This window comes from Bradyrhizobium sp. LB14.3 (genome assembly GCF_040547985.1).
Taxonomy (GTDB): domain Bacteria; phylum Pseudomonadota; class Alphaproteobacteria; order Rhizobiales; family Xanthobacteraceae; genus Bradyrhizobium.
The window spans coordinates 112237-166287 of sequence record NZ_JBEPQT010000016.1 but is presented as its reverse complement, the minus strand read 5'-3'; the positions used below and the strand labels follow the sequence as shown (position 1 = coordinate 166287).

Annotated in this window: 62 protein-coding genes (2 of these 62 cut by a window edge); 29 read left to right on the top strand and 33 right to left on the bottom strand. The window is 63.3% G+C overall.

The window, feature by feature from the left end:
* The 6 genes from ABIB00_RS26200 to xoxF5 form a co-directional block, all read right to left on the bottom strand.
* Positions 1-79, bottom strand: the start of a protein-coding gene (locus ABIB00_RS26200; RefSeq protein ID WP_354045278.1) for a xanthine dehydrogenase family protein molybdopterin-binding subunit. It extends 2234 nt beyond the left edge of the window; the window shows 79 of its 2313 coding nt (coding positions 1-79); its start codon is at positions 77-79; its stop codon lies off the left edge, out of view.
* A 1-nt stretch (position 80) separates the two neighbouring features.
* Positions 81-533, bottom strand: coding sequence for a (2Fe-2S)-binding protein (locus ABIB00_RS26195; protein WP_247443914.1), 453 nt, complete (start codon positions 531-533; stop codon positions 81-83).
* 635 nt (positions 534-1168) lie between these two features.
* A complete protein-coding gene (gene gfa, locus ABIB00_RS26190; RefSeq protein WP_247443913.1) occupies positions 1169-1732 on the bottom strand; it encodes an S-(hydroxymethyl)glutathione synthase in 564 nt (187 codons plus the stop codon).
* A gap of 34 nt (positions 1733-1766) precedes the next feature.
* Complete coding sequence (locus ABIB00_RS26185) at positions 1767-2876, bottom strand: S-(hydroxymethyl)glutathione dehydrogenase/class III alcohol dehydrogenase (RefSeq protein WP_354106349.1); 1110 nt, start codon at positions 2874-2876, stop codon at positions 1767-1769.
* A gap of 61 nt (positions 2877-2937) precedes the next feature.
* Positions 2938-3429 (bottom strand): c-type cytochrome, methanol metabolism-related, encoded by a 492-nt coding sequence (locus ABIB00_RS26180; protein ID WP_247349663.1) that lies wholly within the window; start codon positions 3427-3429, stop codon positions 2938-2940.
* Between the two features lie 109 nt (positions 3430-3538).
* Positions 3539-5344: a lanthanide-dependent methanol dehydrogenase XoxF5 gene (gene xoxF5, locus ABIB00_RS26175; RefSeq protein WP_247349590.1), complete on the bottom strand. Its 1806-nt coding sequence runs from the start codon at positions 5342-5344 to the stop codon at positions 3539-3541.
* A gap of 512 nt (positions 5345-5856) precedes the next feature.
* Here xoxF5 and ABIB00_RS26170 point away from each other — a divergent pair.
* A complete protein-coding gene (locus tag ABIB00_RS26170) occupies positions 5857-6825 on the top strand; it encodes a helix-turn-helix domain-containing protein (protein WP_247349589.1) in 969 nt (322 codons plus the stop codon).
* 60 nt (positions 6826-6885) lie between these two features.
* Here the strand turns inward: ABIB00_RS26170 and ABIB00_RS26165 are convergent, their stop codons facing one another.
* From ABIB00_RS26165 to ABIB00_RS26150, 4 genes are all read right to left on the bottom strand, one after another.
* Complete coding sequence (locus ABIB00_RS26165; RefSeq protein WP_354106348.1) at positions 6886-7326, bottom strand: hypothetical protein; 441 nt, start codon at positions 7324-7326, stop codon at positions 6886-6888.
* Between the two features lie 182 nt (positions 7327-7508).
* The gene (locus tag ABIB00_RS26160; protein ID WP_354106347.1) at positions 7509-8438 is read right to left on the bottom strand and encodes a substrate-binding periplasmic protein; all 930 of its coding nucleotides are present in this window, start codon (positions 8436-8438) and stop codon (positions 7509-7511) included.
* Complete coding sequence (locus ABIB00_RS26155) at positions 8435-8791, bottom strand: c-type cytochrome (protein ID WP_247349582.1); 357 nt, start codon at positions 8789-8791, stop codon at positions 8435-8437. Before ABIB00_RS26155 ends, ABIB00_RS26160 begins: the two co-directional genes overlap by 4 nt.
* A gap of 10 nt (positions 8792-8801) precedes the next feature.
* Entirely contained in the window at positions 8802-10466 is a 1665-nt protein-coding gene (locus tag ABIB00_RS26150) for a methanol/ethanol family PQQ-dependent dehydrogenase (protein WP_354045268.1), read from the bottom strand.
* Between the two features lie 430 nt (positions 10467-10896).
* Between ABIB00_RS26150 and lanM the strand changes: the two genes are divergently transcribed.
* The 4 genes from lanM (at position 10897) to ABIB00_RS26130 (ending at position 12699) form a co-directional block, all read left to right on the top strand.
* Positions 10897-11202: a lanmodulin LanM gene (gene lanM, locus ABIB00_RS26145; protein ID WP_354106346.1), complete on the top strand. Its 306-nt coding sequence runs from the start codon at positions 10897-10899 to the stop codon at positions 11200-11202.
* A 171-nt stretch (positions 11203-11373) separates the two neighbouring features.
* Positions 11374-11454, top strand: coding sequence for a pyrroloquinoline quinone precursor peptide PqqA (gene pqqA, locus ABIB00_RS26140; protein WP_018460299.1), 81 nt, complete (start codon positions 11374-11376; stop codon positions 11452-11454).
* 24 nt (positions 11455-11478) lie between these two features.
* A complete protein-coding gene (locus ABIB00_RS26135) occupies positions 11479-12384 on the top strand; it encodes a DUF6662 family protein (protein WP_354106345.1) in 906 nt (301 codons plus the stop codon).
* A 105-nt stretch (positions 12385-12489) separates the two neighbouring features.
* Positions 12490-12699 carry a hypothetical protein gene (locus ABIB00_RS26130; RefSeq protein WP_247349578.1) on the top strand — a complete coding sequence of 70 codons (210 nt, stop codon included), beginning with the start codon at positions 12490-12492 and terminating at the stop codon, positions 12697-12699.
* Positions 12700-12873: 174 nt separating this feature from the next.
* Here the strand turns inward: ABIB00_RS26130 and ABIB00_RS26125 are convergent, their stop codons facing one another.
* The 4 genes from ABIB00_RS26125 to ABIB00_RS26110 are packed head-to-tail and all read right to left on the bottom strand — an operon-like array spanning position 12874 to position 15712.
* Complete coding sequence (locus ABIB00_RS26125) at positions 12874-13227, bottom strand: hypothetical protein (protein WP_354106344.1); 354 nt, start codon at positions 13225-13227, stop codon at positions 12874-12876.
* A 47-nt stretch (positions 13228-13274) separates the two neighbouring features.
* Positions 13275-13985 (bottom strand): ABC transporter ATP-binding protein, encoded by a 711-nt coding sequence (locus ABIB00_RS26120; protein ID WP_354106362.1) that lies wholly within the window; start codon positions 13983-13985, stop codon positions 13275-13277.
* Complete coding sequence (locus tag ABIB00_RS26115) at positions 13975-14712, bottom strand: ABC transporter permease (protein WP_018460294.1); 738 nt, start codon at positions 14710-14712, stop codon at positions 13975-13977. Before ABIB00_RS26115 ends, ABIB00_RS26120 begins: the two co-directional genes overlap by 11 nt.
* Before the next feature lies 1 nt (position 14713).
* Entirely contained in the window at positions 14714-15712 is a 999-nt protein-coding gene (locus ABIB00_RS26110; RefSeq protein ID WP_354106361.1) for an ABC transporter substrate-binding protein, read from the bottom strand.
* 87 nt (positions 15713-15799) lie between these two features.
* Between ABIB00_RS26110 and ABIB00_RS26105 the strand changes: the two genes are divergently transcribed.
* Positions 15800-16159, top strand: coding sequence for a hypothetical protein (locus ABIB00_RS26105; RefSeq protein WP_247443906.1), 360 nt, complete (start codon positions 15800-15802; stop codon positions 16157-16159).
* 68 nt (positions 16160-16227) lie between these two features.
* Here ABIB00_RS26105 and ABIB00_RS26100 read toward each other — a convergent pair whose 3' ends face one another.
* Both ABIB00_RS26100 and ABIB00_RS26095 read right to left on the bottom strand, forming a co-directional pair.
* Positions 16228-17046, bottom strand: a complete 819-nt coding sequence (locus ABIB00_RS26100; RefSeq protein ID WP_354106343.1) for a quinoprotein dehydrogenase-associated SoxYZ-like carrier — start codon at positions 17044-17046, stop codon at positions 16228-16230.
* Positions 17047-17105: 59 nt separating this feature from the next.
* The gene (locus ABIB00_RS26095; RefSeq protein WP_354106342.1) at positions 17106-18032 is read right to left on the bottom strand and encodes a quinoprotein relay system zinc metallohydrolase 2; all 927 of its coding nucleotides are present in this window, start codon (positions 18030-18032) and stop codon (positions 17106-17108) included.
* A gap of 127 nt (positions 18033-18159) precedes the next feature.
* On the opposite strand from ABIB00_RS26095, the gene ABIB00_RS26090 reads away from it, so the two are divergent.
* Together ABIB00_RS26090 and ABIB00_RS26085 are read left to right on the top strand one after the other, a co-directional pair.
* On the top strand, positions 18160-19038 hold the full coding sequence (locus tag ABIB00_RS26090) for a substrate-binding domain-containing protein (RefSeq protein WP_354106341.1): 879 nt from the start codon (positions 18160-18162) through the stop codon (positions 19036-19038).
* Positions 19035-19592: a PQQ-dependent catabolism-associated CXXCW motif protein gene (locus tag ABIB00_RS26085; protein WP_354106340.1), complete on the top strand. Its 558-nt coding sequence runs from the start codon at positions 19035-19037 to the stop codon at positions 19590-19592. Before ABIB00_RS26090 ends, ABIB00_RS26085 begins: the two co-directional genes overlap by 4 nt.
* Positions 19593-19756: 164 nt before the next feature.
* Here ABIB00_RS26085 and ABIB00_RS26080 read toward each other — a convergent pair whose 3' ends face one another.
* From ABIB00_RS26080 to ABIB00_RS26055, 6 genes are all read right to left on the bottom strand, one after another.
* Positions 19757-20056: a copper-binding protein gene (locus tag ABIB00_RS26080; protein WP_247349566.1), complete on the bottom strand. Its 300-nt coding sequence runs from the start codon at positions 20054-20056 to the stop codon at positions 19757-19759.
* Positions 20057-20188: 132 nt separating this feature from the next.
* A complete protein-coding gene (locus ABIB00_RS26075; RefSeq protein WP_354106339.1) occupies positions 20189-20803 on the bottom strand; it encodes a BAR domain-containing protein in 615 nt (204 codons plus the stop codon).
* Positions 20800-21648: a lanthanide ABC transporter permease protein PedC gene (locus ABIB00_RS26070; protein WP_354106338.1), complete on the bottom strand. Its 849-nt coding sequence runs from the start codon at positions 21646-21648 to the stop codon at positions 20800-20802. The genes ABIB00_RS26075 and ABIB00_RS26070 overlap by 4 nt, the downstream gene beginning before the upstream one ends.
* Positions 21645-22451 carry a lanthanide ABC transporter ATP-binding protein PedB/LutE gene (locus ABIB00_RS26065; RefSeq protein WP_354106337.1) on the bottom strand — a complete coding sequence of 269 codons (807 nt, stop codon included), beginning with the start codon at positions 22449-22451 and terminating at the stop codon, positions 21645-21647. Before ABIB00_RS26065 ends, ABIB00_RS26070 begins: the two co-directional genes overlap by 4 nt.
* Positions 22448-23464: a YVTN family beta-propeller repeat protein gene (locus tag ABIB00_RS26060; protein WP_502916526.1), complete on the bottom strand. Its 1017-nt coding sequence runs from the start codon at positions 23462-23464 to the stop codon at positions 22448-22450. The genes ABIB00_RS26065 and ABIB00_RS26060 overlap by 4 nt, the downstream gene beginning before the upstream one ends.
* A 145-nt stretch (positions 23465-23609) precedes the next feature.
* Complete coding sequence (locus tag ABIB00_RS26055) at positions 23610-24791, bottom strand: lanthanide ABC transporter ABC transporter substrate-binding protein PedA1 (protein WP_354106336.1); 1182 nt, start codon at positions 24789-24791, stop codon at positions 23610-23612.
* A 127-nt stretch (positions 24792-24918) separates the two neighbouring features.
* Between ABIB00_RS26055 and ABIB00_RS26050 the strand changes: the two genes are divergently transcribed.
* Positions 24919-25419: a DUF3280 domain-containing protein gene (locus ABIB00_RS26050; protein ID WP_247349561.1), complete on the top strand. Its 501-nt coding sequence runs from the start codon at positions 24919-24921 to the stop codon at positions 25417-25419.
* Positions 25420-25529: 110 nt separating this feature from the next.
* Here the strand turns inward: ABIB00_RS26050 and fghA are convergent, their stop codons facing one another.
* Both fghA and ABIB00_RS26040 read right to left on the bottom strand, forming a co-directional pair.
* Positions 25530-26375: an S-formylglutathione hydrolase gene (gene fghA / locus ABIB00_RS26045; protein ID WP_354106335.1), complete on the bottom strand. Its 846-nt coding sequence runs from the start codon at positions 26373-26375 to the stop codon at positions 25530-25532.
* Between the two features lie 69 nt (positions 26376-26444).
* Positions 26445-27065, bottom strand: a complete 621-nt coding sequence (locus ABIB00_RS26040) for a response regulator (RefSeq protein WP_354045244.1) — start codon at positions 27063-27065, stop codon at positions 26445-26447.
* Between the two features lie 145 nt (positions 27066-27210).
* Between ABIB00_RS26040 and ABIB00_RS26035 the strand changes: the two genes are divergently transcribed.
* The 6 genes from ABIB00_RS26035 (at position 27211) to ABIB00_RS26010 (ending at position 32673) form a co-directional block, all read left to right on the top strand.
* Positions 27211-28566, top strand: coding sequence for a histidine kinase (locus tag ABIB00_RS26035; protein ID WP_354106334.1), 1356 nt, complete (start codon positions 27211-27213; stop codon positions 28564-28566).
* 163 nt (positions 28567-28729) lie between these two features.
* Positions 28730-31192 carry a TonB-dependent receptor gene (locus ABIB00_RS26030; protein WP_354106333.1) on the top strand — a complete coding sequence of 821 codons (2463 nt, stop codon included), beginning with the start codon at positions 28730-28732 and terminating at the stop codon, positions 31190-31192.
* Between the two features lie 157 nt (positions 31193-31349).
* Positions 31350-31649, top strand: coding sequence for a hypothetical protein (locus ABIB00_RS26025; RefSeq protein WP_354106332.1), 300 nt, complete (start codon positions 31350-31352; stop codon positions 31647-31649).
* Positions 31646-31876 carry a hypothetical protein gene (locus ABIB00_RS26020; protein ID WP_247349555.1) on the top strand — a complete coding sequence of 77 codons (231 nt, stop codon included), beginning with the start codon at positions 31646-31648 and terminating at the stop codon, positions 31874-31876. Before ABIB00_RS26025 ends, ABIB00_RS26020 begins: the two co-directional genes overlap by 4 nt.
* 147 nt (positions 31877-32023) lie before the next feature.
* A complete protein-coding gene (locus tag ABIB00_RS26015; RefSeq protein WP_354106331.1) occupies positions 32024-32191 on the top strand; it encodes a hypothetical protein in 168 nt (55 codons plus the stop codon).
* 74 nt (positions 32192-32265) lie between these two features.
* Positions 32266-32673 (top strand): hypothetical protein, encoded by a 408-nt coding sequence (locus ABIB00_RS26010; protein WP_354106330.1) that lies wholly within the window; start codon positions 32266-32268, stop codon positions 32671-32673.
* Between the two features lie 20 nt (positions 32674-32693).
* On the opposite strand, the gene ABIB00_RS26005 is transcribed toward ABIB00_RS26010, so the two are convergent.
* A complete protein-coding gene (locus ABIB00_RS26005; protein WP_354106329.1) occupies positions 32694-33680 on the bottom strand; it encodes an AraC family transcriptional regulator in 987 nt (328 codons plus the stop codon).
* Between ABIB00_RS26005 and ABIB00_RS26000 the strand changes: the two genes are divergently transcribed.
* Complete coding sequence (locus ABIB00_RS26000; RefSeq protein WP_247349551.1) at positions 33651-33935, top strand: hypothetical protein; 285 nt, start codon at positions 33651-33653, stop codon at positions 33933-33935. The genes ABIB00_RS26005 and ABIB00_RS26000 overlap by 30 nt on opposite strands.
* Before the next feature lie 168 nt (positions 33936-34103).
* Positions 34104-36191 carry an adenylate/guanylate cyclase domain-containing protein gene (locus ABIB00_RS25995; protein WP_354106328.1) on the top strand — a complete coding sequence of 696 codons (2088 nt, stop codon included), beginning with the start codon at positions 34104-34106 and terminating at the stop codon, positions 36189-36191.
* A gap of 62 nt (positions 36192-36253) precedes the next feature.
* Here ABIB00_RS25995 and ABIB00_RS25990 read toward each other — a convergent pair whose 3' ends face one another.
* Entirely contained in the window at positions 36254-36460 is a 207-nt protein-coding gene (locus ABIB00_RS25990; RefSeq protein ID WP_247443889.1) for a hypothetical protein, read from the bottom strand.
* A gap of 528 nt (positions 36461-36988) precedes the next feature.
* Between ABIB00_RS25990 and ABIB00_RS25985 the strand changes: the two genes are divergently transcribed.
* The 4 genes from ABIB00_RS25985 (at position 36989) to ABIB00_RS25970 (ending at position 40870) form a co-directional block, all read left to right on the top strand.
* On the top strand, positions 36989-37201 hold the full coding sequence (locus ABIB00_RS25985) for a transglutaminase N-terminal domain-containing protein (protein WP_354106327.1): 213 nt from the start codon (positions 36989-36991) through the stop codon (positions 37199-37201).
* A 240-nt stretch (positions 37202-37441) separates the two neighbouring features.
* A complete protein-coding gene (locus ABIB00_RS25980; protein WP_354106326.1) occupies positions 37442-38905 on the top strand; it encodes a GH1 family beta-glucosidase in 1464 nt (487 codons plus the stop codon).
* Between the two features lie 148 nt (positions 38906-39053).
* The gene (locus tag ABIB00_RS25975; protein WP_354106325.1) at positions 39054-40286 is read left to right on the top strand and encodes an acetyl-CoA C-acetyltransferase; all 1233 of its coding nucleotides are present in this window, start codon (positions 39054-39056) and stop codon (positions 40284-40286) included.
* A 281-nt stretch (positions 40287-40567) separates the two neighbouring features.
* Positions 40568-40870, top strand: coding sequence for an HU family DNA-binding protein (locus ABIB00_RS25970; RefSeq protein ID WP_247349545.1), 303 nt, complete (start codon positions 40568-40570; stop codon positions 40868-40870).
* Between the two features lie 70 nt (positions 40871-40940).
* Here ABIB00_RS25970 and ABIB00_RS25965 read toward each other — a convergent pair whose 3' ends face one another.
* The 5 genes from ABIB00_RS25965 to ABIB00_RS25945 form a co-directional block, all read right to left on the bottom strand.
* Positions 40941-41096: a hypothetical protein gene (locus tag ABIB00_RS25965; RefSeq protein WP_354106324.1), complete on the bottom strand. Its 156-nt coding sequence runs from the start codon at positions 41094-41096 to the stop codon at positions 40941-40943.
* A 5-nt stretch (positions 41097-41101) separates the two neighbouring features.
* Positions 41102-43495, bottom strand: coding sequence for an endopeptidase La (gene lon / locus ABIB00_RS25960; RefSeq protein WP_354106323.1), 2394 nt, complete (start codon positions 43493-43495; stop codon positions 41102-41104).
* 8 nt (positions 43496-43503) lie between these two features.
* Positions 43504-43887, bottom strand: a complete 384-nt coding sequence (locus ABIB00_RS25955) for an Hsp20/alpha crystallin family protein (protein WP_247443884.1) — start codon at positions 43885-43887, stop codon at positions 43504-43506.
* 154 nt (positions 43888-44041) lie between these two features.
* Positions 44042-44608 carry a YciE/YciF ferroxidase family protein gene (locus ABIB00_RS25950; protein ID WP_354045218.1) on the bottom strand — a complete coding sequence of 189 codons (567 nt, stop codon included), beginning with the start codon at positions 44606-44608 and terminating at the stop codon, positions 44042-44044.
* Between the two features lie 113 nt (positions 44609-44721).
* Complete coding sequence (locus ABIB00_RS25945) at positions 44722-44928, bottom strand: hypothetical protein (RefSeq protein ID WP_354106322.1); 207 nt, start codon at positions 44926-44928, stop codon at positions 44722-44724.
* A gap of 99 nt (positions 44929-45027) precedes the next feature.
* Here ABIB00_RS25945 and ABIB00_RS25940 point away from each other — a divergent pair, with 99 nt between their 5' ends.
* The 3 genes from ABIB00_RS25940 to ABIB00_RS25930 all read left to right on the top strand — a co-directional run bounded on the left by ABIB00_RS25940 (position 45028) and on the right by ABIB00_RS25930 (position 48267).
* A complete protein-coding gene (locus ABIB00_RS25940; protein WP_354106321.1) occupies positions 45028-45654 on the top strand; it encodes a MarC family protein in 627 nt (208 codons plus the stop codon).
* Positions 45655-45819: 165 nt separating this feature from the next.
* Positions 45820-46467, top strand: a complete 648-nt coding sequence (locus tag ABIB00_RS25935; protein ID WP_354106320.1) for an L-fuculose-phosphate aldolase — start codon at positions 45820-45822, stop codon at positions 46465-46467.
* A 12-nt stretch (positions 46468-46479) separates the two neighbouring features.
* Positions 46480-48267, top strand: coding sequence for a chloride channel protein (locus ABIB00_RS25930; RefSeq protein WP_247443879.1), 1788 nt, complete (start codon positions 46480-46482; stop codon positions 48265-48267).
* A gap of 49 nt (positions 48268-48316) precedes the next feature.
* Here ABIB00_RS25930 and ABIB00_RS25925 read toward each other — a convergent pair whose 3' ends face one another.
* Entirely contained in the window at positions 48317-48574 is a 258-nt protein-coding gene (locus ABIB00_RS25925; RefSeq protein ID WP_354106319.1) for a DUF2798 domain-containing protein, read from the bottom strand.
* Positions 48575-48609: 35 nt separating this feature from the next.
* On the opposite strand from ABIB00_RS25925, the gene ABIB00_RS39150 reads away from it, so the two are divergent.
* From ABIB00_RS39150 to uraD, 5 genes are all read left to right on the top strand, one after another.
* Positions 48610-49263 (top strand): hypothetical protein, encoded by a 654-nt coding sequence (locus ABIB00_RS39150; RefSeq protein ID WP_502917884.1) that lies wholly within the window; start codon positions 48610-48612, stop codon positions 49261-49263.
* Between the two features lie 1147 nt (positions 49264-50410).
* Positions 50411-50683: a hypothetical protein gene (locus ABIB00_RS25915; protein ID WP_354106318.1), complete on the top strand. Its 273-nt coding sequence runs from the start codon at positions 50411-50413 to the stop codon at positions 50681-50683.
* Between the two features lie 102 nt (positions 50684-50785).
* Entirely contained in the window at positions 50786-51199 is a 414-nt protein-coding gene (locus ABIB00_RS25910) for a DUF3830 family protein (RefSeq protein WP_247348369.1), read from the top strand.
* A complete protein-coding gene (gene puuE, locus ABIB00_RS25905) occupies positions 51200-52135 on the top strand; it encodes an allantoinase PuuE (RefSeq protein WP_354106317.1) in 936 nt (311 codons plus the stop codon).
* Between the two features lie 7 nt (positions 52136-52142).
* A complete protein-coding gene (gene uraD / locus ABIB00_RS25900; RefSeq protein WP_354106316.1) occupies positions 52143-53030 on the top strand; it encodes a 2-oxo-4-hydroxy-4-carboxy-5-ureidoimidazoline decarboxylase in 888 nt (295 codons plus the stop codon).
* Here uraD and ABIB00_RS25895 read toward each other — a convergent pair.
* On the bottom strand, positions 53027-54051 hold the final stretch of the coding sequence (locus ABIB00_RS25895) for a molybdopterin-dependent oxidoreductase (protein ID WP_354106315.1). The gene runs 1702 nt beyond the window's last position; 1025 of the gene's 2727 nt are visible here — the last part of the coding sequence; its start codon lies off the right edge, out of view; its stop codon occupies positions 53027-53029. The genes uraD and ABIB00_RS25895 overlap by 4 nt on opposite strands.

Here is a 54051-nt window from a genome sequence, read left to right as displayed (position 1 = left end):
TGCTACGGCGCGAGACTTTCTCGACCTTGATGTTCTTTTCGAAGCCACGAAGCTTCCCCGGATTGTCGATGAAATTCATGTCACACTCCCGTCGATGCGAGATGGACCGCGTTCTCAATGCGCTGGTAGCAGCCGCAGCGGCAGATGTTGCCGGCCATCGCTTCGCGGATCTGGTCGTGCGACGGCTTTGGGTTGTCCATCAGTAGCGCCGCCGCCTGCATGATCTGGCCCGCCTGGCAGAAGCCGCATTGGGGTACGTTGACCTGGCGCCAGGCCTTCTGCACCGCGTGATCGCCGTTCGGATGCAGTCCCTCGATCGTCGTGACCTCGCGGCCGGCGACGTCGTTGATCGATGTGATGCAGGAGCGCACGGCTTCCTTGTCGACGATGACGGTGCAGGCGCCGCAAAGGGCCTGGCCACAGCCGAACTTGGTGCCGGTCAGCCCGGCCTCGTCGCGCAGGAACCAGAGTAGCGGAAGATCCGGGTCGCCGTCCCAGCTCTGTTCCTGGCCGTTGATCTTCACCTTGATCATGATCGTCCCTCGCTCTTCATAAGCTTGCCGATTTCAAATTGTCCCGACGTCGGTCGGCGCAATGCCTGCTGCGTCGTGTCGTCGCGTTCCGGCCGTCATCCGGCGCGGGCAGATCCCGGCAGGAAGCAGGAATGCGAGTGTCATGTCCGGATGTGCTCGATACCTCCGTCTTGTTCTTGATTATTGAATTTCGCGCGGCATCGTGACGACGCAATCGTAGCAGAGATCGCCTCGGTCCGGCGTTCACAGCCAAGTGTTCTCTAGTCAGCTGTTCTCTAGTCAGCTGTTATCGACGGGAAAAGATTGCAACGAAGGTTTGTCAAAAGCAGGGCGCTGCATCACACAGCGCGCCTCCCGAAACGGGCACAATGAAAAAAGCTTCGTCCGCCAGAAGAACTGTGCGGACGAAGCAGGATGCCTCAGTCGAGGGAGGGAGAAACGCAAGCGCTGCGGACTTCAAGCAGGAAGCCGGCGGCCCTGCGCAGTCATTCAGAAACCAGGACTGAGGGACCTGATGGCCCTCGTATACGCAGAGTGGAGAAGCGGGGGCATCGCCGCGATTGGTCCTGGGGCCGGACCCGTCCGCTCGCTGGCGAGAACCAGCGAGCGGACGGGCAAACGTCAGGCGGCCTGGCTCAGGCGGCTTTGGCCTTCGCCACGTGGGTCGCGATCGCGTCCATCAGAGCCGGCGACAGGCAGTCATAGGGCTCGAGGCCGATTTCCTTCAGCCGCGAACGAATACCGGGCATTTCCTCCGGCTTCACGCCCGATTCGATCACCGAGGAGACGAAGGCGGCGAATTGCGGCGCCTGCGAACCCTGTTCCTGGAACAGTTCGGGGTGAATGAAGTCGAGGCCGTAGAACGGGTGGCCCTTGTTCTCGATGCGGCCGTACATGTGGGTGCCGCAGGCCTTGCAGGCATGGCGCTGGATCACCGCAGAGGGGTCGACGATCTGGAGCTTGTCGCCGTTCTCGATCACGCTGACGTTCTGGCGCGGCACCACGGCGACGACGGAGAAATTCGCGCCCTGCGGCTTCCAGCACTTGGTGCAGCCACAGGCGTGGTTGTGCGCGACGTCGCCCTTGACGGCGACCTTGACCTGATGGTCCTTGCATTTGCATACGAGCGTGCCGCCGGCAAAGCTGCCGCTGCCCTGTTTGAGGCCGTTATCGATCGAGGGATGGAGTGCAACAGTCATGGGTCGATCCTCCTTGGGGGTGACGCTTTTCGAACTAGAACACGACGACTGAACGGATGGATTTGCCCTCATGCATCAGCTCGAAGCCTTTGTTGATGTCTTCGAGCTTGAGCGTGTGGGTGATCATCGGGTCGATCTGGATCTTTCCGTTCATGTACCAGTCGACGATCTTCGGCACGTCGGTGCGGCCGCGCGCGCCGCCGAAGGCGGTGCCCCGCCAGTTGCGCCCGGTGACGAGCTGGAACGGGCGAGTGGCGATCTCCTTGCCGGATTCGGCAACGCCGATGATGATCGAGGTGCCCCAGCCGCGATGGCAGGCTTCCAGCGCCTGGCGCATCACCGTGGTGTTGCCGGTGCAGTCGAAGGTGTAGTCGGCGCCGCCGTCGGTCAGGGTCACGAGATGCGGGACGATGTCGCCGGTGATCTTCTTGGGATTGACGAAATCGGTCATGCCGAACCGCCGGCCCCATTCCTCCTTGGAGTCGTTGATGTCGACGCCGATGATCTTGTCGGCGCCGGCCATCTTGGCGCCCTGGATCACGTTGAGGCCGATGCCGCCGAGGCCGAACACCACGACGTTGGAGCCCGGCTCGACCTTGGCGGTATTGACGACGGCGCCGACGCCGGTGGTGACGCCGCAGCCGATGTAGCAGCTCTTGTCGAACGGCGCGTCCTCGCGAATCTTGGCGACCGCGATCTCCGGCAGCACGGTGAAGTTCGAAAAGGTCGAGCAGCCCATGTAGTGGTAGATCGGCTTGCTCTTGTAGGAGAAGCGGCTGGTGCCGTCCGGCATCACGCCCTTGCCCTGCGTCGCGCGGATCGCGGTGCAGAGATTGGTCTTCTGGCTGAGGCAGCTTTTGCACTGCCGGCATTCCGGCGTGTAGAGCGGGATGACGTGGTCGCCCGGCTTCACCGAGGTCACGCCAGGACCGATCTCGCGAATGATGCCGGCGCCCTCATGGCCCAGGATCGACGGGAAGATTCCTTCGCTGTCGAAGCCGTCGAGCGTGTAGGCGTCGGTGTGGCAGATGCCCGTCGCCTTGATCTCGACCAGGACTTCGCCGACCTTCGGTCCTTCCAGATCGACCTCCACTATCTCGAGCGGCTTCTTGGCTTCGAAAGCGACGGCGGCACGTGTCTTCATCGTAAACTCCTCAAATTCTAGCAGGGCGCCAGGAACCAGGTCCTGGTCGGGCTCCGCACGTTCACTTCTTGTTGCCCATGCACGAATCTTCGTTCTTGGTATAGGCGTCGTTCTTGTCCTCGTGCTTGCCGGGTCGGGTGCGGCCCCAGGCCTCGTTGGAGCGGGCGCGCAGATAGACGTAGAGATCGTCCATGTAGCAGGCGACGTTCGGGTTATCGCCGAAGGCCGGCATCACGTTCTCCTGGGCAGTCGAGATGTTCTTGCGGCCGGAGGCGACGACGCCGAGAAAATCCGCGTAGCTCATCGTCTTCAGCGAATCCTTCAGCGCCGGGGCGTAGGTCGAGCCCATTCCATCCGGGCCGTGACACACATGGCAGTCCGAGTGATAGCGGCGGTACCCGGAATAGGTGTACCAGTCCACAGAGCCCTCCGTGATCTTGTAGGTTGGGTTGCCTTCCTTGTCGGACCATTCGCCGGTTTCGTTCTGCTTGACGGCGGTCGGATCACCTGAGCCGTCCGCGACGGCAATTCCCCCGGACGCAATCAAAAACATCGCAGCGATGGCAGAGCAGATTTTACGCAAGAGATTTTCCTCGGAAGGCATTCTGTGAGACGAGCCGGCGCGTGGAGTAGATCCACGCGCCGGAGCGATGCTGAGAGGCCTAGTTGGGCAGCGAGAACACGGTCAGCGTACCGCCGAGTGCCGTGTAGCTGCTGAGCGCCGCGTAGCCACCGACTGCGCCGAGACCTGCGGTCGGATCGGTCAGACCCGCCGCCAGACCGATACCGGCCCAGCCACCCACGCCGGAGAGGACTGCGATATACTGCTTGCCGCCGTTCTCGTAGGTGGTGACGTTGCCGATGATACCGGAGGGAGTCTTGAACTTGTAGAGCTCCTTGCCGGTCTTGGCATCGACTGCCTTCAGGTAGCCTTCGAGCGTTCCGTAGAACACCACGTTGCCCGCGGTTGCGAGTGCACCCGACCAGACCGAGAACTGCTCCTTGTTCGACCAGACGATCTTGCCGGTCTTGCCGTCCCAGGCGATGAAGTTACCCATATGGGTTTCACCCTGCGGCGGATACATCGAGAGCGTCGCACCCACATAGGGCTGGCCCGCGGTGTAGCTCACCTTGAACGGTTCGTAGTCCATGCAGACGTGGTTGGTCGGAACGTAGAACAGCTGCGTGTCCGGCGAGTAGGCTGCCGGCTGCTCGTCCTTGGTGCCGAGCGCGGCCGGGCAGATGCCCTTCACGTTGTGGTCCTCGCCGGCCTTGTCGGTCGAAGCTGTGTCGAGCACCTTCGGACGGCCATAGGTCGGCGAGTTCTTGTCCATGTCGACGCCGGAGGTCCAGTTCACCTTCGGATCGTACTTTTCGGCGACCAGAAGCTCACCGTTGACACGATCGAGCGTGTAGCCGAGGCCGTTGCGATCGAAGTGCGTCAGCAGCTTGCGCGGCGCTCCGTTGATCGTCTGGTCCGAGAGGATCATCTCGTTGACGCCGTCATAGTCCCACTCGTCGTGGGGCGTCATCTGATAGACCCATTTGGCAACGCCCGTATCCGGGTTGCGCGCCCAGATCGTCATCGACCATTTGTTGTCGCCGGGACGCTGCTTCGGATTCCAGGTCGAGGGATTGCCGGAGCCGTAATAGACGAGGTTCAGCGCGGGATCGTAGGAGATCCAGCCCCAGGTCGCACCGCCACCGATCTTCCACTGATCGCCTTGCCAGGTCTTGAGGCTGGAGTCCTTGCCGATCGGCTTGCCGAGCGCGGTGGTCTTCTCGGGGTCGACCAGAAGCTGATCATCCGGTCCTTCCGAGTATCCACGCCATGCCAGCTTGCCGGTCTTGATGTCGTAGGCGGACATGTGGGCCTGAACGCCGAACTCGCCGCCAGAGATACCGATCAGCACCTTGTCCTTGACGACCATTGGAGCCGAAGTGCCGGTCTCGCCCTTGCTGGCGTCGCCATTCTTCGCGGTCCATGCCACCTGACCGCTCTTGGCGTCGAGTGCGACGAGCGTGGTGTCGGCCTGATGCAGGAAGATCTTGCCGTCGCCAAAGGCCAAGCCGCGGTTGACCGTATCGCAGCACATCACCGGGATGACATTCGGGTCCTGCTTCGGCTCGTACTTCCAGACGATCTTGTTCTCGTTGGAAAGGTCAATAGCATAGACCTTGTTCGGGAACGGCGTGTGGACGTACATCATGTTGCCGATGATCAGCGGGCCGCCTTCGTGGCCGCGCAGCACGCCGGTCGAGAAGGTCCAGGCGACCTGGAGCTTGCCTACGTTTTGTGCGTTGATCTGGTTCAGTTTGGAATAGCGGGTATTGGCGTAGTCGCCCGTCGGCATCACCCAGTCTTTCGGGTTCTGCGACATCTTGAGCACTTCATCGTTGGCCGACGCGCTGCCGACGGCGAGAGCCGCCGCGGAGCCAAGATAGGCCGCCAGTAGTACCTTGCGCATAGTCATTCCTCCATTGGTCTCGTTTATTGTTTCCGAAGCATCACTTAATCACCGGGCTTTTCGTCCGGCGTCTGCTCGTGCAGGGCGGTCACGATTGGGACCAGAAACGATGCGGTGGTGTTACCTCCTCCTGATGAGAGTCACGGGTCCACGTGCAGAACGGCCCGTTCTTGTTGTTCCTGCCGCAATTCGTAACGACTTCGTAATCGGGAAACTTGCCCAAGAGAGAAGCTGGTTTGCTTCACAGCGCACGGACACGAAGATTTTGATTTTGCAGTAGCGAATTCAGCAGCTTCCGCATTGCTTTGGGGCCGTCTTCAACGCTCAGGTTCCCCTTGACGGCGCTGCGACTAAGGCGGAGGATTAACTTTCAAGGGTGACAATGGAACGATGGCGCTCGTTCTAGAAGATCGCTCAAATCGAGGTAAACGTCACGCAATCATGGCTGAGGGCTCCGGCAGCGCTGGTTGCGATTCGTATCGAATCTCCGGATCAAACCAGTGGCTGGATTAATGTCCGACACAATACACACGCTCTCGACGACGGGAATGACGCCGAAGCGGCAGATCCAGAGCTGGATCGATGGGCTGACGAGCCTGTGTGGGCATTTCGACGTCGATCCGCTGGAGGCGTCCTCGCTCGAAGGCCGCATCGACTACACCTCCGTCTCGCGCTTGAAGCTCTGCCAGATCGAGGTCAGCCAGCATCGCATCGCGCACACGCTGGCGCGCGCCAAGGCCAATGAGCACCCGTACATCAAGATCCACTTCCAGACTTACGGTGTGTCATATTTCGAGCAGGATGGCCGCCACATCGAGCTGAACCCGGGCGACATCATCGCCTATGACGTCTCCTGTCCGCATTCGATCATCAGCCCCGCTTTCACGCGCCACGACGTGGTGATCGTGCCGAAGGCGCTGCTGCGCGACCGCGGATTCCCGTCGCAGCGAATGCCCGCCTGCAAATTGACGTCACGCACGGGGACGGGGCGGATCGCCCATGATTTCGTCCATGCGACCTTCGACGAGGCGGCCAAGCTGTCGGCGAACAGTGCGGTCGGCGTCGCCGATTCGCTGATCGACCTTTTGCTGCTGCCGCTGCGCGAGGCGGACACGATGCTCGATCGCGTCGGGCCCGAAGCGACGTATGTGCGCGCGCAGTTCTTCATTCGTGAGCATTTGCGCGATCCGGATCTGTGCATCGACCAGATCTCCGCCGAGCTCGGCTGCTCCAAGCGCTATCTGCACATGTTGTTCTCCGAGCGCGGCACCACGGTGAGCGACTACATCTGGCAGGCGCGTCTTCAGAATTGCCGCCAGGAGCTCGAGACCCATGCCGGCAAGACCATCACCGATGTCGCGTTCTCCTGGGGCTTCTCCAGCTCATCGCATTTCAGCCGCGTGTTCCGGAAATATTTCGGCGTAGTGCCGTCCTCGATCCACAAGGCGCAACAGGGCGCCGTTGCCGCGGACGAGCATTAGGCGAACGCCAAGCTCGGCGGTCGCCGACAGCAAATGACCGTCACACGTCCGCGATGTCTCTCACGCCGATAGGGCGACGTAGGGGATACCGGCCACGAGAGCGGCGAGCAGCACCGCGTTGCCCAGCATCCCGCTCCAATGTAACCGGCGTAATCGGCGTGGGGCTTCGGTATCGCCGGCGTCTCGCGCGCTGAGCTGGTCGTCGATCCGCCGCATGAAGCCGCGGCGTCCGTAGATCGCCAGGGCTGTAACCAAGCCAACGCCCATCGCAGCGAGCAAACGACCGTCGAGCAGGAAAGCGACCGTTCCGATGATTCCGGCAACGCGCATCACCAGAAAATGGGCATTGAACATTCCGCGCAAAAGCTGAGCGACGGGCTCGATATCCAGCTTTACCAGCAGGAAGGCGGGCGAAGCCAGCGTGAAATAGCCCATCGGAAAGAGCAGAATGATCATGACGGCTATGGCGACGCCATCCGGTGTGACGCCATCCGGTGTCATGGGATCGGCCTTTCTCGTCAGCGCCGGGGAGATCTTCCGCCAGCGTGACACAATCATAGCGCGAAGATGCGTTTCCGACACTAGGCTTTGGTCGGATGTCGGCGAAGGTACCTCGCCTCGAGGTTCAGGCCGGCTCCAGGCCGCCCGCGAAGGCGGGCGATCCAGTGTGGTCGCATGTCATCTCACCGCTGGATGATCTTCATCCAGACGTCGCCGAGGATTGCAGGCTCTCGCGGCGGCAGATAGGTCAGCCCTGCCTGCCTGCCGAATTCGGCGATCTTGCCCTCGGCAGCAAGCCCGCTCAGCGCCGTGTTGACGACGTCGATCAGTGCGGGATCGCCGGCGAGCCCGACATAGCCGCGGTTGGCGCCGATCGGATAGTAATAGTCGGACGCCGTGATCGCCGTGTCGGGATGCGCGGCGCGATGGGCGTCGAAACGGCCGAGGTCGATCAGCGTCGCGTCGTAGTCGCCACGAGCGAGCGCGCCGAGGAGATCGTCGCGACCGGGGACGAGATGGGTGATGTTGTCGATCAGGCGCCCCTTGTCGAAGGTCATCAGGACGGCATCGCCCAGCGAGCCACTCTCGATGACGAGGCGAAGGCCTGAGAGGTCGCCGATATCGCCGATCTTGCGGCCCTGCGCCTTCGGCCCGAGCACAACCGTCATCGGCGAGTAAACATAGGGCTGGCTCGGTGCGAGCACGCCGAGCGCGACCCGGCGGCGCCGGTCGTCACGGGTGGCGCCGGCAAAATCCGGTAAGCGTGCCGTCTTCATGCCGGGCTTGACGAGCGAATCCGTCGTCAGCGCGTAGCCGCCGACCAGCGAGCAGCGCCCGTCGGACAGCAGCGCATTGGCCTCGAGCTGCGGGCTCGAATCCTCATCCAGCTTGCTCTCGAACCATTGGATCGTCAGAGGCCGTCCGAGCCGGTCGGCGAGCGCCTGCGCCAGCCGCACGTCGAAGCCGGAATCCGGCCTGCCCTTGTGATGCACCGAGAGCGGCGGCCGGTCCTCGTCCAGACAGATCTTGAGTGGATCGTCGGCTGCATGCGCAGCCGTGGCCGTCGCCGCGAGCATCGCGGCAACGCTCCACGCGACGAGCCAGGTTTTCATGGCTTCCTCCGGCTCGAGATGAAAGCCCAGAGATCCCCGATCTCGTCGTCGTTGAGGATGTCAGCCCAGGGCGGCATCTTGTTGTTCTTGCCGTTCTTCACCGTGGTGACGAAGCGCGTCTTGTCGTTCGGGAAGGCGCGCAGGTCCGGCGTGATGGTGCCGGGGTTCATCATGTTGGGGCCGTGGCAGTGCGAGCATTTTTCGGCATAGGTCGACTTGCCGTGGTCGATCTGTGCCTGCACGGGATTGCCGGTTGCGTCATCCGCGGCACGAACGGTCGCCGCAAGCGCGACCGTGAGCACCGCGACGGCGGCGAGGATCGCCGCCGTCTTGTGAGATCCGTCTTTCAGCATCGCGCCGTGGTTACTGCTTGACCGCAAAGACCCATAGCGAGCCGCCGGGTGGCACCTTGGCAAGCCGCTCGTCGCCGGAGAACAGCGAGTAGACACCGCCATAGCCGCTGGTGACGGCGACATACTGCACGCCATCCTGCTGCCACGTCACCGGTTGTCCCTCGATGCCGGAGCCGGTCTGGAACTGCCAGAGCTTCTTGCCGGTGTCGGCGTCGAAGGCCTCGAACTCGCCGGTCAGCGCGCCCGAGAACACGACGCCGCCCGCGGTCGACAGCACGCCCGAGAAGCGCGGGATGTCGCTCGGCGCCTCCCACTTCGCCTTGCCGGTCATCGGATCGATCGCCTTCAGATGACCGCGCGGGCCGTCACCCCACTCCCAGAGATCGGTGAGGTCCATGCCGAGATACCATTCACCCTGCTTGAAGGTGACGGGTTCGGTCTTGTACCGGCCACCGAAGGCGAGCGTGTTGGCGTAGGCCAATCCGGTCTGCGGATTGAACGACATCGGTTCCCAGTTCTTGCCGCCGAGGATCGACGGATAGACTGTCACCTTCTTGCCTTCCCGAGCACCTGTCGTGACGTCGGTCTCCATCGGCTTGCCGGTCTTCATGTCGATTCCGGTCGCCCAGTTGACCTTCACGTAAGGATTGGCCGCGAGCAGCTTTCCGTTGGTGCGGTCGAGCACGTAGAAGAAGCCGTTGCGGTTGGCGTCCATCAACACCTTGGTCGGCTTGCCCTCGACGTTGATGTCGGCGAGGACCATCTCGGCCACGCTGTCATAGTCGAACGGATTGTTCGGCGAGAACTGGTAGTGCCACTTGATCTTGCCGGTCTTGGGGTCCATCGCGAGCACGGAGCAGGTGTAGAGGTTATCGCCGGGGCGCACCGCCGAATTGAACGGTCCGGGATTGCCGATGCCCCAATACACCGTGTTCAGCTCGGGATCGTAGGAGCCCGTGATCCAGGTCGAGCCACCGCCGAGCTTCCAGGTATCGCCCTTCCAGGTGTCACCGCCGGGCTCGTCGGGGGAGGGGATCGAATGGGTACGCCACAGGTGCTTGCCCGTCGCCGGATCCCAGCCGTCGATGAAGCCGCGGGTGCCGAACTCGGCGCCGGAGATGCCGGTGATCACGACGCCGTCGGCGACCAGCGGCGCGACCGTCATCGAATAGCCTTCCTTGATGTCGGCCGCCTTCTGCCGCCACAATTCCTTGCCGTCCTTGGCGTCGAGCGCGATCACGTTGGCGTCGAGCGTGGTGCGGAATACCTTGCCGTCGTAGAGCGCGGCGCCGCGATTGATGATGCCGCAGCAGACGATGCGCGGCGTCTCGGCGGGATACTCGATCTTGCTCTTCCAGATCTGCTTGCCGGTCTTGGCGTCGACCGCCATGGTCGCGTTGTGGGAGGTCACGTAGATCACGCCCTGATACACCAGCGGCTGCGATTCCTCGCTGCGATCGTCGTTGAAGGAGTAGTTCCAGACCGGGACAAGGTTCTTGACGCTGTCCTTGTTGATCTGCTTCAGCGTCGAAAAGCGCTGGAGATTGTAGCCCATCCCGTAGTTGAGAACGTTCGATGTATCGGTCGCGCCCTTGACCAGCTGCTCGCTGGTTTGTGCATTTGCACAAGTCGATGCAAGCATGACGAGGCTCGCGGCCATCGCAAAGCGTTTCATCCGTTCCTCCCAATATGCGCGCCTGTTGACGCTGCGACAGCAACACTCCGCCCGAATGCAAAACGCGTCAATACGAAAGTCGAAGGCGCGCTGCCGATATGTTGGATGCCAGACGCCGGTCACCTGACGGAAACCTTACAAACGACTCTCAACTTGTGCGCAGGCGCTGAAGAAATTCCGCGGCACGAAGCAGAGCCCATGCGGGGCCGCCGCGCCCGGGCCGTCGGGTTCTGCGGGTGTGCAGTGCGCATGTTGCAATTCGGGGCTTGAACGGAAGCTCGCTTGTGGACTTATGTCATTACGATCCGGCTCCCAATCGGAGCTCTCGGTCAGGGAGATTTTGATGATATCGCGTCGCTCTGTTGCGCTTGCGCTCACGATTGCACTGCTGTCCAGTCCGGCCTAGTCGGCATCCGGCGGCGCCGTAAAAATGTTCGATACCGACAATGACGGTACGCTCGATCTTGCCGAGGTGAAGAAGGCGGCGGCCGCATTGTTCGCCAAGCTCGATCCCGATCACGACGGCACCCTCGACGCCCGCGAATTGCGCGGACGGTTAACGGCGAAAGAACTCGCCGCCGCCGATCCCGATCGTGACGGGACCCTCACGCTCGACGAATATCTCTCGGTGGTGGAGCAGCGTTTCAACGCGGCAAATCCCGACAAGGATGGAACGCTGGATGCGAAGGAGCTGAACTCGCGCGCCGGCCGCGCGTTGCTGCGATTGTTGCGCTGAGAGAAGCCGCGCTTGCCTGGGAGCGAAGGCGTTTTGCCCGAGAGGGAAATTCGCGAGCGCGATGCGACAGTTCGCGGTATTCGTCGTCTGATTCCGGACTTGCGCTGTCGCTGACGCAGCCCTAGGTTTTGCCCCGCGCGATGTCGCGCTCATCCCTTGGGAGACCCCCGAATGGCCTGGAAAGCTCCGAAGATTGTGGAAGTGCCGGTCGGCATGGAAATCAACATGTACGCCTGCGCTTTGCGCAAGTAAGACTGACGACCTGTCGCGGCTTCGATGGCAAACGCCGTCGAAGCCGTGGTAGTGTCAGGGATGCGCGCGAGAGCCCATACATTCTGGACCATAGCCGCCTGCACAGTCGCGCTCGTACCGGCGTGCGTCAGCGCCGAAGAGGGCTTCGATACCGAGCACATCTTCGGCTTTTTGATCGGCACCGATGTCGGCAATCCCGGCGAGCGCGAATTCCAGACCGAAACGACGGGGCGATTCGGCAAAGGCGGAGGGACCTATCGCGCCCTCTCGCAGGAAGTCGAGATCGAGATCGTGCCGCTGCCGAACTTCCGCATCGAGGTCGGCGGCATCGCTAGCTTGCACGACATCACCGGCGTCCCCGATATCGATGATCGCCGCCAGTTCAATTTTCAGGGCGCCTCGCTCGACCTGCGTTATCGCCTGCTCGACCGCGAGCACGCGCCGTTCGGCTTAACGGTTGCCGCCGAGCTTCATGGTGACCGCATCGATGAGACCTCTGGCGCAAAAGGCCGGATGTACGGCACCGATTTCACACTCGCCTTCGATCGCGAACTGATCCCGAACTTCGCCATCGGCGCGCTCAATCTGATCTATCAACCGGAATGGGCGCGCTTCGAGGTGGCGGGACTGTCCGAAAAGAGCTCGACCATCGGCGCGGCCTTCGCCGGCATGGTGCGTGTGCGGCCCAATGTGCTGCTCGGCGGCGAGATGCGCTACTTCCGGCAGTACGAAGGCATCGGCCTCGGCGAGCTTGCCGGCCAAGCCCTGTTCGTCGGTCCGACCGCTTATTTCCAGCTTTCCGAGCGCTCGCGCCTGACCGTGAGCTGGAGCATGCAGGCCTGGGGCCGTCCGGCCGGATCAGGTGCCAATCTCGACCTCGTCAATTTCGAGCGCCACCAGGCGAGGCTGGTGTTTGGGGTTAACTTCTAGGAAGGCGAGTTCCCCGCGGCCTCTCTCACGGCCGGATTGAAACTTCCCGCTCCTCGGAACGTAACCTTTTGTGCTAATCTTGATCGCCTCTGCGAGGATCCCGGCATGAACCCGATCGACCTGGTAGTGACTGTATGTGCGTTGCTCTCGCCTGCGACCTGCGAGGAGCAGCATCTGGTATTCAACTACGCCGGCTCGCCGACGCAGTGCGCGATGGCCGCGCCGCCCTATATCGCGCAATGGATCGGCGACCATCCGAAGTGGCAGGCGGTGCGATGGCGCTGCGAATATCCGCACCCGCACGACAAGGCGTGAAGCGTTGCGCTGCCTTACTGGTCGAGATTGGCTTAGGTCCTCATCCTGAGGAGCTTGCGAAGCAAGCGTCTCGAAGGATGGCCACAAGGGACAGGCGGACAGGCGGCCCTGCATGGTTCGAGACGCGCTTCGCGCTCCTCACGATGAGGGGAAAACGCCAGTAACGCAGCCACGTTACTTGTTGCAGTCCTTCAGATCCTTGTCGGCGATCGAGAACACCGCATCCGACTTGATCTCGATGTCGCGGACGATGCACTGCCGTGCACTGGGATAGCTGACCTTGGCGTCGTAGCGGCCGGGCTCGATACCGGTGATGCGCAGCCGCTCGTCGTGGTCGACCTCCTTGTCCTTGTCGTTCAAGCACTGGTTCGGTCCCCACTCGGTCTTGCCGGCCGGCGAGAGCTGGAAGCCGGAGATCGTCTCCGTCGTCAGATTCCAGAGTCGGATGCCCTTGCCCTTGGCCTGCGCGAGCGCCGCGCCCGGCATCGCAACCAACAGGATGCCGATCGCAATCAATTGACGCCGCATGGTGAACCTCCCGCGAAGATTTCGTTGGTCCAGTTGACCATGAGTTCTCATTTCGATTCAAGCTGCAGCGCCGCGAGCTCGGCCCTGATCCTGCCGAGCTCGGCCTCGCTGCGCTGCGCACGTGGGATGGCAATCGGCACCTCTCGCACGATGCGCGCCGGCCGCGGCGACAGCAAGAACAGGCGATCGCCGAGGCGGATCGCGTCATCCAGGCTGTGTGTGACGAGCAACGTCATCACCGGACGGCGCGCCACCAGCGTGGCGATCTCGTCGCGCAACCGGCCGGCGAGTGCGTCGTCGAGCGAGGCGAGCGGCTCGTCGAGCACGAGCAGATCGGGCTCGACGGCAAAGGCGCGGGCGAGCGCGACGCGCCGGGCGAGGCCGAGCGATAGCTCGCCGGGAAAGTGGCTGCGATGCGCGTCCAGCTCCAGGATTCTAAACAGCTCGGCGAGCTTCGCATCGGTGACATCGGGGGCCGCAAGCCGCACATTCTGCTCGACAGAGCGCCACGGCAACAGCCGCGGCTCCTGAAACACCATCCCGATCCGCGCTTCCGGCGGACGCGAGATGTGCCCCCCGAAATCGCGGTCGAGCCCGAGGATGATGCGCAGCATCGTGCTCTTCCCGCAGCCGGACGGACCGATCAGCACGCCGACCTCGCCGGATTGAAGCGCGAAGCTGACCGGCGCGAGCACGCCCTGCGTTCCGCCCGCGGCACTCCTGAACGTCTTGCCTGTGATCTCGACCTCAAGCCGCACGGGGTCGCCACCGGGTTGCGCGGGCTTCAAACGGTTGCACCAGCGCGGTCTCGATTACGAGCACGACGGCGGCGAAGGTCAGCGAATAGGCCAGCAGCCGCGGCGTGTCGAACAATTGGAAGGCGACGCCGATTTCAAAGCCGACGCCGTTTGGCCGCCCCAACAGTTCGGCGACCAGCACGATCTTCCAGACCAGCGACAATCCGGAGCGGGCTGAGGCTGCGATATAGGGCGCCAGTTGCGGCAGCACGACGTGGCGGAACGCGCGCCAGCGCGGCATCGCGAAAACGCTCGCCATCTCGTCGAGCGAGCGGTCGAGCGCGCGCGCACCCTCGCGCAGGGTGACGATGGCGGTCGGCAACTTGTTGATGGCGATCGCCGCGATCGCTGCGGCTTCAGTGAGCCCGGCCCAGATATAGGCCAGCACGATCACGACCAGCGCGGGCAGGTTCAGGAGCAGGATCAGCCAGGGATCGCCGAGCCGGTCGGCAAGCTTCACCCGTCCCATCAGATAGCCGATGGCGCTGCCGAGTGACATCGCCAGCACAAAGGCGAGGCTGACGCGAGCGAGCGTGGCGCCGAGATGCAGGAACAGGGCGCCGCTCGAAGCTTCCGCGACGACGACGTCGAGCACGGCGGGCGGGGAGGGCAGCTTCGCGGCGCCGACGAACAGCGCGGCGATCCACCAGATCGCGAGCAACAGGGCAAACGACAGAAGACGCAGCACCTCAGTCTCCGGGAACTGCGTGATAGAACGTGCCCGGCTCGAGTTCAGCGGCCGGGCCGACTAGGTCGCGGCCGCCCGTCTCGGCGAGCACGCGGTAGAGCACGCGCGCGTCCTTTTCTTCGTCATCGATGCTCCGGCGCGGAATGCCGTCGCGATATCGCTCGCGATAGGTCTTCAGCAGGATAGCATCGCTCGTGCCGGTGAGCGGCGCGATCTTGTCCCAGGCGGCATCCGAGGTCACCAGCAACTGCTTGGCCTTGCGCGTCATCGCAATGAAGCGCGCCACGGCTTCGCGATGGCTCGCCGCCCAGCTTTCGTCGAAGACATAGCCGACGGCGGAGACCGCGCCCTTGGCGCCCAGCTTCGGCAAAATGTCCTCGATGCCGGTGAGGCGCCTAAAACCCTTGGCCTCCAGTTGGGCGGAGAAATTCCAGAAGTTGAGGCTCGCATCCATCTCGCCGTCGAGCGTCTTGGCGGCGATCAGGGGCGGGGCACCATAGACGATGGTCGCCTCCGACTTCAGGTCGATGCCGTCCTGTTTCAACCGGGCCTGGAGCAAGAGCCAGCTCTTGTCGATCGGGCCGCCGCCGACGGCGAGCTTGCGGCCCTTCAAATCGGCGAGCGACTTGATCGGCGAGGAAGCCGGCACCATCACCGCGCCCAGCGCGCTGGAATAGGGATAGAAGGTGAGCTTGGCGCCGAGCGCGCGCTCGCGCGACACCCACAGCCAGTCGGACAGGATGATGTCGGCATTGCCGGCGCGCAGCGCGATCTTGCCGGCCTCGGGGCTCGCAAGCTCGGTGACGTCGAGCGACAGGTCGGCCTCCTTGTCGAGACCACCGGCGCGGATCGCGGCCAGCTCCCAGGAGAATGTTCCGGTCTTCTGCACCGCAAGGCGGATGGTATCCGCGGCGCGGCCGGGTCCGGCGAGTGTCAGCGCCAGCGTCACCGCGAGCGCCAATGGTCGACCAAGTGCTCTTATCAAACCAAGTGCTCTCATCACCTTGTGAGCCGTTTCCTCTGACAGAGTGCTTTTCAGGACAATACGCATAGCATAGCTTTCGTCGCAACCAGCGGGAGGACGCGCATGAATCTGGCCGGACAGCTACGACCGATTGTCGCCGCATTGGCGGTGTGGGCTGCGACCGCGCTCGCAGTGCGCGCCGAGGAGGCGAATGATTATCCGACGGCGGCGCGCGCGGAGTACGTCTATGGCTGCATGAAGGCCAATGGCGAGAGCCGGCAGGCGATCGAGCAATGTTCCTGCTCGATCGACGTGGTGGCCTCGATCGTATCCTATGAGCGCTACGTGACCGCGGAAACCGCGCTCAGCATGTCCCAGGTCCGCGGCAATCTCGGCGTCCAGTTCCGCACCTCGGAGCAGGCGAACTCGGCTGTGAACGATCTGAGGCGCGCGCAGGCCGAAGCCGAGGTGAGGTGTTTTTAACCCCTTGGCGGCGTGCATCCCGTAGTCGTCATGTCCGGGCTTGTCCCCGGACATGACGGGTGAGGGGCTCACGTCCCCGGCTTCTCCACATCCCACTCGTTGCGGAACACGTGTCCATCCGTATCCTTGGCCTCCGCGCGTAAACGCTTGGCGCCGTTGGACACATACGTGAACCGCAGATTGGGATCTTCCGAGATCGAGATGCCGCCTTCCATCGAGAGCACGGGGCTGTCGTCTTGCGTCAACTTGAGCTGATTGACGAAGAAGGCGGGAATATAGAGCTGCGTGACCTGGTCCATCTGCAGGCCGGAATTGTTGGGATGGCCGATCATGATCTGCGCCTCGCGCATGCGGCTCGCGGGGGTCTCTTGCCGCGCGAATTGCCGGTAGCGCATCTGGCCGAGCCGGTTCTGGGCTTCCTCGGCATTCTTCCCCGCCGGGGCAGAGCAGCCGCCCGAGGCCTTCACATAGACTTTGGAGACATAGAGCTGGCCGTCGCTGAGCTCGGCAACCGCATGGACGTCGGTGTAGTTGTTGATGCGTACCCGCGTCGAGATTTCGGTGACGTTGGCATCGGGGCCGAGCTCGAACTTCGCCGCCATCGGCGCCGGATTGCGGTCGATCACCAGCGTGATCGAACGGATGCGGCGGGCATCGCCCGGCGAAAGCTTGCTGCGCAGGGTCACCGGCACGATCGCCGCATCCTCGGCGCGATACGGCATATCGATGCCAATGACATCGCCGCCGTCGTGCATCGGACGGTTGCTGAAGATGTCCTGCACGAGGCCCGGCCAGGGATCGTAAGCTTCTTCAGCCTGCACCGGCACGGCGAATGCCATGCCGAGGAGCAGGGCGATCAGGGGCAGGCGGCGTGTGCATCCCATCATGGTCATGGTCCCGCGCTGACGAAGCAGAAGCAGTTGTCGGGCCTAGCGTAGCGCGTCCGCTACTCCCATTCAATTTCCGAAAATGCTGCGGTTGCGTTGCGAGCGTTGTAGTCGTCGAATAACTGCCATTGCGACCGCTCCGAGGCGGCCGCCTTGTCTGCGGCGGTTCGGATCGGCTCGCCCTTCTTGTTCGACGCCCGGACGTCCGCCAGCAGGGCCGTGAGATAACGCCGTTCATCGATCAGGGCTGCAGGCCATTCACTCACGGGTCCGTGACCCGGAACGACGCGCAGCGCCGGAATGCTCTCGAGTTCCCCGAGGATGCCGAGCCAGCCGCGAATGCTGCCGTCCATCACCGGAATATGGCGGAGGAAGACGAGATCGCCGGCGAAAAGTGTCTTGCTCGTCTCATCGAACACGGTGAGATCAGTGTCGCTGTGTCCGGCCGGCCAGGCCCGCAAGATCAGGTGGCGCGAGCCGAGATCGAGCGTCAGGGTGTCCGTGACAAGTATTGTGGGCGGCACGAGCTTCACGGGAGAGATCAATTCGTCGCCCATGATGCGTCTGAAATTGTCGAGATAATACGGCCCGCGCGTCGCCAACGCCTGCGGCAGCCGGCTATGGCCGACGAAGCGCGTGTCCCCGGCGACGAAGGCTGCATTGCCGAAGACATGATCGGGATGGCCGTGGGTGTTGATGACGTAGCGGATCGGCTTGCTGGTGCGGGCCCGCACCGCAGCCAGCAGCGCCTCGCCCTCGCGAAGGCTACCACCGGTATCGATGACGGCGACCGCATCCGCGCCGACGATGAAGCCGACATTGGCGATGTCGCCCTCGTTCTCGCGGGTCATCAGGGCGATGGTCCCGGAGTGTACGAAGATTCCCGGCGCGACTTCGCTTACAGGCAATTCGGCCGCTCCTGCGCATGCTAGTGTCGCCGTCACCAGCAGGGACGAGGCTGCAATCACGAAAGCGATGCGAGACACTTTTCCGCCTCAGTTCAAAGGGTTGCGCAGTTGCACTGCAACAAAGAAAAGCCAGCACAAAGTCTGGCAGAAATGGTGCGTCATGCGTTGCATGGCTAGCATTCAAACAATCCTAGGAGGAAGTGCGATGACGGAGGCCGGACGACATCGTCGCTGGTTGGTTTCACTGAGTATCCTGGTTGCGTCTTGCGCGTTCGGCGACGTCGCCGTCGCGCAGACCAACGACGCCGGCGACCTCTCCTTCGAGCTGGTCGATCCCAAGGTGCTGCGCGTCTGTGCCGACCCGCGCAATCTGCCGTTCTCGAATGAAAAGGGCGAGGGGTTCGAGAACAAGCTTGCCGAGTTGTTTGCAGAGAAGCTCCAGAAGAAGCTCGACTATGTCTTTTTTCCACAGGCTACCGGCTTCGTGCGCATGACGCTCGGCTCGCATCGCTGCGACGTCATCATGGGCTTCCCCCAAGGCGATGACCTCGTGCAGGGCACCAATCCCTATTATCGCACGTCCTACGCGCTGGTCGCGAAAGCCGGCAGTGGGCTTGAGGAGGTCGACACGCTCGAGGATACCAGGCTGAAGGGCAAGCATGTCGGCATCGTCGCCGGAACGCCGCCTGCGACCAACATGGCCATCGCGGGACTGATGGGCGATGCAAAGCCCTATCCGCTGATGATCGACACGCGCTACGATAATTCGGCGCAGGCAATGATCAATGATCTCGCGGCAGGCAAGATTGACGCCGGCGTGCTGTGGGGACCCATGGCGGGTTTTTACGCGAAGCAGGCGGGCTCGCTTCATGTCACGCCGCTGGTAAAGGAAACCACCGGACCAAAACTGGCCTATCGCATCGGTATGGGCGTGCGTGCCGCCGACCAGAACTGGAAGCGGCAACTCAACAAGCTGATCCAGGAGAACCAGGGCGAGATCAACAAGATCCTGCTCGACTTCGGCGTGCCGCTGCTGGACGAGAGCGACCGGCCGCTCGGCGCGGAGACGGCCAAGACGCCATGAGGCGGCAGATTGCCGCTGCGCTGGTCGCCGCCATTCTGGTGGCGCCGGTAGTCGCGCAGCAGCAGGAGCCGTTCGAGCCCGAGGGTTATCGCGCCGACAATTACCGCGCGCCTGTGCCGGCGACGCTCGGCGGCGCGCGCGTGCTGTCGACTTCGGAAGCCGAGGCGATCTGGCACGCGAAGAGCGGCGTGTTCATCGACGTGCTGCCGCGCGCGCCGAAGCCGAAGAACCTTCCCGCGGGTACCGTCTGGCGCGAGGCGCCGCGCAAAAACATTCCGGGCAGCATCTGGCTGCCCGATACTGGCTATGGTGCGCTGCCGCCGGCCATGGACGATTATTTTCGGCGCGGGCTCGCGCGTGCGTCGCGCGGCGACAAGGCCGCGCTGCTGGTGATCTATTGCCTGGCCGACTGCTGGATGTCCTGGAACGCCGCCAAGCGCGCGCTCGCGTATGGCTACTCCAACGTCGCCTGGTATCCCGAAGGCACCGACGGCTGGGAGCGCGCCAAACTCCCAACCGACGAGGCACAGCCGGAGCTGCGGCCGGAGCAATAAAGAATTGAGCGAGCTCTGTCATCGGTGGCCTCGTGGTTCGAGACGACCGCTTCGCGGTCTCCGCACCACGAGGGTCTATATCCCGCAGCGAAATCAGATCCTGTGAGGCGCCCGCCGAAGGCGGGCGTCTCGAAGGATGGCGGCAATGGGACAGAGAGTTTCCCCTACTGCTTCTGCAGCTTGGTCAGCGTGCCCGTGCCGTTATTGACGGTTGCAGAGTAGCTCACCCTGTCGCCGGCGTGCACGGCATCCAGCATCGCGGCGTCCTTGGCCTTGTACTCCTGGAGCGCGCCGGCGCCGCCTGCGCTGCCGCCGACCGTGCCTTTCTGCATCTGCTGGATCGAAATCGTGCTGTTGAGCCGATCTATCCGCGTGACCATTCCGGTCATGTCGTCAGCGAATGCGCTGCTTGCAAGCATGCTGATGGCCGCAGCGCCTGCGAGGATGAATTTCGTGGTTCCCATCAAGGCCTCCCGACGTCTTGGACTCTCTTCGACAAGCCATCCTGGATCGATTTAGTTCCGGCAGATAGCGCGGCAAAGGTTAACGATAGCGTTGAGATCGCCGGAACTTGCAAAGCTGTCAGTGGGGTGACGCTATTCCATTTCCTGCTGAATGACGCGTCCCAGCGCAAACAGGCGCTGATCGATCGTGGTGGGAACCTCGCAGACGAACCGCACTACTTTGTGGCGGTCCTCGAAAATGCGAGTCTTCCAGATCAGCTCGTTGCTGAGCGCATCGACCTTGGCCTCGTCGCGCGGCGTTGCGCTCTGGAGCGCCTGGAGCTGGATCGACTCCTCGCGAATCTTGTCGGCGGCCTCGCGCTGCTTGCGGCTGACGCGTTCCAGCCCGCCCATGACCTGCGAGCGCTGGGCGTTGAGCGTGTCGAACAGGCCGGCGAACAGAAGTTTTGCATTCGCGGTCTTGTCGGCCGCGGAGCCCGCCAAGAACTCCTTCACCGACTTCTCGGCCTCGTCCAGCGGCGTCTTGCGGGCCGCCAGTTTCAAGACCAGCGCGCTGACCCTGGCGTCGTCCTTCCACTTGTTCTGCACGTCATCGAGCGAAGGACCAGCCCACACGGCGGCGAGCGAAATTTCCGGCACTTTTGCCTGCGTGCAGGGCCAGTCGGGATAGCGCGGATCGGCCGCGCGTGCCGCCGTGCTCGCGACTGCGAGCATCAGAGCGGCCATGGCCAGAACCCGAACCTTCATCCTTCGCCTCCCACAGGGCCCCGTCGCGCCAGCCCGCGCGAGGGATCATAGGCATAAATCGCCCCGATCATGAAGACGATTGTGCAGGTCGCGACCACCGCCAGCGAGACCCAGTTGATCTGTCCGTACAGCGCAAACCGGATCAACTCGACCGCATGGGTGAACGGATTGGCCTCGCAGAAATAATAGAGATAGGGACTGCCCTCCTGCACGCGCCAGAGCGGGTAGAGCGCCGAGGAGGCAAAGAACATCGGGAAGATCACGAAGTTCATGACGCCGGCAAAGCTTTCAAGCTGCTTGATGCCGGACGAGATCAGCATGCCGAGCGAGCCCAGCATCAGTCCGGACAGGATCAGCGCCGGTAGTACGGTGAGATAGCCGATCGGGGGAGGTGTGATGTCCCAGAACCAGGCGATCAGCAGGAACGCATAGACCTGGAGCAGCGACACCGCGGTGCCCGCGAGCAGCTTGCAGAACAAGAGGAACCCGCGCGGCAAGGGGCTTACCAGCAGCGTGCGCATGTTGCCCATCTCGCGGTCATAGACCATCGAGAGCGAGGACTGCATGCCGTTGAAGAGCTGGATCATCGCCATCAGCCCGGGCGCGATAAAGACCTCATAGAGGATGTAAGTCTCGTACGGAGGGATGATGGAGATGCCGAGCACCTGGCGGAATCCGGCGGCGAAGATGAACAGCCAGACCAGCGGCCGTACCAGCGCCGAGACGAAACGCTCGCGCTGATGCAGGAAGCGCAGGCCCTCGCGCCAGACGATGCCGGTGAGGCAAGTCATATACTCGGCGGCTGAGAAGCCGCGCGGCGTGTCGCGTGTCGTGATGCTGCTCATGCGCCGCTGCCCGGCAGGGTCTGCGCGCCGGTCAGGCGCATGAAGGCGGTGTTGACGTCCTGCGCGCCGGCTTCCGCAACGACACGACTCATTGGTCCCTGCGCCAGCACCTTGCCCTGGTGCAGCACCACGAGATCGTCGCCGGCCATGATCTCGTCGAACAGATGCGTGGCCCAGAGCACGCCGATGCCTTGCTCGGTCACGAGCTGACGCACATGGCTAATGATGTCTGCGCGCGCCTTGACGTCGAGGCCGACGGTCGGCTCGTCCAGCAATAGCAGGCGCGGACGGTGCAGCAGCGCGCGTGCGATCTCCAGCCGCCGCATCTGCCCGCCCGAGAGATCGCGCACCTTGCTGCCGGCGCGCTCGGTCAGCCCGATGCGGCCGAGCAACTCGGCGCTGCGCACTGCGGCCTCGCGGCGGCTGATGCCGTGCAGCGCGGCGTGATAGAGCAGGTTCTGCGTCAGCGACAGATCGAGATCGAGCGTGCGCGGCTGGAACACGACGCCGAGCAACCGCAGCGCCTCGCCGGGACTTTTGCTGACGTCATGGCCGAAAATTCCGACGCGGCCGGTCTGGATGCCGAACAGCCGCGTGATCAGCGAGAACAGCGTGCTCTTGCCTGCGCCGTTGAGGCCAAGCAGCGCGGTGAAGCTCGCCGGCTGCACGTTGAACGACACGTCCATCAGCGCCCGGCGCGGGCCATAGGCGTGGCTGACGCCGTCGATCGACAGCGCCGGCACCGCAGCGGGCTTGGGCTTCGGCACCTCGCGTTGTTCGGCGATGGGAGCAGGGCTGGTCATGGCGCGATCGTGATGCCCCAGGGCAGTTCGCCCACCTGAATGGTCTTGATCACCTTTTGCGCGGCGACGTCGATGACGGAGACGTCGTTCGACACGCCGTTGGTGGTGAGCAGATATTTCTCGTCCGGCGTGAACGCCATGTGCCAGACCCGCTGTCCGACCAGCAGATATTTCGTCACCTTGCGCGTGGCGGTATCGACCACGGCGACGCGGTTGGCGGGACCGAGCGCGATGAAGGCGGTCTTGTCGTCCTTGGTCATGCCGATGCCGACGGGCTGGATGGCCTCCTTCCTCAACCCCGGGATCTCGAAATTGACCTTGCCGGTCACCTCGTGCTTTCCGGGGTCGATGATCGACACGGTGCCGCCGATCTCCGAGGACACCCACAATTCGGAAGCGTCGTGCTTGAATTCGGCAAAGCGCGGCCGCGCGTCGACCAGAACGTTGGCGACGATCTGGCGCGACGAGGTGTCGATGAAATGCGCCATGTTGGTCGTCTCGGACGTGTTGATCAGCGTCTTGCCGTCCGGGCTGATGGTCATGCCCTCGGGCTCGACGCCAACCTGGATGTCGCCAAGGCGCGCGCGCTTCTCGAGGTCGATCACGGTCACCGTGTTGTCGTTCTCGTTGGCGACATAGAGGATCTTGCCGGCGGCATCCTGGGCGAACAATTCGGGGTCGGGTCCGGAGGGCAGGCTGTCCACCACGGCTTGCGTCTTCGCGTCGATCATCTGGATGGTGTCGTCGTCGCCGACCGCGACCATCACGAACTTGCCGTCGCGCGTGAAGTCGATGCCGCGCGGGCGCTGGCCGACCTTGATGGTCTTGGTGACCGTCCAGCTGTCGGTGTCGATCACCGACACCGTGTTGCTCTTCTCGTTCGAGACATAGGCGATGAACGCATGCGCAGGCGCTGCCGCCAGCGCCAGCCCGGACAGCAATCCCACACGCCACAAGCGCGGTATTCCGCTGCGGGTTGGTTTCACCTCCCCCGCTTGCGGGGGAGGTCGCATCGCATCGACAGATGCGATGCGGGTGAGGGTTCTCTCCTCTAGGAGGTTATCGCTCGCGGAGACACCCTCTCCCCAATCCTCCCCCGCGAGCGGGGGAGGGAGCGCAGCGTCGTTGTAGTCGCAGCTCGAACTCATCTCACAATGCTCACTTCAATTTGCATTTGCTCTCCGGGCGGTCGTAGCCGAGCGTGTCGAGCTCAGAGACCTGGTGCAGAAAACCTTCCTGCGGCGACACCGACACCACCATGCGGCCGTCGACCAGCAGGATCGGCTGGCGCAGCTGCAGGTTCCAGTCGCGCAGGGTCAGCTTTGTGCCCTTGAAGGCAGCAACCGAAAAGTCCGGGCCCTTGATGAAGTCGGTGACCTTCTTGACGTCGCCGGAATTGGTGCGCGAGGTGGCCTCGCCGATCATGCGCACCGCGGTCCAGACCTGCATGTCGAGCGCGGTCATCCTCCGCGCATTCAGCTTGACGAAGCGGTGCTGCATCTGGATCGCGCCCCACTGGTCCTGCGATGCGTCCCAGCTCCGCGGCACGAGGCCGGCCGAGCCCGCGACCGGGCGGGGATCCCAGGTGCGATAGGGCAGGTACGCGCCGAACACCTCGCTCTCGTCGGCGGCGACCAGCACGTCGTAGGCCGGCGCCTGTTGCGTGAACACCGGCATCTGGCGCTGGATCAGCGTCACGCCTGAGTCCGTGCGGCGCGCGCCGCCTTTGTCTTCGAAACTGCGCTCCTGCACGATCTTGGCACCGAACCGCGTGGCCGTGCGCCTCAGCGCGTCGGCGAACAGCTTGTCCTCGTCATGCGAGCCGACCACGAGCAGCCAGCGCTTCCACTGCTTCCACACCAGATATTGGCCGAGCGCATCCGCCAGCATCGCGCGTGTCGGCGCGGTGTGGATGACGTTGGCACGGCAATCGGCCTCGCGCAGACGCTCGTCGATCGCCCCGGCATTGAACAGCAGCGTGCCGCGGTCGCGCAAGGCGTCTGAGACTTTCAGCAGCGCATCCGCCGGCAGGTCGGCGATGATGAAGCCGTTGCGTGCGGCGAGATCGGTCGCGGCCTGCACGGCATCCTCGCCCTCCTTGATCCGGCGCTCCTCCAGCACAAATCGCTGGTTGAGGAATTTGCCGGTGGTGTTGTTGTCCTCGATGGCGAGGCGCGCGCCCGCGACGCCGTCATTCTCCGCGGGCTGCTCGACCAGCGACAGCGTCGATCTGGTGCCGGCGACGCCGAGATAGCCGACGCCGATCATGACAGGGTCGGCGGCGAGCGCGCTCGTCGCAGCAAGACCCAGGCCGATCAGGCCGACCAACCATCGGATCATGTTTCCTCCAGATGTTCTCCCTGGCTTGACCGCCGGTGGAGAATTGTCTCTGCTAAAGCATGACCGATTTGTCAGGGCATGCAACCCCGCATTTCGCCCCGCGTGCACGAGGACTGAAATCACGATCATGCGAGCACTGATATGTTTCGCTGCCTTGCTGTTGACGACGTCGGTCGCGTTTGCCGATCCGCCAAAACTCGCGGTGTTCGACTTCGAGTTGATCGACACCAGCCTGCCCGGCGAGTTCTACGGCTCCAAGCCGGAGGAGGCGCGGCTCCTGCTCATCGGCGAGCAGTTGCGCAAGGAACTGACGGAGTCAGGCAGGTTCCAGATGCTCGATATCGCGCCGATCAGGGACGCCGCCCGTCATGCCAATCTGCAGGCCTGCGGCGGCTGCGACCTCAAGCTTGCCGGGCAGCTCGGTGCTGACCTGGAGATCACCGGCATGGTGCAGAAGGTCTCGAACCTGATCATCAATCTGAACATCTACCTGCGCGACGTGAAGACCGGCACCATGATCACGGCCGCCAGCGCCGACATGCGTGGCAACACGGATGAATCCTGGACGCGCACGATGAGCTATTTGATCCGCAACCGCTTGCTGGCACCGAATTACGGCAAGCCGTAAGAGGGAACTTCTCTCCGCGAGTCCAATTCTCATTGAACGCGCGGACACAACCACTCGTCCGGCGCTTCGCGCCATCTTCTCTCACAAGAAGGGGAGAAGGAAAGAAGCCATCATCCCTTCAATCTTTCCGCATGCCAGTGCAGATGATCGCCCATGAAGGTCGAGATGAAATAATAGCTGTGGTCGTAGCCCGCCTGCCGCCGCAGCGTCAGCGGGATGTTGGCCTTGGCACAGGCCGCCTGCAGCAATTCGGGACGAAGCTGCTCCTTCAAAAAGTTATCGGCCTCGCCGACGTCGACCAGAAAGCCCGAAAACTTCGCGCCGTCTTCGATCAGCGCCACCGTGTCGTGGCTGCGCCAGGCGTCCTTGTTGGGACCGAGATAGCCGGTCAGCGCCTTGATGCCCCAGGGCACAAGCGACGGCGCCACGATCGGGGCGAAGGCGCTGGCCGCGCGAAAACGGTGCGGGTTGCGCAGCGCGACCGTCAGCGCACCGTGGCCACCCATTGAATGGCCCATCACCGATTGGCGCTTGGCATCGACCGGAAAATTCTCCGCCACGAGTTTTGGCAGTTCGTCGGTGACGTAGCTCCACATGCGATAATTGCGTGAAAACGGCGCTTCCGTCGCATCGACATAGAAGCCGGCGCCCAGGCCGAAATCATAGGCATTGTTGGCATCGCCCGGCACGTCGGGCCCGCGCGGGCTGGTGTCGGGCGCGACGAAGATCAGGCCGAGCTCGGCGCAGGCTTTTCGGAATTCACCCTTCTCGGTGACGTTGGCATGCGTGCAGGTGAGCCCGGACAGGTACCAAACCACGGGCAGCTTGGCGCCGGCCGCATGCGGGGGAACATAGACCGAGAACATCATATCGGTTCCGGTCGCCTGGCTCGCATGGCGGTACACGCCTTGCACGCCGCCATAGGAAGTATTGGTCGAGACAGTCTGAATCGTCATGCCGCTAGCTCCGTGGCGTCAAACCACATCAGGATTGCAACGCTTGTGTGACCGAATTCGTGGCGGCCGTCAGGCCACTCCGCTGTCGATCGCCAGCCGCACCAGCTCGACCGAGGTCTTCACCCCAAGCTTCTGGCGCATGATGGACGAGGTGTTGGCAACAGTCTTGTAGGACGACTGCACCAGCCAGGCGATCTCGGACAGGCTCTTTCCGGCGCTGAGCAGCCGCAAAATCTCCATCTCGCGCGCGTTGAGCTTCGCCAGCGGGCTTTGCGCCAGCGCGGGTCCCGCAAAGGCGATGCTGCGCGCGATCGCACTCGGCAGATAGGTGCCGCCGCTGCCGACGGTGCGGATCGCCTCGACGAGATCGTCGGGGTCGCCGGTCTTGGAGACGTAGCCCTTGGCGCCGCACTCGATCGCCCGCGCGGCAAAGGCAGGGTCGTCGTTCATGCTGAACATGATGATTCGGGCCTCGGGCGCGCGCTCGAGGATGCGGCGCGCGAGCTCGAAGCCGGACACGGTCGGCAGGTTGATGTCGATGATGGAGAGGTCGGGGCGCTCGACGATGAAGACGCACTCGCCGTCTTCGGCGTCGGCGGCCTCCAAAATCTCGATCTCGCCCTCGTCGGCCAGCACGGCACGGCAGCCGGAGGCGACGATGGGATGATCGTCGACGATCAAAATGCGCATAGGGCGTTCCTCGCGACAGCGTCTTGGCCTGTTTCGCGCCCGGCCGGGATTGCTGTACGCTTTCGATTAGATATCGGGCGCTTCGCCTCTGTCAACGTCATCGGACAGGCGCGAGCAATCCTCCGCGGGGGCACGGGCGACACCAATGTGGCAAAATCTATCCTTGCGCGGGCGCATCAACCTGCTGCTGGCGCTGTTGCTGGCGCTGGGGCTCGCCGTCAATATCGGCCGGCAGGTCGCGGAAGCCGGGCCGCGCGTGCAGGCCGAAGACCAGAGCGTGATCCGGCTCGCGCGCGAATTCATCGGGATGATCGTTGCCGATCTCAACGAGGCGCCCGATCCGGACACCAGGCTGAATCAGATCGCGCGCGACCTCAGCCGCCTGCGCCATGTCAGCATCGCGCTTCGGGACGCCGGCGGCAAGCCGCTGACGCAGCCCCGGGCCGACGCCGATGACGACACGCGCGGGCCGCCGGCCTGGTTCGTCGGCCTGGTTCATCCCGAGCAGACCGCGGTGAGCGTGCCCGTCTCGATCCACGGCAAGCCGGGCTCGCTGCTGATCATCTCGCATCCCGACGACGAGATCGCCGAGATCTGGGACGCCATCGTGACCCAGCTCGAGGTCGGCTCGGCGATCGCGCTCGCGCTGTTCCTGGTGATGATGAATGTGGTCGGCCGCGCCCTGGCGCCGCTGCAGTCCCTGGCGGATGTGATGGCCGAGCTCGAAGACGGGCGCTATCAGGCGCGCGTCACGCCGGGCGGCGCACCGGAGCTCGCCGCGATCTGCACCAAGCTCAATCATCTTGCGGCAACGCTCAGCGAGGCCGTCGAGGACAAGCGGCGCCTCGCCGAGCGAGCGGTGTCGCTCCAGGACGTCGAGCGCAAGGAGATCGCGCGCGAGCTCCATGACGAGTTCGGGCCGTATCTGTTCTCGCTGCGCGCACATGCGAGCGCGCTGGCGAAGCAGGCGGACGGGCGCGCGCCGAGTGCGGAGGCCGTGCGAAAACACGGCAGCGCGATGATGGAGCAGATCAACGCGCTTCAGCAGTTCAATCGCCGCGTGCTGGAGCGGCTCCGGCCCGTCGGCCTTGCCGAGCTCGGCCTGCGCCAGGCGCTGGAATCGCTCTCGCGGCTGTGGCGGGAGTCGCATCCCGATGTCGCCATCGAGACCGTGATCTCGCCGGCGCTTGGCGTCACGGGGGAGACCGCCGACCTCACGATCTACCGCATCGTGCAGGAGGCGCTCACCAACGTGTTCCGCCACGCCGGCGCGACCTCGGTCAATGTCCTCATCGAGCCGGTGGAGCAGGCGGCGGCCGATGGCCGCGGCTGCGCCCGGGTGCGGGTCAGCGACAATGGCCGCGGCATGGAGCCGGGCCATAAGCTCGGCTTCGGCCTGGTCGGGATGCGCGAGCGGATACTGGCGCTGGGCGGCACGCTCAACGTCGTCTCCGGCGAGGGCGGTCTGACCGTGGAGGCGCTGGTTCCGACGGCGGCGTGATCGCGCCTGATACAATCGGGAAAAATTCCCGATCTTGTCGGGAAAACGGGTGCGAATATCGCCCGACCTTTTGTGGCTGGCGCGCCAATGGCCGCCGATTACACTCGTCTCCACCAAACGGCGAAAATCAAAACAGCCGGTGGTCACGGATGGGACGGCAGGGATGGGCAAGCTGAGTAGCAAGCGTCGTTTGTGGATGGCCTCGGTGTCGACGGGGCTGATGTCGGGGCTAGTTTTCGCGATTCCTGCGGGTGCTGCGCAGGACGAGGAGACCAACGTCCAGAACCTGCCCGCGGTCGAGATCACGGCGCCACCGCCGCCGACTGTGAGGCGAAGTGCGCCACCACGCCCGGTCGCGCGCATCGGAGCGCCGTCATCCGCCAGCCCCAGGACCCGCATTTACGTCTACCCGACGTCGCCCGGAGCCGGCGGCAGCATCGAAGTCGACAAGATTCCAGCCAGCATCAACGCGGTCGATGCAAACCAGATCAGGCGCACCCGCTCGCCGAATATCGCCGACGCCCTGCAGCAGTATGTGCCTGGTGTCAGCATCAACGAAGTGACCGGTAATCCATTCCAGCCCGATGTGCAGTTTCGCGGCTTCGTCGCTTCACCTCTGGCCGGCACGCCGCAGGGCCTCGCCGTCTACCAGAACGGCGTGCGCATCAACGAGGCGTTTTCCGATACGGTCAATTGGGATCTGATCCCGACGGTTGCGATCCGATCGGCGCTGGTCGTGACCAACAACCCCGCGTTCGGCCTCAATGCGCTCGGCGGCGCCATCGATCTGCAGATGAAGAACGGCTTCAACTATCAAGGTGCCGAGATCGACGTCATGGGCGGCTCGTTCGGCCGCATCCAGGGCTCTGCACAATGGGGCAAGCAGGTCGACAACAACTGGGCAGTCTACGGAGCACTCGAAGGCATCCATGACACCGGCTTCCGTAATTTCTCGTCATCGGACGTCCGGCGCTTCTATGGCGATGTCGGCTATCGCTTTGAAGGCAACGAATTTCACCTCAACATGGGCGTCGCCAACAATTCCCTGGCGGGACCCAGCACCGTTCCGGCCGAATTGCTCCAGCAATATTGGGGCGCGACCTATACAACGCCGCAGACCATTTCCAACAAGGTCGGCTATCTCAACCTGACCGCCAAGGTGGAGACGACGCCGACCTGGACCTTTGAGGGCACGGCGCATTTGCGGGGCTTCAAACAGAACACTGTGGACGGAAACCCCACCGACGCCCAGCCTTGTGCTGATCCAACCCTCCTGTGCTTTGGCGATGATACGGTCCCGGCTTTTGGCCTGAATGGCGTTCAGCTCGCCAATCCCTTTGCGCCGGGCGCCGTACTCAGCGAGGTCGATCGCACCAGCACGAGATCGACCACATTTGGCGTATCCGGGCAGGCGACCAACAGCGATCAGCTGTTTGGTCATGAGAACCGCCTCGTGATCGGCGCAAGTTATGATGTCAGCAGCACGCTCTTCACCGGTAGCGCCGACTTGGGAACGACAGGCACGAACTATGTCGTCACCGGCAGCGGGATATTCCTGGGTCCGTCCGGCGCCCCGACATCGGTCGGCCCCGTGTCGCTTCGCACCGTCAACCAATACCAGGGACTCTATGCGCTCGACACGTTCAATGTGGACGATCGGTTTGCGGTCACGGCAGGCGGGCGGTTCAATGCGGCCCATATCTCGCTGATGGACCAGCTTGGCACCGCGCTCAATGGCGATCACAACTATGATCGGTTCAATCCGATCATCGGCGGCACCTTCAAGATCACGTCCGAAGTGACCGCCTATGCAGGCTATTCCGAAGCCAACCGGGTGCCGACGCCACTCGAACTCGGCTGCGCCGATCCGGCAAGGCCGTGCATCATCGGGCAGTTCCTGATCGCTGATCCCCCACTTCAGCAAGTCGTATCCAAGACGTTCGAAGCGGGTTTCCGCGGCACAAAGGAATTGAACATCGGATCGCTCGGTTGGAAAATCGGTGCCTACCGCGCGACCAACTACGACGACATCCTCGCGACGCCAGTTCCGGGGTTGACGGGCTTTGGCTTCTTCCAGAACGTCGGCCGGACACGCAGGCAGGGTATCGAAGCCGAGGTGAGCCTGAAGTCGAACGTGCTTCAGTTCCAGGCGAGCTATGCGTTCCTCGATGCACGCTTTCTCGATGCGCTGCAGCTTGGCTCGGAGAGCCCGTTTGCCGACGGCGATGGCAACATCCAGGTCCTGCCGGGTAACCAGATTCCGCGCCTGCCGCGCCATCTCCTTAAGGCCAGCGTCGAATATTCCGTGACCGATGTCTGGAAGGTCGGGGGTGACGCGCTCTTCGTCTCGAGCCAGTATTTTGTTGGCGACGAGTCCAACCAGTTTCCGAAGCTGCCGTCTTACGCCGTGTTCAATCTCAACACCTCCTACCAAGTTACCAAAAATCTCCAGATCTATGGCCGCGTAGCCAACATTTTCGACAATCGCTACTCGACGCTCGGCACCTTCTTCGACAGGGAAGCGCTGCCCAACTTCACCAATGGGGGCGCCGAGTTCACTGACCCGCGCTCGCTCAGCCCGGCACGGCCGCGGGCGTTCTATGCGGGGATGCGGGTGACGTTCTGATCCTGGCTCAGGACGCCCGGGGCTTGTGGGTGACGAGGAGGCCGGGGTTTTCGCCGCCCCGAGCGGCGTGTCACCCCGGCTCTGTTCTACCTCAGGCCGATTGACTCAATGTTCATGTTTTGTTCTTATGCTGGTCGTCCAGCCAAGGGAGCGAGCCATGGACAACCGCATCAATGAAATCCGCAGAATAATCAGGGCATTACGTGTCAGCATGCGTGAGGCTGAAGCCATCATGCACGAGCAAATCAACAGGGACGAAGATTGCGCCTTCGTCGCCGGAGAAGTCATGAAGATGCGCACGGTGATGAGCGAGCTCGTCCAGGAGCGGGCCGCTCTCGGTGACACCGACCCGATCGTCGTCGCCAGCCTCTTCATTCCCCGCCGAAGGCCGACGGCGCCGCGCCTCCGTCTTGAGGGGCGTCGTCTCGGTCCGCCGCGCGAGGTGGCACGGGCATGAAAGGACAGAGGCCGAGCTACTTCTCCGACATGCAGGAGCCGCCGGAGTTCCTGAAGGCTCTCGATCAGGCGCGCCGCCTGTCTTGCTTCGAAGGCTGGTGCCGCATGCACATCGAGGCCATCCAGGTCGCGATCGATCAGTACGCGGAAGCGGCTCTCGGTAACCGGGAGTTCTTCCTCAACAAGCCGCACAGCATCGGTGGAAGTCGCAGCGGCGACGTGCCGTGACGTCCGAGACGGCGGCCAACTCCACTTTTCCAAGCCAAAGTCGGCGCGGCCTCGACCTTAACCGCTCGGAAACCATGGCAAATGATCGGAAAACTTTAACGAAACTGTTCGGCTGTCTCTGAGTCGGTTTGTCGGAGGGCCCGTCCGATGACAGAGCACCAGTTGAGAGAGCTGGAATTCCAGATCGCGCGTTACAGGCGTTTGGAGCGCGAAGTGACCGATCCGCTTGCCGCCTGCCTGCTTCACAGCATCATCGAAGACCTGGAAGCCGAGCTGCGCAGGGACACCCCGGATTGGCACGGGCCGCGCGATTAACGCTTTGTTAGCGCTAATCATGCGGATTATTCAGGAGGGACTGCCAAGGGAAACTGCCAAGGGAGACTGCTCCCATGCTGAAGGACGGCACCTATTCGGCGTGGTACAAGACGCCGCTCGACCAGGGGACGGGGATCGTTCATGTCGCAGACGGACAAATCTGGGGCTGCGACAGCCTGATGACATATCACGGCTCCTGCAAGGTCGATGGAGATCGCTTCACCGCCACGGTGTCGACGAAGCGCCATACCGACGGACGTGCAACGGTCTTCGGCGTCGACGATGAGCTCACGCTGGACATCGAAGGAAACTGCCCCGGCAAGGTCGGGACCTACACGGCGACGGCAGCACAGGTGCCGGGAATGATCCTCCAGGGCACGCTCATTCTTGCGGAACAGCAGCCGCCCGCACGTGAACGAACCGGGCAAGCACCGGCGTTCAATCTCGACAAGCTCCCGAAGTTGCCGAAGCGTTCGCGCTGATCGCATTGAGCCCCAGCCCGCTAAGGCTGCGGGCTTTCTATTCGGGGGCTGCCGTTTTGATGCGGGGTTCGACGCGCACGCCTCGTCTCGGAGGGATATTCGCCGAACATTCGATAATAGTAGCCGGAAAATCGGCCGAGACTCTGGAAGCCATAGTGCAGGGCAATGTCCGAGATCGTCCTGCTATCCCTTGGCAGGCGGAGAGCCGCGTGGACCGAACAAAGCCGCCGGTGCTTGAGAAAGGCGATCGGGCCGATACCGAGTGCCTCCTGAAAGGCGCGATGCAGCGTGCGCCGCGGCAGATGCATGTAGCTGCAAATTTTGGAGATATGGACCGGCCCCGGGCCGGCCTCGTCGAGATACTCCTCGACCTGCCGTACGATCTTCAACGCAGACGGCCGCGGACCGTCACGTTCCGACGACCGGCCTTGGACGATGTTGGCACTCATCGCTTCGATGACCGCGCGCTTCCAGAAATCGGCGGATTCGGCCGTCAGTGGTGCGTTGCCGAGCCTTGCCACCAGGGACTGCAGGCGAGGGACAACACTCTGAACCGTGTGGGCATTTCCCTTGTAATGGCTTCTTCGCCACGCCGCGGGATCGCTCAGCTCACCTTCGCAGGCAAACGACGAACTGATGTCTTCGGATCGTATCGAGGCAATGATGACTTTGCTGCCGCCATAATAACGGTTCTCATGCTCAGTACCGGGCGGCGTGACCAAAACGTCTCCCGGGCAGGATTCGTAAGAGAAGCGCGTCACGCGATCGGTGCTGTCCGCGAGCATGCCGATGACGACGCCATCCGCGCCGGAAACACCCTTCGTTCTGAGACCAAGATTGAAGCTGGCGGTGTCAATGCGCAGACCGTCGATCAATGCGTGCGAGAGGCGGCCGGAGAGCATTCCTTTTTGAATCTGGACCACCTCGCGAGGCGCGCCAGCAACGACTTCTCTGAATTCCTCGAACCCTTTGATCTCATGCGTCTGCAGCAAGGCAAATCCTGCCATTGTCAGATCCCGCTCGATTCAAACCGCGCCGTCGGCGACTATATTGCATTATCCGGCGTCGCTATTGAGGCACGCTTTGCAACTCGGGCATGTTTCGAACGGCGCGGCGATGCGTCGCGCCGCAGTTTGATTTGGATCAACATCGCCAAAAATTTTCCGCGTTTTCCGGCAATCGCTGCTTTTCGAACATTTGGCACAAACTGGACGTCACAGGAGGGCGATTTTACCTTATCGTTGAAATACAACGAGAAATAGAAGCGGGCAGAAAATGGAAACGGCGCGATCTCAAGGCTTACGAGGATATCGAGACCGAGACTCGCCCGCAAGGGTGGAGCAGCTGGGCGACCTTCTCGATCGCTCCGGAGGCACCCTCCGCTTCGGCGAAGCCTCTGGCCCGCAATATTGAGAGCGAAGGTAGCTCCGATGGCAGGCGAAAAACCGCCTAACGCCCGTCGCTTCCGGGTCGGCTTCCGGACCTCGATTATTGCCGTATTCGTCGGAGTCGTGCTCGCAGTCGGACTATCTCTTGTCTGGCTCAGCTTCGAACGGGTGACGAGGATCACTTACAACGCCGCGACTGGCTTCATCGAGAAGGTCGCCCAGCTCGGCGCCGATCACGTCGACGAGCAGTTCACCAACGTGCGTGACAATCTGAGGATACTCACCGGGCTTCCGTCGATCCGTTCGGCGGACATCGTCGACAACCCGCGCCTTTATGCCGTGCTGGCCTCCATGCTGCGCAACAATCCGCAGCTATTCAATCTCTATGTCGGCTATGATGACGGATCGTTCCTCGAAATGGACGTCATCGATCGCGCCTCGCCGGCCTTCAGGGCGAGCTTGAAAGTCGCGGACGAGGCCGCCTTCCGCCTGGTGGTGATACAGCGCAGCGGTCGGATCAATTTTTCGACGATCTATTTGTCCGAGACGCTGGATGCGGTGAGCACAAGGACTGAGCCAACCGACTACGACCCCAGACAGCGCCCGTGGTATGTCGAGGCGTTCAAGGTGGACAAGACGCTTCTGACCGGCCCCTACGTGTTCTTTGCGACCGGCGAGCCCGGTTACACGCTACGGGTGCCTCTCGGGGCAGGGCGTTCCGGAGCCGTCGCCGGCGACATTCTTCTCAACACGTTCGAGGACATGCTGGCGCAACAGAAGCTGGGCAAGTCCGGTCTTGCGTTCCTGTTCGATGATTCCAATCGGGTCGTCGGACATCCGGAGATGAGGCGCCTGATGGGCGCGGGCCAGGAGCTTCCGACTTTGGCAGCGCTGGACGTGCCCGGCCTCATGCCCGCAATCGAGGCCTGGCGGCGAGGAGGTCCCTCACAGCAGATCTTCGTCGACAAGGCCGGGCGAACCTACCTGGCCGGTTTCCATCGCGTGCAGTCGACGGGAGACGCCGACGTCAGGCTGGCGGAGGTCGCGCCTCTCGACGAGTTCTACGGCCGGATTCTCTCCGAGCGACGTTCTCTGTTTGCGCTGGCGCTCGCTTTCGTCGGTGCGACCTTGCCGTTTGCGTTCTGGCTCGGCTCTCTGATCGCGCGTCCCTTGCGCAAGCTCGCCGACCAGACCGACGAGATCCAGCGATTCAAGATCGCCGATCGTCCGCGCGTTCGCTCCAGCATCGTTGAGATCGACGAGCTCGGCCGCTCGGTTTTCACCATGCGCAGCGTCGTCCGGAGCTTTTCGAGCTACGTCCCGAAGCAGATCGTGCGACAATTGGTCGAGACCGAGGCCTCGCTCGAATTAGGCGGATCGCGGCGCGAAATTACGGTGCTGTTCACTGACGTGGCCGACTTCACGGCCAAAACCGAGATGGCCGACCCGTCTCAAGTGATGATTTACACGTCGCGCTATTTCGCCGCCCTTTCCGAGGAGATCATGCGTCACCGCGGCACCATCGACAAGTTCATCGGTGACGGCCTGATGGGATTCTGGAACGCGCCGGCAGAGGATCCGGATCATACGGCAGGCGCCTGCCGCGCCGTGTTGGCCTGCATCCAGGCCAATCAGGAGCTGAACAGGGCGTTCGCAGCAGAGGGGTGGCCGCCCTACCATACCCGCTTTGGCCTTCACGTCGGTGACGCCGTGGTAGGAAATATCGGCTCCAACGATCGAATGAACTATACCGCGCTCGGCGCGACCGTGAATCTTGGCTCGCGGCTGGAAGGTCTCAACAAGAACTATGGCACGCAAATCCTGGTGAGCTCCGCCGTCCGCGCGCGTGTCGCCGATCGCTTCCTGTTCCGCAGCGTCGACCGTATTAGCCCGAAAGGCTTCGCGGACGCCGTGGACATCAGCGAACTTCGCGCGGAACTTCCGGACGCTCTTCCGGAGGAGATCGCGATGTGCCGGCGCTGGGAAGACGTTTTTCGATCAATAGAGCAGAAAGATATCGAAAGCGCCTCATTTCAACTCTCCGCTTTCTTGATCGACTTTCCGGAAGACACGATCGCCCTCCACCATGCTCGGCGACTGCAAGAGCAGGTCACTCAGCAGGCTGTCTGACGCGTTCCCGATACTCAGGGGCAGTCCCGCGATTTTGTCCGACGCACTCCGTCATCGGCAGATCACTGCGAATATGAAAGCTGATCTTCCGTAACGACTCGCTCAATTTTTTCCGACTTGCACTTGATGCGGTATCGGAGACGTCCATCGGCCTCGATGGGCATATGCTGGACGATGGTGTAAATCATCGGCTCATCAGTTGCGGCACGTCCTTGTGGACCTTGGGGCTGATGGCGAACGTCTTCATTTAGCTTGTAGGCATACGACATATATCTACCTCGGAATTCACAGTTGCTCTCACGTGGGGGCAGTCGTCGTGTCCTGTCAGGACAGGCGCTTAGTCAAGCGGAAGGGGTTACCACAGTCTCCAGCGTTTATCCGCGCCGTGAGCCGGTCGTTCTCCTCTTTGACTCGTGCAGGCAGTTGATCAGGCTCTCTAGATTGGTTTGCTCCGACGCTGCGGCCTCAAGCTGCGAACTGACTCACCCACTAGCTGGTCCACAGCAGCCCTCCCCAAAAAGCCGGGAGTGCAAGCACTCTCAGTCGCCGCCAATTGCCTGGATCGGAGCGGCGATGGCTCCACCATACATCACATTTGGCAACTTTGGTCGTAAATTCTGAGGGGGTTATGGCATTCTGCAAGCATATGGCCCGCGTCTCGCAGGGAACTGACCACTTCCTTTCCGGATTGGGCTGGGAACTCTGAGCTAACCCGCAGGCCAGGTCCAGGCATCTGGGTTCGTACATAGACGGCGCGGGAGCGGTTTGATGGTTCTGAGCATAAGGCACACAAGACCGTGTACCGGTTTGGAGGCCAAGTCAGCCTGAACCACCATCGATTTTTGCTGCGCCCTCGCGAAAGTCGCGATCTCAGGCTTCTTTCCAATGTCATTCACCTCACGCCGCTTGGCGAATTAACATGGGTACAGGATGTTTTCGGCAATTCTGTCGCCACGGCCAACTTCACGGGCAGTACAGACAGCCTGGTCGTCGAAAGTTTGACCGCCTAGCCCGTTTTCCCTGTTTCGGCGTCAGCCATCTCCTACCCGTTCCGGTACACGGACGAGGAGTGGATGGACTTGGGGGCGCTCGTCAGGCCTCAGTAGGTCGGCCGACGATCGCGGTGGTCTTTCAGACCGCGTTGTCGCATCCGGCAATTCTGCATCCTCAGCCCTCGGCTCGCCCGCTTCTCGAACGACCCGCGATTCGCCATGGTGCCGCGGCAAGAGCATCACCCCGGAGCAACATCAATGTCGGACAAGGTCTCGCGTCGCCAGTTCGCGAAAATCGCGGGATTGTCCGCGGCCGGGCTGGCAAATCCTCTGGAGGCCGCCGAGATCAAGCGGGCACCGGCGCCGCGAGGCATGGACGGCTTTCCCGCGGGCTTCCTCTGGGGCACGGCGACCTCGTCCTATCAGGTCGAGGGTGCGGTCAACGAGGACGGGCGGGGTCCCTCGATCTGGGACAAGTTCGTCCGCATCCCCGGCAAGATCGAGGACGGCTCTACCGGCGACCGCGCCAACGAGCATTATCACCGGTACGAGGAGGACATCGCGCTCATCAAGGAGCTTGGCTGCAAGGCCTATCGCTTCTCGGTGGCCTGGCCGCGGGTGTTTCCGGACGGCGACGGCCAGCCGAATCCGAAGGGGCTCGACTTCTACAATCGCCTGCTCGATGAGCTCCTCAAAAACGGCATCGAGCCGTGGCTGACGCTCTATCATTGGGACCTGCCGCAATCGCTTCAGGATCGTTTCGGCGGCTGGCGCTCGACGGAGACCTGCAAGATCTTCGGTGACTACGCGGCCTATGTCGCCGAGCATCTCACCGATCGCGTCAAGAACGTGTTCACGCTGAACGAGAGCGGCCGCTTCGTCTATTTCGGATACGGCATCGGCATCGATGCGCCGGGCCTGACGCTGCCGCAAGCCGAGGTCAACCAGATCAGGCACAACAGCGCGCTCGCGCATGGGCTCGCGGTGCAGGCGGTGCGCGCCCATGGCCGCCGCGGCACGCGGGTCGGGCCGGCCGAGAACATCGATGCCTGCGCGCCCGCGATCGACACGCCCGAGAACGTCCGCGCCGCCGAGATCGCGCTGCGCGAGATGAACGCCGGCTATCTCAACGTCATCATGACGGGCCAGTACACCGACGCCTTCCTGAAGTTCGCCGGGCGCGACGCGCCGAAATACACCGATGCCGAGCTGAAGATCATCTCTTCGCCGGTCGATTTCCTCGGCCTCAACATCTACGCGCCGCAGAACTATGTGGTGGCCTCCGACCAGGGCGCGGGCTTCATGCCGCTGCCGATCCCGAAATCGTTCCCGCACATGAATTCGGATTGGCTGCGCGTCGGCCCGGAGACGCTCTACTGGGTGCCGAAGCTCGCTGCAAAAATCTGGAAGACCGATGCGATCTATATCAGCGAGAACGGCACCTCCGGCGAAGACGTCGTGACGCCCGACGGCAAGATCTACGACACCGACCGCATCATGTATTTGCGCAACTATCTCGCCCAGCTTCAGCGCGCCACCGCAGAAGGTGTACCGGTGCGCGGCTACTTCCTCTGGAGTCTGATGGACAACTTTGAATGGGTGTTCGGGCTCAACAAGCGCTTTGGGCTCTACCACGTCAATTTCGACACGCAGGTCCGTACGCCGAAACTCAGCGCCAGTTTCTATCGCAACGTGATCGCGAAGAACGCGGCGGGGGCGTGATTGCTCTCCCTCGCCCCGTTCTTGCGGGGGCGCGACGAGCTTGGCTGGCGCTAACGGGGGCGGGGTGAGGGGTTCCGCTAGCGCGCATTGACTCCCTTCGCCCCCTGATTCAAAACGCCTCTAACCATTCAAAAAGAGGATAACGCCAGTGACCGACGCACTCATCATCGATGCCTGCCGGACCCCGCGCGGCGTCGGCAAGGCCGGCAAGGGGGCGCTCTCGGGCATCCATCCGCAGCAGCTGGGTGCAACCGTGCTGCGCGCGCTCGCCGAGCGCACCGGGATCGACACCGCCGACGTCGACGACATCATCTGGGGCTGCAGCGCGCAGGTCGCAACGCAAGGCGGCGATCTCGGCCGCATGTCGGCGCTGGATGCCGGCTACGACGTGCGCGCGAGCGCCGTGACGCTCGACCGCTTCTGCGGCTCCGGCATCACCAGCGTCCACATGGCCGCGAGCTCGATCATGGCGGGTGCGGAAGACCTCGTCATTGCCGGCGGCTGCGAGATGATGTCGATGGAAGGACGTCGCGGCGGCGGTCCGATGATGATGGATAGCGGCAATCTGCGCCTGCGTGCGCGGCATCCGCAGTCGCATCAGGGCGTCTGCGCCGACGCGATCGCGACCATGGAAGGCATCACGCGGAGGGACGTCGACGCACTCGGGCTCGAAAGCCAGAAGCGCGCAGCACATGCGATGGCGAACGGCCACTTCAGGAAGAGCCTCGTTCCGGTGCATCGTGAGGACGGCAGCCTCGCGCTCGACCATGAAGAATATCCGCGGCCGCAGACCACGATGGAAGGGTTGAGCGCGCTCAAGCCGGCATTCCCCGCCATTGCTGACTATGCGATCGACGACAAGGGCACGACGTATCGCGGTCTCATCCTGCAGAAGTACCCCGACCTCGACATCGACTTCATGCACCATGCCGGCAACTCGTCCGGTGTCGTCGATGGCGCGGCCGCGATCCTTCTCGCGTCGCCTGCTTACGCGAAGGCGCATGGGCTCAAGCCGCGCGCCCGCGTGGTTGCGATGGCCAACATGGGGGACTCGCCGACCCTGATGCTGAACGCGCCGGTGCCGGCGACGCGCAAGGTGCTGGCGAAGGCGGGACTGACCATCGACGACATCGACCTGTTCGAGATCAACGAGGCCTTTGCCGTGGTTGCGGAAAAATACATCCGCGACCTCAAGCTCGACCGCGCCAAAGTGAACGTCAATGGCGGCTCGATCGCACTCGGCCATCCGATCGGCGCCACGGGCTCGATCCTGATCGGCACCGTGCTGGACGAGCTCGAACGGCGCGACCTCAAGCGCGGTCTCGTCACCATGTGCGCGGCCGGCGGTATGGCCCCGGCCGTCATCATCGAGCGCGTCTAGCCTTATTTTCTAGGGTGAATCGCGACCGGCCTTCCACAAAGAGGCCGGTCGTCGCTTGTCGAAAGTATCGAATCAGCTTTAGCAAGGCTGCGTGCGGGCCTTTGAAACAAGGTAGAATCCGCTGCCCGAGGCTCCTTCCGCACTGGAAGTGGCTAAAATGCAGGGTTTTTTGCCACAGAGGGCCAAAAAAGCCCGTAAAACCGCGACAAAACTGTGCAGAAGGCTATAGGCCTTCGCCGGTTGGTCTAATATGCAGCCGCCAACGAATCAGAGGAGACACGATGCCAACCCAAATGTCCAAATCGCAGCTGATCGAAAAGATTGCGACCACCACCGAGCTTTCCAAGCGCGACGTCAAGAGCGTCATGGAGACGCTGACGGAAGTCGGCCACAAGGAGCTCAAGAAGAACGGCCTGTTCCTGGTGCCGGGCTTCGCCAAATTCGTGGTCATCAAGAAGCCCGCCACCAAGGCGCGCAAGGGCACCAACCCGTTCACGGGTGAAGAGATGATGTTCAAGGCCAAGCCGGCCCGGAAGATCGTCCGTGCCCGCCCGGTCAAGGCGGCCAAGGACGCCGTGGGCTAATAGCGCAAAGGCCCCCTCGAGCGAGGGGGCCTTTTGTTTGGGGCTGCCGCGAGGACTTGAGACGGAGGGCTCAACCCTTGCGGCGCTTCACCCGGACCGGGACCGGCTGAAGCCGCGGTCCTGGCGCCGCCAGCGCATCGCGAACCCCCTCGATGGCGCGATCGAGCAACTGGCGCAGCCGCTGCGTCTTCCGCGATCGCTTTGCTCTTTCCAGCAGTTTCTTCATCGCATTCACTCCGCCGCTTCGATCTTGGCGTCCGCCGGCTCGAGCGCCGCGGCGATGGCCTCGTCGACGCGCTCCAGCCAGATGAATTCGAGGTTGTCCCGCGCGCTCTGCGGGATGTCGTCGTAGTCCCGCTTGTTGCGCGCCGGCAGCATCACCCGCTTCAGGCCCGCAGCCGCGGCCGCCACCACCTTCTCCTTGATGCCGCCGACCGGCAGCACCAGGCCGCGCAGCGAGATTTCGCCGGTCATGGCGGTGTCGCTGCGCACCGTGCGATTGGTGAGCAGTGACGTCAGCGCAGTGAACATCGCAACGCCCGCGCTCGGCCCGTCCTTCGGGGTCGCGCCTGCGGGCACGTGAACGTGGATATCGCTCTTCTCGAACAGCTGCGGATCGATGCCGAGCTGCGAGGCTTTGCTCTTCACCAGCGTCATCGCAGCCTGCACGCTCTCGCGCATGACCTCGCCGAGCTGGCCGGTCAGGATCATCCCGCCACGGCCCGATACGCGCGAAGCCTCGATGAACAGGATGTCGCCGCCGACTGGCGTCCAGGCAAGGCCGGTGGCCACACCTGGAATGCTGGTGCGCTGCGCGATCTCGCCCTCGAAGCGCGGCTGGCCGAGCACGGTGCCGATGTCCTTCGGCGTCACGACGACCTTTACAGCCGTGCCCTCGGCGACCTGCACCGCGGCGTGCCGGAACAGTTTGCCGATCTCGCGCTCGAGATTACGCACGCCGGCTTCGCGGGTGTAGCCCTTGACCACCAGCTTCAGCGCCTCCGGCTCGATCTCGGCCTGCTCGGCGGTCAGGCCGTTCGCCTCGAGCTGCCGCCGCACCAGATAGCGCCGCGCGATCTCCAGCTTCTCTTCCTGGGTGTAGCCGGCGAGGCTGATCAGCTCCATGCGGTCCAGCAGCGGACTCGGGATCTGGTCCAGCATGTTGGCGGTCGCGATGAAGACCACGCGCGACAGGTCGAAGGGCACGCCCAGGTAATTGTCCCGGAACGTCCCGTTCTGCTCGGGGTCGAGCACCTCCAGCATCGCAGCCGAGGGATCGCCCTGCACGCCGCGGCCCATCTTGTCGATCTCGTCCAGCATCATGACGCAGTTCCGCGTGCCGGCCTTCTTGATGCCCTGGATGATGTTGCCGGGCAGCGCACCGATATAGGTGCGCCGGTGGCCGCGGATCTCGGCCTCGTCATGCACGCCGCCGAGGCTGACGCGCACGAAGGGGCGATCCATCGCGCGTGCGATGGATTGGCCGAGCGAGGTCTTGCCGACGCCGGGCGGCCCGACGAAGCACAGGATCGGCGCCTTGCCTTGCGGCGCGAGCTTGCGCACCGCCAGATATTCGATGATCCGGGTCTTGATCTTCTCCAGGCCAAAGTGATCAGCGTCGAGGATGCGGCGCGCTTCCTTGATGTCGATCGGCTTCTCCGCGGGCAGCGCCCAGGGCAGCTCGATCAGCCAGTCCAAATAGGTACGGACCATGCCGGCTTCGCCGGCGGCCTCCGGCATGCGCTCGTAGCGCCGCAGCTCCTTCTTCGCATGAGCATCCGCCTCGGGCGGCATGTTGGCCTTGGCGATGGCAGCGGTCAGCTCGGCGACCTCGGCCGCCTTGCCGTCGCCTTCGCCGAGCTGGCGCTGGATGGTCGCCATCTGCTCGCGCAGGATCGCCTCGCGCTGCCGTTCGTCGAAGCTGGCGCGGGTCTGCTGGCCGATCTCGTTGCTGATGCGTAGCACTTCCAGCCGTTCGGCCAGATGCTTCGACACCTTCTCGACACGCAAAGCGAGGTCGATGGTCTCCAAAACCTCCTGCTTGTCCTGCGCCTTGATGTCCATGAACGACGTCGCCAGGTCGGCCAGTGCGCCGGGCGCGGTGGTGCTCTGGAACATCGCGACCAGCTCCGGCGGCGCCTGCGGCAGCAGTTCGATGGCCTCGATGGCCAGGCGCTGCAGGTTCAGCGCGCGCGCCTCGATCTCGGGCGAGTTCGCAGTCGGCTCCGGAATCTGCTGGATCCGCGCGGCCGGGAACGGCGTCCCCGGCAGGAAGTCGAGGATGCGCGCGCGCTGCACGCCCTGGCAGACGATGTGATGGGTGCCGTCGGGCGCGGTGATGTAGCGCACGATGTTGGCGATGGTCGCGACCCGGTAGAGGTCGTCCGGCCCGGGCTCGTCGGTCTCGGGGCTGCGCTGCAGGACGATGCCGATCGGCCGCTGCTCGCGCAGCGCCTGCTGTGCGGCGGCGATCGACTTCGGCCGTGCGATCGCGATCGGCCCGATGGCGCCAGGAAACAGCACCATGTCGCGCACGGCGATGATGATCAGCGCGTCTTCGGGAATCTTCACGTCGGAAGTGTTTTGCGGATCGGTCTGTGCGGTATTCATTTGCTCGGTGGCCATGATCGACCTCAGGATTTGGCGAGGCGCAACGCGACGCAGCCGTCCATCACGAAGCGGCTGATGGCGTAGCGGCCAACGGGAAGCACGATGCGCCGCTCGAAGCGGCCCTGCGGCAGCTCGAGCCGGTGGATGCGGGCGTTGCGAAGCTCCGGCGGAAGGGTGCGCTGGCCGGAGATGACGAGCACGCCGTCATGGATGACAGTCTCGACATTGTCGGGATTGACGCCGGGAAGCGCGACCAGGATCAGCAGCTCATGCTCGGTTTCGAGCACGTCGATCGGCGGCTCCCAGCAGGCCTCCTGGCGGCCGAACTGCTGACGCAGCCGTTCGGCGCGGGTCAGCTGGTCCAGGGCTTCGGACAGCATCCAGTCGAGGGGATTTTTGGGTTGCATGATGCAGGCTCGGCGGTGGGGAATGCTGCATATGGGGCTGGTTCCCGGGAATTCCAGCCCGGCGGCGCGGACGTGCCATGCGGATCGTGCGATCCGAAAAGACAAGCGCCGCGGCCTTCCGGGCCGCGGCGTTGCGTTGTCAGGTGTGAGCGGCTCAGGCCGCTTTGCGGTATTCCTCTTCCGCTTCGAGGTTGATCACGGAAGTGGCGAGCTCGGTCAGGGCGTGGTCGGTCGCCTCTTCCTCGTCCAGCGTCGCCTGCAGCAATCTTGCTGCGTCCTGCATGCCGAGCTCCTCGGCCCAGGTGCGCAAGGTGCCGTAGCGGGAGATTTCATAGTGCTCGACCGCCTGCGCCGCTGCGAGCAGGCCGGCGTCGAGCGCAGGAGCGTTCTTGAACTCCTTCATGATCTCGGCGCCTTCGTCGGTAATGCCGTTGATCGCTTCGCAAGGCTTGCCGCGGGCCGGCTTGCCCAGCATCTTGAAGATCTGGTCCAGACGTTTGACCTGGCCCTGCGTCTCGCGCAGATGCTTGTTGAAGGCCGCCGCGAGCTGCTTCGAGTTTGCGGCCTTGGCCATCTTGGGCAAGGTCTTGATGATCTTGTTCTCGGCGAAATAGATGTCCTTCAGCGTCTCCAGAAACAGATCGCTCAACATCTTCGGCGCCTGACGCGGGCGCCGCGCCGCGGTCTTCTTGGTTGTACGTTTCTTTGCTCGTTTGGCCATAGATCCTCCTCTTGAGGTGACACGGGAAGGCATCGCCTTCCTCAATCCTCAGGCGATCAAAACCTTTGCGAGAACGAAAGTTCCAAACTGCAACCTGCGCTCACGGCGATCGTTCAGGTCGGGCGCTTATGAGGATCTTCCTGCCGCTGCCGCGCCTCGGTGTTGCGGTCGAGTTGTGCGCGCTCGCTGCGCCGCAGGCGTCCCGATTTCGACACGCCATAGACGAGAACCGCACCGAGCAGGAAGGCTCCGATGAACCAGAGCCAGAGCAAATTGGCCGAGAGGTGGCCCAGCAACATTCCAATTCCACTATCACTCATTGTGCATCTCCGTGCATCTCCGGTGATTTTCAAAGCGGTTCTGCCGGGCTAAGTCAGTCCGCCAGCCATCGTTCCTGCGTCCAGGGAGCCTACCGAGACATGATCGACTTCACCCTGTCGGCCTTCGTGACGCTGTTGCTCGTGGTCGATCCCGTGGGCCTTGCGCCGGCTTTCCTCGCCGCGACCGGCGGCATGCCCGACAAGACCAAACGCACCATCGCGCTGCGCGCGCCGCTGATTGCGGCGTCGATCCTGGTGGTGATCGCGCTGATCGGAAACTGGCTCCTGCGCCAGCTCGGGATCGGCATCCCCGCCTTCCAGATCGCCGGCGGGCTGCTGCTGTTCGGCGTGTCCTACCAGATGATCTTCGGCGACCGTCCGCATCGCGAGGCCCGCGAGGCCGACAAGGCGACGTCAGAGCATGCCTCCGATGTCGCGGTATTCCCGCTGGCGATCCCGATGATGGCCGGTCCCGGCGCGATCGCGACCACGCTGCTGCTTTCGGGTGATGCCGGCTACGGGGCGAGGCTCGCGATCATCATCGCGGTCGTGCTCTGCGTCTCCCTCATCTGCATGCTCTGCTTTGCCTCCGCGAACATGATCGCGCGCACTCTTGGGCGCACCGGCAACGCCGTGCTTTCGCGGGTGCTCGGCATGCTGCTCGCGGCCTATTCGGTGCAGTTCGTGATCAACGGGATCGCCGCCGTCCGGGCGAGCTTGCCGTAGGGCTGCGACAATCTGTTAATGCGTTGATTTTCATGATTATTTCACGATGCGGCGAGAGCGCCGGCGCGATCGCGGGCGATCCGGTCTGCTTTCTCTTGCGCTGCCACATTGCTTTGACGTACTCCCCGTCTAACAAGCGCCCATCGTCAGGAATTCGATATCTCGATGACAGCGGACGATCTCGACAAGAGACAGGCCATCATCGGCGCCTGCCGCCGCATGAATGCGCTCGGCATCAACCAGGGCACCTCGGGCAATATCAGCGTCCGCCATGTGGACGGGCTTCTGATCACACCGACCAGCGTGCCCTATGACGCCATGACGCCGGACCAGATCGTCTTCATGGCGATGGACGGCTCACATGCGCCCAGTCAGAAGCCGTCCAGCGAGTGGCGCTTCCACCTCGACATCCTGAAGGCCCGGCAGGACGTCAACGCCGTCGTCCACGCTCATCCGACCTATTGCACCATCCTCGCGATCATGGGCATGGAGATCCCGCCCGTGCACTACATGATCGCAGCCGCCGGCGGAGACAGCATCCGCTGCGCGCCCTATGCCACCTTCGGAACGGTCGAGCTCTCGGAACATGCGGTGCGGGCGCTGGAGGATCGGCTCGCCTGCCTGCTCGACCATCACGGCATGATCGCGGTCGGCAAGTCGCTAGACAAGGCGATGTGGCTCGCGGTCGAGGTGGAGACACTGGCGCGGCAATATCACGGCTGCCTCCAGATCGGAGAGCCGCCGCTGCTTTCGAGCGCCGAGATCGAGCGGGTCCGCCAGCGCATGTCCGGTTACGGCATGTCGGAAGAGTAGGGCGGGCAGAGAGTGTTCCTGCGGATCAGACATCTCACCGATCGCAAGGGGACGAACCGCGTCATGGTTCGGCTGCGGGCGCTGCTGCGCAGCAACGAATTCTATCTGATCCCGCTCGCCCTCGTGATCGGCACGCTTGCCGGCGCCGTCGTGACGCTGATGGCCGAGATTGCGCAGATTGCTCATATGGTGATCTACGGCATTCCCATCGACGTCCGCCTTTCCGCCAACGCGCGCGTCAGCCCCTGGGCCGCGCTGATCGCGCCTGCGCTGGGCGGGCTGGCGCTCGGTATCATGGAGTGGTGGCGGCGGCGGTGGAAGATCTCCAACGCGGTCGACCCGATCGAGGCGAACGCGCTGCGCGGCGGCAATCTGTCGATGCGCGACAGCCTGGTGGTGTCGAGCCAGACGCTGATCTCGAACGGCTGCGGCGCATCCGTCGGTCTCGAGGCCGGCTATACCCAGATCGGCTCGGGCATCGCCTCGCTGTTCGGCAAGTTCTTTAATCTGCGCCGCAACGATCTGCGCCTGATCGTCGGCTGCGGCGCTGCCGCTGCGATCGCGGCGGCGTTCGGTGCACCGATCACCGGGGCCTTCTACGCCTGCGAGCTGATTGTCGGCGTCTATTCGGTCGGCAGCGCCGCCCCGATCCTGGCGGCCTCGCTCGCCGGCGCCTTGACCGCGCAATGGCTCGGCGGCGCACCGTACTCGCTCGAAATACCGAAGGTCAGCGCTGTCGGCGTCGAGCAATATATCGCGTTGATCGGGCTTGCACTCGTCACCAGCGGCGTCGGCATCGCCGTGATGCGCTCGTCCTCGATGTTCGAGCGCCTGTTCAAATGGATGCCGATCTGGCTGCGCCCGGTGATCGGCGGCCTCATCGTCGGCGGCTTTGCGATCGTCACACCGCAGGTGCTGGCGGCCGGCCACGGCGCCATGGTGCTCGATCTCTTTCACGACATGACGATCGGCCTGATCGCGCTGATCATCGCCTTGAAGGTGACGGCCTGCCTAATCTCGCTCGCCTCGGGCTTCCGCGGTGGGCTGTTCTTTGCCTCGCTGTTTGTCGGCAGCCTGATCGGAAAGTTCTTTTCCGCGGTGCTGTTGCTGATCAGCCCGAACTTCGTGATCGACCCGCTGGTCGCGATGCTGACGGGCATGGCGACGCTCGGCGTCGCCATCGTCGGCGGTCCCTTGACCATGTCGTTCCTCGTGCTCGAGATGACCCGCAACGTCGACGTCACCGCCGTGGTGCTCGCCGGCTGCATCGTCACCTCGATCTGCGTCCGCTTCATGTTCGGACACTCCTTCTCGACCTGGCGCCTGCATCTGCGTGGCGAGACGATCCGCAGCGCCAACGATGTCGGCTGGCTGCGCAACCTCACCGTCGAGCGGCTGATGCGCTCCGACGTCGGCAAGGTGCCGTCGACTACGACCATCGCGGCGGTCCGCGGCGAATTCCCGCTGGGATCGCGTCCCGGTATCGTCATCGTCAACAATGCAGACGAATATGTCGGGCTGGTCCTGCTGCCCGATCTGTTCTCCGGCGACCTCGACACCATCGCCGACGAGATCCAGGTGATCGAGCTCGCCCGCCTGACCGAGATCGTGCTGATCCCGGAAATGAACGTGAAATCGGCAATGGCGGTGTTCGACGAAGCGGAAGCCGAGATGCTCGCGGTGGTCGATTCCACCGACAGCCGCAAGGTGGTCGGCTTCCTGACCGAGACGTTCGTCCGCCGCCGCTATGTCGAGGAGATCGACAAGGCGACGCGCGGCGTGCTCGGCGCGCTGTCGTAGGTCACGCGAAAGCGGGACGGCGTGCGTCATGCGCCGACGTCCGCGCCTTCTATCGGCCCGGTTGGGAGGGAGCCGCGACGACGCTGGCCACGATCCGGCGGACCAGTGGCAGCACCATCAGCAGCGTCGGAAAGGCGACGAGCCATGACAGCCCCCAGGCGCCCGGCCACGTGGCGAGGAACGCCGCCGTTGCGCCGAGGCTCCGAAGCGTGGAAATGACCGACACCACGGCTGTCATGAGGATGGACAGCACGAATGGCATCACGATCGGCGCATAGCGCGCCGGCAGTTTGCGAACCGCAATCATCTGATTTCTCTTTGGAATAGGACGGGTCAGTCACGGTGAACCTGAAAATGGCATCGATCCCGACGACGTCGGTTGATGCGTTGGTTCACGTAAAACGCTTACGGCGACCGAAAAAACGGCGCGACTGTTCATTATCCGCTCATGTTGGATGGTTCAAGCTGGATTTGGTCGTCGGTTTACAATCGTTCAAAGCGTGGCAGATTGCCGCGATCAGGAAACCATTTCAGTGGTTTGCGCATTATGTCTCGTTTGATTATGTCGCTTTGAGCGAGAACAGAGGACAGAGGAAGGTCAAGATGAATAAGGGACCGATGATTTCTGCAGCCGGCCGCAACCTTGTGTTGGCAGCTTTCGCAAGTCTTGTTCTGATTACGGCCTCTATCACGCCTTCGGCTGCCAACTCGCCCGCGCCCACCAAGGCCGCTGCCGCGGGCCCGGCCGCTCCGGCTGCCACCGATTTCAGCGCCGCCGCTCGCCGCCACCGCTATTATCGACGAGGTCCGAACGCTGCAGGCCTCGCCTTCATGGGCGTGGCGGCAGGACTGATCGGCGGCGCTATCGCGGAGAGCAGGCGCCAGGAGTACTACGAGGACCGCTATAATTACGGCCCCGGTCCTTACTACGGCGGCCAGGGATATTACGGCGGCGGTCCCTACTATGGTCCGCGCGGCTATTATCAGCCGTATTAGGCGCCTGTTCTCGCCGCAGTCTCTATCGCGCCGAGGGGCGGTGTTTTGCACCGCCCCTTGTTGCTTCTGCGCGAGGCGTCTCATTGCGCGACCTGTGTCGCGGGTGCGTCAATCCTCTCCGGGAAAAATATTCTACTTTACCGAAATTCGGTTTTGGCGTATGTGTCGCCCATCCCGGCTCACCCTTGAGGGGCGACCATGTGTCGTGATGGTCGTAGAGCCGGGCTTGCGGTGGACGCGACAGCGTCGGGCGCGAAAGTGCGGGCAGGGCGGATTGCTCTCCGTGAGCCCGAGGCTTCGTGTCGACGAGCGGCGCTGTCAGGTTCGTCTCGTCATCAGGTCGGCGGCAACGTGCACAACGTCGTCGAAACCGGTGGCGACAAGCGAGCCGTGCGTACGGCAAAACCGTGTGGTCCTGGCCGTCGTTGCTACGGTTCAAGCCTTTGCGGAGGCGGCATTCGCGTCAACCGGCGCGGTGTCCGCGACTTTCGTGAAGGCGAGGGAGGCCAACAGGAACTCGGCTCCCGGGAGAGCACGGCATAAGCCGTAAAGCCACTGCGCAGGGAAGGCCGAGTGATTTGGCTACACCTGTATGCTGCTGTGCGGTTTCCTTGCGCTACATCTTCGCGCAGCGGACCGCGGGTGCCAGCCGGCACCCGGCCTTCCCTGTGCCCTCCTGGACAAGAGGGTGGAGCGACCAAGCAAAACTCGGGCGAAATGCGCCGCGAGGATGCGAAGGTGTGTCTGCAATTGAAGTGGATGCGAGCTGGAAGAGTGGCGCTGCCGCCTCATACTTCGTCATTGCGAGCGCAGCGAAGCAATCCAGAGTCTTACCGCGGAGGGACTCTGGATTGCTTCGCTGCGCTCGCAAAGACGACTTGAGAGAGTGTGCACCACACTTCGCTCTCGTGCCCCGGACGCAGCGCAGCGCCTTGCGGTGCGCTGCAGAGCCGGGGCCCATGCTGCAGAGAATTCGCGGCTTCTGGGTCCCGGCTCTGCGCCGCAACGCTAAGAGGCGCTGCAGCTTGTCCGGGACACGAGAGTGAGCACCGGGTCCCGGCTAAATATTCGGCAATCGTGCTCGTGGCGCCGATGGACTTGCCCGCAGCAATCCGGTTCAATGCGGCCAATTGGTTTTTAGGCGACAATGATGTCGAGATATCTGCTGGTCCTTCTCCTGTTCGCCTCGCCGGCCGTGGCGCAGGTCAAGCTGACCCCAAAAACCTCGGCGGCGCATCCGGACCCCTGCGCGCCGATCGGGCGTACAGCGGACGGCAAACTGGTTTACTCCATGAAATGCGAGAATCTGCCGGAGCCGCCCCCGCCGCCGCAGGCGGAACTGAGGGAGGCGCCGCAGCCTGCCGCGGAGCCGGAGACGCGGCGGAGCGGCGTTTTCGGCTGGTCCTACGACCGCAGGTGATGCGGCCTCGCCCCTTGCGCGAAGCTCGATGGAATGCTTTTTGCCTAAGAGTTTCCCGTGAGAGTATCCCGGGAGGCCACCGCCCCGATCCAGAGAGATGAGATGAGCAAACTCGTTATCCGCGCCGGCGACTTCACCTTCGATGCCCGTTTCGAGGAGCAGCTGGCGCCCAAAACTGTCGCCGCGTTCCGCAAGGCGCTGCCGTTCGAAAGCCACATCATCCATGTGCGCTGGAGCGGCGAGGGCGTGTGGATGCCGCTCGGCGACCTCGATTTCGGGGTCGGCTACGAGAACCACACCAGCTATCCCGCGCCCGGCCAGATCATCCTCTATCCCGGCGGCATCAGCGAGACCGAGATCCTGATGGCCTATGGCGGCGTGAGCTTCGCAAGCAAGATGGGCCAGCTCGCCGGCAATCATTTCATCACGCTGACCTCTGGCCTGGAGAATCTGGCAACGCTCGGCAAGAGCGTGCTGTGGAAGGGCGCTCTGCCGATCCGCTTCGAGGAAGTCTGAGTGACTGACGCCCGCTACCCGCGCGATCTCCGCGGTTACGGCCGCAACCCGCCGCACCCGCAATGGCCCGGTGATGCGCGGGTCGCGGTGCAGTTCGTCGTCAATTTCGAGGAGGGCGGCGAGAACAGCATTCTGCACGGCGATCGCGCCTCGGAAGCGTTTTTGTCCGACGTGCTCGGCGCGCAGCCTTGGCTCGGCCAGCGCCACGCCAATATCGAATCGATGTTCGAATATGGCTCGCGCGCCGGCTTCTGGCGGCTGTGGCGGATGTTCAGTGAGCGCCAATGGCCGACCACCGTGTTCGGTGTCGCTACCGCGCTGAAGCGCAATCCGGAAATCGTAGCTGCCATGAAGGAGGCGGGCTGGGACATCGCCAGCCACAGCCTGAAATGGATCGAGCACAAGGACATGACCGAGGCGCAGGAGCGCGCGGAGATTGCGGAAGCGATCCGCGTCCACACCGAGGCGACTGGATCGCGGCCGCTCGGCTGGTACACCGGGCGCTCCTCGAACAACACCAACCGTCTGTTGATGGAGGAGGGCGGCTTCCTCTATCTCTGCGACTCCTACGCCGACGATCTGCCCTATTGGGTCAAGGGCGCGAGCGGCAAGCAACTCGTCATTCCCTATACGCTTGACGCCAACGATATGCGGTTCATCAACCCGCAAGGCTTTGCCGAAGGCGAGCAGTTCTTCACCTATCTGAAGGATGCCTTCGACGTACTCTATGTCGAAGGCGAGAGCGCGCCGAAGATGATGTCGGTCGGCCTGCACTGTCGACTCGCCGGCCGACCCGGCCGCGCGGCGGGGCTGATCCGCTTCCTCGACTACATCGGCAAGCACGAGCGCGTCTGGGTGCCGACGCGGTTGCAGATCGCACAGCATTGGCACGACAAGCACGCGCATCTTGCGGCCGACGCATTTGAGATCGGGTGAGGGGGCGATGTCGCAGATCTCGCTGTCTGATCTCAATGCCGTCGACGAAGCCGGTTTCGTTGCCGCGCTTGCCAACGTCGTCGAATATTCACCGTGGATCGCCAGGCAACTCGCCACGAAGCGGCCGTTCGCCGGCATCAACCAGTTGCACGCCGCGCTGATGGCGGCGATCCAGAGTGCCGAACCCGACGCGCAATTGGCGCTGATCCGGGCGCATCCGGACCTCGCGAGCAAGACCCAGCGCGCGGCGGGGCTCACGGAGGAATCGACCGACGAGCAGAACAGCGCCGGGCTCGACCGGCTGTCAGAGGCCGAATACGCAGCGTTCGAGCGTGTCAACAACGCCTATCGTGACAAGTTCGGCATTCCCTATATCGTCTGCGTGCGTCGTCACACCAAGGATTCCGTGCTGAGCGACTTCGAGACGCGGTTGCGCAATATCGCCAAGACCGAGACGCGACGTGCGATCGAGGAGATTGGCCGTATCTCGGCGTTGCGGCTCGATCAACTCGTCGCTGCCAATGACAAGCTTAGAGTACATGGCCGGCTGTCGACCCATGTATTGGACAATCACGTCGGCAAGCCAGCGTCGGGCATCCCGGTGGAGCTCGTTGAACTCTCCGCGCTCGGCGAGAGCCGCGTGATCGCGCGCACCGTCACCAATGCGGACGGCCGCACCGACCAGCCGCTGATCGGCGGTCGTCCGTTGCCGATCGGCCGCTATGAACTCCGATTCAGCGTGGCCAAATATTACGCCGAGCGCAACGTGCAGCTCGCCGATCCGCCGTTCCTCGACGAGATCCCGCTGCGCTTCGCGATCAGCGAGCCGGAGGGGCACTATCACGTGCCGCTATTGGTCACGCCGTGGAGCTATTCGACCTATCGCGGCAGCTAATTACCGAACTTCTCGCGTAGCGCGGGAAACAGCCGATCCGGCTTGAAGGGCGGCGCGGTGAAGCGGATGCCGGTGGCATCGGCAATCGCGTTGCCGAGCGCGGCGGTGACCGGATTGTACGGGCTCTCGCTCATCGACTTCGCCCCCAACGGTCCGACCGTGTCGGATGTCTCGGCGAAGAAAACCTCGGTGCGCGGCACGTCGGCAAAGGAGGGCAGGTGGTAGTCGCGGAATTTCGGGTTGGTGACGCGGCCGTCCGCGTCGATCACCATCTCCTCGTAGAGCGCGGCACCGAGCGCCTGCGCGACCCCGCCTTCGACCTGACCGCGGCACTGCATGGGATTGGCGACGACACCGGCATCAGCCGCATGCACGCTCCTGAGAATTTTGAGCTCGCCGGTGCCCTTGTTCACGGCGACGCGAAAGCCCTGCACGTTGAAGCCGACCGAACGCGGCGTGCCGCTGGAATTGCCGGTGCCGGCGAAAGGCTGGCCGCGTTCGCGCGCGAGCTTTGCCAATTCCACAAAGGCCATGCGCCGCACGCCACTGACAACGGCCTCGCTTTCGAGCGTACAGCTCCCGACGTCGCAGAGCCATGCGCCGGCGGCGGCCGTCTTCAGCTCGGTCGCAAGCTGCATGGCTGCCGCATGCGTCGCCTTGCCGGCGACGAACGTGCCGGCGCTGCCATAGGCGCCGGTATCGTGGCCACCGTGGGCGGTGTCGGACTGGCGCAGGCGAATCCGGCCGACGGTGGTCGCAAGCGTTGTCGCCGCGATCTGCCGGTGCACGGTGCTGGTGCCGTTGCCGAACTCGGCGGTGCCGACCGTGAGGTCGAAGCCGGCGTCGTCGTTGAGTGCGACCATGGCATCCGCGAGATGGCCGGCCGGGGGCGCCGTGTCGATCATGGTCAGCGCGAGGCCGTCGCCGATCAGCCACTCCGGCGACAGGTCCGGTCGGGGACCATCGGCCCGCATCGCGCGCTCGACGAGATCGAGGCACTGGTCGAGCCCGTAGGAGCCAT

Excerpts from the sequence above, each read along its gene's own strand:
- ABIB00_RS26195 (WP_247443914.1), bottom strand. The coding sequence starts at position 533 with ATGATCAAGGTGAAGATCAACGGCCAGGAACAGAGCTGGGACGGCGAC.
- gfa (WP_247443913.1), bottom strand. The coding sequence starts at position 1,732 with ATGACTGTTGCACTCCATCCCTCGATCGATAACGGCCTCAAACAGGGC.
- ABIB00_RS26185 (WP_354106349.1), bottom strand. The coding sequence starts at position 2,876 with ATGAAGACACGTGCCGCCGTCGCTTTCGAAGCCAAGAAGCCGCTCGAG.
- ABIB00_RS26180 (WP_247349663.1), bottom strand. The coding sequence starts at position 3,429 with ATGTTTTTGATTGCGTCCGGGGGAATTGCCGTCGCGGACGGCTCAGGT.
- xoxF5 (WP_247349590.1), bottom strand. The coding sequence starts at position 5,344 with ATGCGCAAGGTACTACTGGCGGCCTATCTTGGCTCCGCGGCGGCTCTC.
- ABIB00_RS26170 (WP_247349589.1), top strand. The coding sequence starts at position 5,857 with ATGTCCGACACAATACACACGCTCTCGACGACGGGAATGACGCCGAAG.
- ABIB00_RS26165 (WP_354106348.1), bottom strand. The coding sequence starts at position 7,326 with ATGACACCGGATGGCGTCACACCGGATGGCGTCGCCATAGCCGTCATG.
- ABIB00_RS26160 (WP_354106347.1), bottom strand. The coding sequence starts at position 8,438 with ATGAAAACCTGGCTCGTCGCGTGGAGCGTTGCCGCGATGCTCGCGGCG.
- ABIB00_RS26155 (WP_247349582.1), bottom strand. The coding sequence starts at position 8,791 with ATGCTGAAAGACGGATCTCACAAGACGGCGGCGATCCTCGCCGCCGTC.
- ABIB00_RS26150 (WP_354045268.1), bottom strand. The coding sequence starts at position 10,466 with ATGAAACGCTTTGCGATGGCCGCGAGCCTCGTCATGCTTGCATCGACT.
- lanM (WP_354106346.1), top strand. The coding sequence starts at position 10,897 with ATGTTCGATACCGACAATGACGGTACGCTCGATCTTGCCGAGGTGAAG.
- pqqA (WP_018460299.1), top strand. The coding sequence starts at position 11,374 with ATGGCCTGGAAAGCTCCGAAGATTGTGGAAGTGCCGGTCGGCATGGAA.
- ABIB00_RS26135 (WP_354106345.1), top strand. The coding sequence starts at position 11,479 with ATGGCAAACGCCGTCGAAGCCGTGGTAGTGTCAGGGATGCGCGCGAGA.
- ABIB00_RS26130 (WP_247349578.1), top strand. The coding sequence starts at position 12,490 with ATGAACCCGATCGACCTGGTAGTGACTGTATGTGCGTTGCTCTCGCCT.
- ABIB00_RS26125 (WP_354106344.1), bottom strand. The coding sequence starts at position 13,227 with ATGCGGCGTCAATTGATTGCGATCGGCATCCTGTTGGTTGCGATGCCG.
- ABIB00_RS26110 (WP_354106361.1), bottom strand. The coding sequence starts at position 15,712 with ATGAGAGCACTTGGTTTGATAAGAGCACTTGGTCGACCATTGGCGCTC.
- ABIB00_RS26105 (WP_247443906.1), top strand. The coding sequence starts at position 15,800 with ATGAATCTGGCCGGACAGCTACGACCGATTGTCGCCGCATTGGCGGTG.
- ABIB00_RS26100 (WP_354106343.1), bottom strand. The coding sequence starts at position 17,046 with ATGATGGGATGCACACGCCGCCTGCCCCTGATCGCCCTGCTCCTCGGC.
- ABIB00_RS26090 (WP_354106341.1), top strand. The coding sequence starts at position 18,160 with ATGACGGAGGCCGGACGACATCGTCGCTGGTTGGTTTCACTGAGTATC.
- ABIB00_RS26085 (WP_354106340.1), top strand. The coding sequence starts at position 19,035 with ATGAGGCGGCAGATTGCCGCTGCGCTGGTCGCCGCCATTCTGGTGGCG.
- ABIB00_RS26080 (WP_247349566.1), bottom strand. The coding sequence starts at position 20,056 with ATGGGAACCACGAAATTCATCCTCGCAGGCGCTGCGGCCATCAGCATG.
- ABIB00_RS26075 (WP_354106339.1), bottom strand. The coding sequence starts at position 20,803 with ATGAAGGTTCGGGTTCTGGCCATGGCCGCTCTGATGCTCGCAGTCGCG.
- ABIB00_RS26070 (WP_354106338.1), bottom strand. The coding sequence starts at position 21,648 with ATGAGCAGCATCACGACACGCGACACGCCGCGCGGCTTCTCAGCCGCC.
- ABIB00_RS26065 (WP_354106337.1), bottom strand. The coding sequence starts at position 22,451 with ATGACCAGCCCTGCTCCCATCGCCGAACAACGCGAGGTGCCGAAGCCC.
- ABIB00_RS26060 (WP_502916526.1), bottom strand. The coding sequence starts at position 23,464 with ATGCGACCTCCCCCGCAAGCGGGGGAGGTGAAACCAACCCGCAGCGGA.
- ABIB00_RS26055 (WP_354106336.1), bottom strand. The coding sequence starts at position 24,791 with ATGATCCGATGGTTGGTCGGCCTGATCGGCCTGGGTCTTGCTGCGACG.
- ABIB00_RS26050 (WP_247349561.1), top strand. The coding sequence starts at position 24,919 with ATGCGAGCACTGATATGTTTCGCTGCCTTGCTGTTGACGACGTCGGTC.
- fghA (WP_354106335.1), bottom strand. The coding sequence starts at position 26,375 with ATGACGATTCAGACTGTCTCGACCAATACTTCCTATGGCGGCGTGCAA.
- ABIB00_RS26040 (WP_354045244.1), bottom strand. The coding sequence starts at position 27,065 with ATGCGCATTTTGATCGTCGACGATCATCCCATCGTCGCCTCCGGCTGC.
- ABIB00_RS26035 (WP_354106334.1), top strand. The coding sequence starts at position 27,211 with ATGTGGCAAAATCTATCCTTGCGCGGGCGCATCAACCTGCTGCTGGCG.
- ABIB00_RS26030 (WP_354106333.1), top strand. The coding sequence starts at position 28,730 with ATGGGCAAGCTGAGTAGCAAGCGTCGTTTGTGGATGGCCTCGGTGTCG.
- ABIB00_RS26025 (WP_354106332.1), top strand. The coding sequence starts at position 31,350 with ATGGACAACCGCATCAATGAAATCCGCAGAATAATCAGGGCATTACGT.
- ABIB00_RS26020 (WP_247349555.1), top strand. The coding sequence starts at position 31,646 with ATGAAAGGACAGAGGCCGAGCTACTTCTCCGACATGCAGGAGCCGCCG.
- ABIB00_RS26015 (WP_354106331.1), top strand. The coding sequence starts at position 32,024 with ATGACAGAGCACCAGTTGAGAGAGCTGGAATTCCAGATCGCGCGTTAC.
- ABIB00_RS26010 (WP_354106330.1), top strand. The coding sequence starts at position 32,266 with ATGCTGAAGGACGGCACCTATTCGGCGTGGTACAAGACGCCGCTCGAC.
- ABIB00_RS26000 (WP_247349551.1), top strand. The coding sequence starts at position 33,651 with ATGCGTCTGCAGCAAGGCAAATCCTGCCATTGTCAGATCCCGCTCGAT.
- ABIB00_RS26005 (WP_354106329.1), bottom strand. The coding sequence starts at position 33,680 with ATGGCAGGATTTGCCTTGCTGCAGACGCATGAGATCAAAGGGTTCGAG.
- ABIB00_RS25995 (WP_354106328.1), top strand. The coding sequence starts at position 34,104 with ATGGCAGGCGAAAAACCGCCTAACGCCCGTCGCTTCCGGGTCGGCTTC.
- ABIB00_RS25990 (WP_247443889.1), bottom strand. The coding sequence starts at position 36,460 with ATGTCGTATGCCTACAAGCTAAATGAAGACGTTCGCCATCAGCCCCAA.
- ABIB00_RS25980 (WP_354106326.1), top strand. The coding sequence starts at position 37,442 with ATGTCGGACAAGGTCTCGCGTCGCCAGTTCGCGAAAATCGCGGGATTG.
- ABIB00_RS25970 (WP_247349545.1), top strand. The coding sequence starts at position 40,568 with ATGCCAACCCAAATGTCCAAATCGCAGCTGATCGAAAAGATTGCGACC.
- ABIB00_RS25965 (WP_354106324.1), bottom strand. The coding sequence starts at position 41,096 with ATGAAGAAACTGCTGGAAAGAGCAAAGCGATCGCGGAAGACGCAGCGG.
- lon (WP_354106323.1), bottom strand. The coding sequence starts at position 43,495 with ATGGCCACCGAGCAAATGAATACCGCACAGACCGATCCGCAAAACACT.
- ABIB00_RS25955 (WP_247443884.1), bottom strand. The coding sequence starts at position 43,887 with ATGCAACCCAAAAATCCCCTCGACTGGATGCTGTCCGAAGCCCTGGAC.
- ABIB00_RS25950 (WP_354045218.1), bottom strand. The coding sequence starts at position 44,608 with ATGGCCAAACGAGCAAAGAAACGTACAACCAAGAAGACCGCGGCGCGG.
- ABIB00_RS25945 (WP_354106322.1), bottom strand. The coding sequence starts at position 44,928 with ATGAGTGATAGTGGAATTGGAATGTTGCTGGGCCACCTCTCGGCCAAT.
- ABIB00_RS25940 (WP_354106321.1), top strand. The coding sequence starts at position 45,028 with ATGATCGACTTCACCCTGTCGGCCTTCGTGACGCTGTTGCTCGTGGTC.
- ABIB00_RS25935 (WP_354106320.1), top strand. The coding sequence starts at position 45,820 with ATGACAGCGGACGATCTCGACAAGAGACAGGCCATCATCGGCGCCTGC.
- ABIB00_RS25925 (WP_354106319.1), bottom strand. The coding sequence starts at position 48,574 with ATGATTGCGGTTCGCAAACTGCCGGCGCGCTATGCGCCGATCGTGATG.
- ABIB00_RS25915 (WP_354106318.1), top strand. The coding sequence starts at position 50,411 with ATGATGTCGAGATATCTGCTGGTCCTTCTCCTGTTCGCCTCGCCGGCC.
- ABIB00_RS25910 (WP_247348369.1), top strand. The coding sequence starts at position 50,786 with ATGAGCAAACTCGTTATCCGCGCCGGCGACTTCACCTTCGATGCCCGT.
- uraD (WP_354106316.1), top strand. The coding sequence starts at position 52,143 with ATGTCGCAGATCTCGCTGTCTGATCTCAATGCCGTCGACGAAGCCGGT.